39 protein-coding genes, 2 tRNA genes and 4 pseudogenes (1 of these 45 running past the window's edge) are annotated in these 57,671 nt (G+C 59.4%); 28 read left to right on the top strand and 17 right to left on the bottom strand.

Annotated elements, in window-relative coordinates; genetic code table 11:
- Both AC0L3O_RS06445 and AC0L3O_RS06440 read left to right on the top strand, forming a co-directional pair.
- Nucleotides 1–156: the 3' end of a hypothetical protein gene (locus tag AC0L3O_RS06445; RefSeq protein WP_473534576.1), read on the top strand. It extends 321 nt beyond the left edge of the window; 156 of the gene's 477 nt are visible here — the last part of the coding sequence; the start codon falls outside the window, past its left edge; its stop codon occupies nucleotides 154–156.
- A gap of 190 nt (nucleotides 157–346) precedes the next feature.
- Entirely contained in the window at nucleotides 347–862 is a 516-nt protein-coding gene (locus AC0L3O_RS06440; protein WP_473534575.1) for a hypothetical protein, read from the top strand.
- A gap of 45 nt (nucleotides 863–907) precedes the next feature.
- On the opposite strand, the gene AC0L3O_RS06435 is transcribed toward AC0L3O_RS06440, so the two are convergent.
- Nucleotides 908–984: transfer RNA gene (locus tag AC0L3O_RS06435), tRNA-Asp, on the bottom strand.
- 215 nt (nucleotides 985–1,199) lie between these two features.
- Between AC0L3O_RS06435 and AC0L3O_RS06430 the strand changes: the two genes are divergently transcribed.
- Nucleotides 1,200–1,275: transfer RNA gene (locus tag AC0L3O_RS06430), tRNA-Val, on the top strand.
- Between the two features lie 153 nt (nucleotides 1,276–1,428).
- Here the strand turns inward: AC0L3O_RS06430 and AC0L3O_RS06425 are convergent.
- Nucleotides 1,429–1,665: pseudogene (locus tag AC0L3O_RS06425) on the bottom strand (DUF2130 domain-containing protein); the annotation flags it as partial.
- A gap of 209 nt (nucleotides 1,666–1,874) precedes the next feature.
- Here AC0L3O_RS06425 and AC0L3O_RS06420 point away from each other — a divergent pair.
- Nucleotides 1,875–2,204, top strand: a complete 330-nt coding sequence (locus AC0L3O_RS06420; protein WP_473615188.1) for a hypothetical protein — start codon at nucleotides 1,875–1,877, stop codon at nucleotides 2,202–2,204.
- A 289-nt stretch (nucleotides 2,205–2,493) separates the two neighbouring features.
- On the opposite strand, the pseudogene AC0L3O_RS06415 reads toward AC0L3O_RS06420, so the two are convergent.
- A pseudogene (locus AC0L3O_RS06415) lies at nucleotides 2,494–2,661 on the bottom strand (single-stranded DNA-binding protein); the annotation flags it as partial.
- A gap of 500 nt (nucleotides 2,662–3,161) precedes the next feature.
- On the opposite strand from AC0L3O_RS06415, the gene AC0L3O_RS06410 reads away from it, so the two are divergent.
- From AC0L3O_RS06410 to AC0L3O_RS06395, 4 genes are all read left to right on the top strand, one after another.
- The gene (locus tag AC0L3O_RS06410; RefSeq protein WP_473615186.1) at nucleotides 3,162–3,392 is read left to right on the top strand and encodes a MerR family transcriptional regulator; all 231 of its coding nucleotides are present in this window, start codon (nucleotides 3,162–3,164) and stop codon (nucleotides 3,390–3,392) included.
- A 138-nt stretch (nucleotides 3,393–3,530) separates the two neighbouring features.
- A complete protein-coding gene (gene dctP, locus AC0L3O_RS06405; protein ID WP_473615185.1) occupies nucleotides 3,531–5,510 on the top strand; it encodes a TRAP transporter substrate-binding protein DctP in 1,980 nt (659 codons plus the stop codon).
- A 146-nt stretch (nucleotides 5,511–5,656) separates the two neighbouring features.
- Nucleotides 5,657–6,409, top strand: a complete 753-nt coding sequence (locus AC0L3O_RS06400; RefSeq protein WP_473615184.1) for a hypothetical protein — start codon at nucleotides 5,657–5,659, stop codon at nucleotides 6,407–6,409.
- Nucleotides 6,410–6,411: 2 nt separating this feature from the next.
- Nucleotides 6,412–7,593, top strand: a complete 1,182-nt coding sequence (locus tag AC0L3O_RS06395; RefSeq protein ID WP_473615182.1) for a hypothetical protein — start codon at nucleotides 6,412–6,414, stop codon at nucleotides 7,591–7,593.
- 175 nt (nucleotides 7,594–7,768) lie between these two features.
- On the opposite strand, the gene AC0L3O_RS06390 is transcribed toward AC0L3O_RS06395, so the two are convergent.
- The 7 genes from AC0L3O_RS06390 to AC0L3O_RS06360 all read right to left on the bottom strand — a co-directional run bounded on the left by AC0L3O_RS06390 (nucleotide 7,769) and on the right by AC0L3O_RS06360 (nucleotide 15,585).
- Complete coding sequence (locus AC0L3O_RS06390) at nucleotides 7,769–8,971, bottom strand: hypothetical protein (RefSeq protein WP_473615181.1); 1,203 nt, start codon at nucleotides 8,969–8,971, stop codon at nucleotides 7,769–7,771.
- A gap of 330 nt (nucleotides 8,972–9,301) precedes the next feature.
- The gene (locus tag AC0L3O_RS06385; protein WP_473615180.1) at nucleotides 9,302–9,559 is read right to left on the bottom strand and encodes a hypothetical protein; all 258 of its coding nucleotides are present in this window, start codon (nucleotides 9,557–9,559) and stop codon (nucleotides 9,302–9,304) included.
- Between the two features lie 347 nt (nucleotides 9,560–9,906).
- A complete protein-coding gene (locus AC0L3O_RS06380; protein WP_473615178.1) occupies nucleotides 9,907–10,083 on the bottom strand; it encodes a hypothetical protein in 177 nt (58 codons plus the stop codon).
- 71 nt (nucleotides 10,084–10,154) lie between these two features.
- Complete coding sequence (locus tag AC0L3O_RS06375; protein ID WP_473615177.1) at nucleotides 10,155–10,571, bottom strand: hypothetical protein; 417 nt, start codon at nucleotides 10,569–10,571, stop codon at nucleotides 10,155–10,157.
- On the bottom strand, nucleotides 10,504–11,271 hold the full coding sequence (locus tag AC0L3O_RS06370; RefSeq protein ID WP_473615175.1) for a tyrosinase family protein: 768 nt from the start codon (nucleotides 11,269–11,271) through the stop codon (nucleotides 10,504–10,506). The genes AC0L3O_RS06375 and AC0L3O_RS06370 overlap by 68 nt, the downstream gene beginning before the upstream one ends.
- 886 nt (nucleotides 11,272–12,157) lie before the next feature.
- Nucleotides 12,158–13,366, bottom strand: coding sequence for a trypsin-like serine peptidase (locus AC0L3O_RS06365; RefSeq protein ID WP_473615174.1), 1,209 nt, complete (start codon nucleotides 13,364–13,366; stop codon nucleotides 12,158–12,160).
- A complete protein-coding gene (locus tag AC0L3O_RS06360; protein ID WP_473615173.1) occupies nucleotides 13,357–15,585 on the bottom strand; it encodes a S8 family serine peptidase in 2,229 nt (742 codons plus the stop codon). The genes AC0L3O_RS06365 and AC0L3O_RS06360 overlap by 10 nt, the downstream gene beginning before the upstream one ends.
- A 933-nt stretch (nucleotides 15,586–16,518) precedes the next feature.
- On the opposite strand from AC0L3O_RS06360, the gene AC0L3O_RS06355 reads away from it, so the two are divergent.
- Nucleotides 16,519–17,493 (top strand): M28 family metallopeptidase, encoded by a 975-nt coding sequence (locus tag AC0L3O_RS06355; RefSeq protein ID WP_473615171.1) that lies wholly within the window; start codon nucleotides 16,519–16,521, stop codon nucleotides 17,491–17,493.
- 25 nt (nucleotides 17,494–17,518) lie between these two features.
- Entirely contained in the window at nucleotides 17,519–19,333 is a 1,815-nt protein-coding gene (locus tag AC0L3O_RS06350) for a hypothetical protein (RefSeq protein ID WP_473615170.1), read from the top strand.
- 132 nt (nucleotides 19,334–19,465) lie between these two features.
- On the opposite strand, the gene AC0L3O_RS06345 is transcribed toward AC0L3O_RS06350, so the two are convergent.
- Complete coding sequence (locus AC0L3O_RS06345; protein ID WP_473615169.1) at nucleotides 19,466–19,864, bottom strand: META domain-containing protein; 399 nt, start codon at nucleotides 19,862–19,864, stop codon at nucleotides 19,466–19,468.
- 120 nt (nucleotides 19,865–19,984) lie between these two features.
- Here AC0L3O_RS06345 and AC0L3O_RS06340 point away from each other — a divergent pair, with 120 nt between their 5' ends.
- Nucleotides 19,985–21,052 (top strand): trypsin-like serine peptidase, encoded by a 1,068-nt coding sequence (locus tag AC0L3O_RS06340; protein WP_473615167.1) that lies wholly within the window; start codon nucleotides 19,985–19,987, stop codon nucleotides 21,050–21,052.
- Between the two features lie 387 nt (nucleotides 21,053–21,439).
- Here AC0L3O_RS06340 and AC0L3O_RS06335 read toward each other — a convergent pair whose 3' ends face one another.
- Entirely contained in the window at nucleotides 21,440–21,706 is a 267-nt protein-coding gene (locus AC0L3O_RS06335; RefSeq protein ID WP_473615166.1) for a hypothetical protein, read from the bottom strand.
- 569 nt (nucleotides 21,707–22,275) lie between these two features.
- Between AC0L3O_RS06335 and AC0L3O_RS06330 the strand changes: the two genes are divergently transcribed.
- The 4 genes from AC0L3O_RS06330 (at nucleotide 22,276) to AC0L3O_RS06315 (ending at nucleotide 24,476) form a co-directional block, all read left to right on the top strand.
- Complete coding sequence (locus tag AC0L3O_RS06330; protein WP_473615165.1) at nucleotides 22,276–22,455, top strand: helix-turn-helix domain-containing protein; 180 nt, start codon at nucleotides 22,276–22,278, stop codon at nucleotides 22,453–22,455.
- A gap of 154 nt (nucleotides 22,456–22,609) precedes the next feature.
- A complete protein-coding gene (locus AC0L3O_RS06325; protein ID WP_473615163.1) occupies nucleotides 22,610–23,185 on the top strand; it encodes a tyrosine-type recombinase/integrase in 576 nt (191 codons plus the stop codon).
- Nucleotides 23,186–23,192: 7 nt separating this feature from the next.
- The gene (locus AC0L3O_RS06320) at nucleotides 23,193–23,813 is read left to right on the top strand and encodes a hypothetical protein (protein WP_473615162.1); all 621 of its coding nucleotides are present in this window, start codon (nucleotides 23,193–23,195) and stop codon (nucleotides 23,811–23,813) included.
- Nucleotides 23,814–23,915: 102 nt separating this feature from the next.
- Nucleotides 23,916–24,476 carry a hypothetical protein gene (locus AC0L3O_RS06315; protein WP_473615160.1) on the top strand — a complete coding sequence of 187 codons (561 nt, stop codon included), beginning with the start codon at nucleotides 23,916–23,918 and terminating at the stop codon, nucleotides 24,474–24,476.
- Between the two features lie 232 nt (nucleotides 24,477–24,708).
- On the opposite strand, the gene AC0L3O_RS06310 is transcribed toward AC0L3O_RS06315, so the two are convergent.
- On the bottom strand, nucleotides 24,709–24,825 hold the full coding sequence (locus tag AC0L3O_RS06310; RefSeq protein WP_473615159.1) for an SHOCT domain-containing protein: 117 nt from the start codon (nucleotides 24,823–24,825) through the stop codon (nucleotides 24,709–24,711).
- A 410-nt stretch (nucleotides 24,826–25,235) separates the two neighbouring features.
- The gene (locus AC0L3O_RS06305) at nucleotides 25,236–26,330 is read right to left on the bottom strand and encodes an esterase-like activity of phytase family protein (RefSeq protein ID WP_473615158.1); all 1,095 of its coding nucleotides are present in this window, start codon (nucleotides 26,328–26,330) and stop codon (nucleotides 25,236–25,238) included.
- Nucleotides 26,331–26,816: 486 nt separating this feature from the next.
- Here AC0L3O_RS06305 and AC0L3O_RS06300 point away from each other — a divergent pair, with 486 nt between their 5' ends.
- Nucleotides 26,817–26,969 (top strand): hypothetical protein, encoded by a 153-nt coding sequence (locus AC0L3O_RS06300; RefSeq protein ID WP_473615156.1) that lies wholly within the window; start codon nucleotides 26,817–26,819, stop codon nucleotides 26,967–26,969.
- A 26-nt stretch (nucleotides 26,970–26,995) separates the two neighbouring features.
- Here the strand turns inward: AC0L3O_RS06300 and AC0L3O_RS06295 are convergent.
- Nucleotides 26,996–27,115, bottom strand: a pseudogene (locus tag AC0L3O_RS06295) (IS5/IS1182 family transposase); the annotation flags it as partial.
- Between the two features lie 911 nt (nucleotides 27,116–28,026).
- Here AC0L3O_RS06295 and AC0L3O_RS06290 point away from each other — a divergent pair.
- The 6 genes from AC0L3O_RS06290 (at nucleotide 28,027) to AC0L3O_RS06265 (ending at nucleotide 37,063) form a co-directional block, all read left to right on the top strand.
- Nucleotides 28,027–28,395, top strand: coding sequence for a helix-turn-helix domain-containing protein (locus AC0L3O_RS06290; RefSeq protein ID WP_473615154.1), 369 nt, complete (start codon nucleotides 28,027–28,029; stop codon nucleotides 28,393–28,395).
- A gap of 870 nt (nucleotides 28,396–29,265) precedes the next feature.
- Nucleotides 29,266–29,634, top strand: coding sequence for a hypothetical protein (locus AC0L3O_RS06285; RefSeq protein ID WP_473615153.1), 369 nt, complete (start codon nucleotides 29,266–29,268; stop codon nucleotides 29,632–29,634).
- 25 nt (nucleotides 29,635–29,659) lie between these two features.
- Nucleotides 29,660–29,803, top strand: coding sequence for a hypothetical protein (locus tag AC0L3O_RS06280; RefSeq protein WP_473615152.1), 144 nt, complete (start codon nucleotides 29,660–29,662; stop codon nucleotides 29,801–29,803).
- A gap of 63 nt (nucleotides 29,804–29,866) precedes the next feature.
- Nucleotides 29,867–32,839: a TrlF family AAA-like ATPase gene (locus tag AC0L3O_RS06275; protein WP_473615150.1), complete on the top strand. Its 2,973-nt coding sequence runs from the start codon at nucleotides 29,867–29,869 to the stop codon at nucleotides 32,837–32,839.
- Between the two features lie 11 nt (nucleotides 32,840–32,850).
- Nucleotides 32,851–33,003 (top strand): hypothetical protein, encoded by a 153-nt coding sequence (locus AC0L3O_RS06270; protein WP_473615149.1) that lies wholly within the window; start codon nucleotides 32,851–32,853, stop codon nucleotides 33,001–33,003.
- Nucleotides 33,004–33,130: 127 nt separating this feature from the next.
- Nucleotides 33,131–37,063, top strand: coding sequence for a hypothetical protein (locus tag AC0L3O_RS06265; protein WP_473615147.1), 3,933 nt, complete (start codon nucleotides 33,131–33,133; stop codon nucleotides 37,061–37,063).
- A gap of 254 nt (nucleotides 37,064–37,317) precedes the next feature.
- Here the strand turns inward: AC0L3O_RS06265 and AC0L3O_RS06260 are convergent.
- Nucleotides 37,318–37,564: pseudogene (locus tag AC0L3O_RS06260) on the bottom strand (tyrosine-type recombinase/integrase); the annotation flags it as partial.
- Between the two features lie 511 nt (nucleotides 37,565–38,075).
- Between AC0L3O_RS06260 and AC0L3O_RS06255 the strand changes: the two are divergent.
- Nucleotides 38,076–38,828: an AfsR/SARP family transcriptional regulator gene (locus AC0L3O_RS06255; RefSeq protein ID WP_473615146.1), complete on the top strand. Its 753-nt coding sequence runs from the start codon at nucleotides 38,076–38,078 to the stop codon at nucleotides 38,826–38,828.
- Between the two features lie 149 nt (nucleotides 38,829–38,977).
- On the opposite strand, the gene AC0L3O_RS06250 is transcribed toward AC0L3O_RS06255, so the two are convergent.
- The gene (locus AC0L3O_RS06250) at nucleotides 38,978–39,331 is read right to left on the bottom strand and encodes a hypothetical protein (protein ID WP_473615144.1); all 354 of its coding nucleotides are present in this window, start codon (nucleotides 39,329–39,331) and stop codon (nucleotides 38,978–38,980) included.
- A 143-nt stretch (nucleotides 39,332–39,474) separates the two neighbouring features.
- Between AC0L3O_RS06250 and AC0L3O_RS06245 the strand changes: the two genes are divergently transcribed.
- The 5 genes from AC0L3O_RS06245 to AC0L3O_RS06225 all read left to right on the top strand — a co-directional run bounded on the left by AC0L3O_RS06245 (nucleotide 39,475) and on the right by AC0L3O_RS06225 (nucleotide 56,397).
- Complete coding sequence (locus tag AC0L3O_RS06245; protein WP_473615143.1) at nucleotides 39,475–49,158, top strand: hypothetical protein; 9,684 nt, start codon at nucleotides 39,475–39,477, stop codon at nucleotides 49,156–49,158.
- Nucleotides 49,155–54,656 carry a hypothetical protein gene (locus tag AC0L3O_RS06240; RefSeq protein ID WP_473615142.1) on the top strand — a complete coding sequence of 1,834 codons (5,502 nt, stop codon included), beginning with the start codon at nucleotides 49,155–49,157 and terminating at the stop codon, nucleotides 54,654–54,656. The genes AC0L3O_RS06245 and AC0L3O_RS06240 overlap by 4 nt, the downstream gene beginning before the upstream one ends.
- Before the next feature lie 36 nt (nucleotides 54,657–54,692).
- Nucleotides 54,693–54,830: a twin-arginine translocase TatA/TatE family subunit gene (locus AC0L3O_RS06235; protein WP_473615140.1), complete on the top strand. Its 138-nt coding sequence runs from the start codon at nucleotides 54,693–54,695 to the stop codon at nucleotides 54,828–54,830.
- A gap of 49 nt (nucleotides 54,831–54,879) precedes the next feature.
- Nucleotides 54,880–55,581, top strand: coding sequence for a hypothetical protein (locus tag AC0L3O_RS06230; RefSeq protein ID WP_473615139.1), 702 nt, complete (start codon nucleotides 54,880–54,882; stop codon nucleotides 55,579–55,581).
- Nucleotides 55,582–55,713: 132 nt separating this feature from the next.
- Complete coding sequence (locus AC0L3O_RS06225; RefSeq protein ID WP_473615138.1) at nucleotides 55,714–56,397, top strand: hypothetical protein; 684 nt, start codon at nucleotides 55,714–55,716, stop codon at nucleotides 56,395–56,397.
- Nucleotides 56,398–57,671: the final 1,274 nt, after the last annotated feature.

The raw sequence follows: 57,671 nt of genomic DNA, 5'->3' as shown, positions 1-57,671 counted from the left end.
GGTCCGAACCCCTACCATTGCGATATCTTTCCCAAGCTGGGTAACCCGGGCCGAAATCTCCTACACGGGAAGGCTTCCTTGGTCCGCCTCGATCAAAGCGAAGCAAAATCGCTGTGGGAAAAGCGCCATGGCATTACGCCCACTGGCGAAGGCTAGCATTCAGCTTGGGAAGCTAGCCCCTTCAGCCGGATTCCAATGGGTTGTCTGTAAAACAGGCGAAAACCCGCTTGCAAGATATCAATGAGTTACCCGCCAAATGTAAAATCCGCCAGTTGCAAAGTCCAGCGCTTCAGGCGTAGGCACCAGCCATGCAAATCCTGCTCGCCGCTCTGCTCCTCTCCGGTGCATGCAGACGGCGCAGGAGTGGGGTTTCCTGATCGAGCGCACCAAGAGCGGCGAGGCGGCGTTCGGCACGCTGTCGCCACGCACGCAAAGGCTGGTGCTGGCCTATGTCGAATCATTGGGCGTCACGCTGCTCGACGATGCGCCGATCTTCCGCTCGCGCGGCTTTGCGCCAGGCGCGAAGGGCGGCCGGCCACGCGCCGGCGTGCCTTACACGAAGGACTCCCTGGTCGACGACTTCGCCGATATGCGCAAGCTGGTTTTCGGGGAAGGGGAGAAGCGTCGCCTCATGGACATGCGGCGATCGGGCGCGGTCGAGGCCAATGCCGGCGGCGCCTCCGTCGAGGCGATCTCGGCCAAGATGGGCAACTCGATCGACGACAACAAGGCGCTGCAGAAAACCTACATGCCGGTCAATCTCGCGGCCGTCCGATCGGCCGACGCCTCGCGCCGCCAAGGCCGCAAACTGCTCGGCCAAGAACGCAACGAATACAAAAAGTTGAAACTTTCGGGAAAATGAAAGTTGAAACTTTTCAAGGGGCGGTAGCTAACCCCTTGAAACAAATGGCGCGAGTGACGGGGCTCGAACCCGCGACCTCCGGCGTGACAGGCCGGCACTCTAACCAACTGAGCTACACCCGCGCAAGACGAGCACGGTCAGCCGTGTTCGTCGTTGGGGCGGTGGATAAGGCGTAAGCCACCGGGTGTCAAGCGGAGCGCGACAGCATAACAGCAAACAGCAGAAGGTTTTTTGACAAGCCGGATTTTGCCGCCGAAAACGACCAGCGGCGAGGCCGTTGCGCGCTCATTTGGCCTTGCGAACCCCGTCCTAACTGCTTAAAGGTCCGCCCCGGAGCGGGCGATTAGCTCAGTTGGTAGAGCGCTTCGTTTACACCGAAGATGTCGGCGGTTCGAGCCCGTCATCGCCCACCATATAACCTACTGAATTCAATTGATATTTTCTAGAAATGACTGGCCTCCCATCACTGGGCTAGCGCCTCTAGCTACAAACTAGCAACTCGACGCGACGATTCCTGCGCCCTGTAGCAGGTCGACAACGCAGGCGGTTGCGGCAGGAATCACTCATCATCGGATGGCCCTTCCACGGCCAACCTGTAGGCTCTCGATCTCCAGCATTGCTTTTCCCGCGATCCCCTGGAGGTCACCATACATGCCTACCGTGGACTCGATGACGCCCTGGATTTGGGCGTCACGTTTCGCCCACAGCCGAGTTGCTGCCTTGCGCTCTCGTGCGAGATCCTCCTGCATGTCGGAGAACTTCTCGACAATGGCCTCTATGCGCTGCCGAAAGCGGGGACCGGTAGATACCCGAAGGAGGTGCGGACCGGTTTCATCATTCATGCGACGGGTCGAGCAAGGATCCCCGGTTCGCCTCGTCAATCTCTCGTCGATAATCTAGTGGCGATGCTTGCCTATGTGCACCCAGGCTCCTGCGCTGCAGCCGGATCAGCGCCTGATTCTCGAGTCGGCTGAAGCGGGCTGGTGGTATTTCTGCAGCACTTCCTACGGGCATGAATGTCCTGGCCTACCTCACTGACGCCGACCTGCTGCCCAAGGGTGCGGCCAAGCGGCGAGAATTTTTCGATCAGCAGTTGAAGGAGACGCAGTTCGTACGCTTGCGATCGGCCGGTTACCAGTCTGAGCAAATCATGGGCTGGCCGGCGAACACAGCGCGCCGCAATGTGATCTCTGGACCGAACTGGGTTGCGATCGGTGAGGCGGCCTCGACTTACGACCCCTTGTTCGGCCAGGGAGTTCCCGCCGCGATGAGCAAGGGAGTCGGCTTGGGCGCGCGCGATCCTCGCAAGTGGGAGTCGAGAGCGGGCGGTCGCCGAATATGAGAACGCGGAACGGCAAGCGTTCGATGATTTCCTCACCATGCGCCGGTTGACGTACAGGCGGGTTCAGCGGTGGCGAGGGCACCTCTTCTGGGCCAGGCGTCATTAAACGCCCTGCAAAACGTGTCATGATGCGAGCTTGGCAAACTTCTCGACTTGAAGTGAGGGTCCTTCGATCCGCGAGATGACTCAAGCGTTCACCACGCTGCTCAAAGGCTCAAGCTCTACAACGCACATTTGATGGAGAAGCAGACCGGCTGGATTAAGCGCTGGGCATGATGTTAGAGCTTACGGTGACGCGGTGCCATTCGGTGTCCTGGAGGCGGTTGTCGCTGGCATCCCGGAGGACCTTGCCGTCCGCGTAGCGGGGGCGGGAGGTGGCGAGGGTGAAGTGGGCAATGCCGGTGCCGCCCTGGGTCGCGCGGGTTTCCGGCTCCTGGCCGATGTTGCCGGCGAGAATGAAATGACAATGTTCTGCATTTGATGTCTCCGTTGCTTCTGAGGGACCGTCCCTCCGACGGGACCCGAAAAAGCCGGTCGTGAGAGGCCAGCACCGGAGTGTCAGCGCAGGGAAAATCTAAAGGATCGGGGTGGCGCGGGCACGCTCGCGCGCCAACACGGCCCTATCCGGAGGGGTGCGGACAGGGAACGAACGGCTTGGGGGCTCATGTCAGTCGGAGGGCGAGATCCATCGGCGGCAGCCATGAGGCGATCAGCAGGACCGTCACCTTTGCCAGCAATCCTGGTCCGGAGTCTCCCAACGTTTTCCGACCACACCACCGCCGGCAGCGACGTAGAGTCCGGCACGATCCGCAAGGTGCCGCAATGGGTGCCTGAGGCATGGATTGGCGTTGAGTTGCCCTTTTGGAGCAAGAAAGAAGATTCGTGTACGAAAGCATGTTGACCCGGCCCCCGGGGTCACCCCCGATAAGGATAGGATCAACCAAAATCAGGTGATTCGTGAGCGCTTCCTGCCCATTCCTGAGCCCGTCCGAGGCCGCCAAGCGGCTCGGCGTTTCCGCCAAGGCCCTGAGGCTCTACGAGCAGCGTGGCCTGCGGCTTCTTGCGATGATTCCCTTTTTGATTAGCGGCTCTATCCCACCGGCCATAAGGTCAGGTTCGGAGCCAGTGTCTTCTATCAGCCTGCGGAAGCAAAGTGGGGTTCATCGCCGTCGCGTCGATTCCGGTTGACGGTGAGACTGGAAAGCTGCCGTATACCGCAGATCTACGTAAGGCGGCCAATACTGAGCTTGGCATTATTGATCACATCGCCTCGTAGCTTGGAATTCAAATCCCGAACACTTGTTCCGTAATCCGGTGAGGCAGCATATGAAACGGAAACAGCCCGCAGCGCTACTGGCGTCTTTCATCCTCGCCTTTGCTTTCACCACTAGCGCGAATTGCCAGGAAATTGAATTAAGGTTTGCATCGACACCGGAATATGAAGAGCTTCTTGGCCCAGCCATAAAGGCGTTCGAAGACAGTGTGAACGCTGGCAGTACCTTTCGAATGGTGAAAGTTGAGCTGGGCAGTGATAGCGCTTTGACGTCAAGTTTAGCTGGCGGCACTGCCGATGTGTCGGTCATTCCGGCGTCCAGCGGGCCCTTGCCTGTCGGGTCTTATGTAGCGGGTGCCGGCGTCTCGGGAAGCCGTCAGCGCCAGGACAGTGAAGTGGGCGCACTTGAGCTGGCGAGCCTTGAGCGCAATGGGCTGGCCGGGCTTGCGTTTTGGAACGCACCGCCACGGTTGATCTCATCCAACACCAAGCTCGATCAGGTTGACGATCTGGCCGGGCTTAAGATCCAAGCGCTAGACCCTGGCCAGAAGGCGATCCTCGAAGCTTACGGCGCGGTACCTCAGGACCTTGATTTGGGGGAAGTCGAAGCCGCGCTAAAGGGTGGCACGATTGACGCCGTGGCCGAACAGGGTGGCAACAAAAGCTACGCGTCGGTCACCAAGACTGTGATACCCGACGCCGGTTCAACGGTTGAATTTTACTTTGTTGCGCGAAAGGAATTCTGGGCCAGCTTGCCATCCCGTGCACGGGGACTGCTGGCCGAAACCGCCAAAAGCACCGGGGTGGTATCGGATGTAAATGCACTGGCGCGCAAGGACGAAAGTCTCCGCGACCTGGCCGCCCAGGGTGCAAATATCATCGCCATCGACGGCCGCCGCCAGAGCGAAGTATTTGCCGGCGCACTGGCCGCTTGGGCGGGCAGGGAAGACAAACCCGACGCAGAAATCCTGTCAGTGGCCTACGCCAAGTCGTTCCAGATCCCTGCCTTCCAGAAAGCGCGCGCAGGGGCGGCAGCGGCGAAGCGCAAAGTATTTTTCGCGACAAATCGAACTGACAACCCTTCCGAAGATATCGAATACCGGTTCGGCATCGATCACGCGACAGGTGGCCTAATTTTGGGCTCGGTTGAAGTGGAACTAGAAAATGGACGCTCGCTTGACGATGATTTGGAGGACGTCGCCACACTGGAATCCCTAATCTTTTCCGCGTCCGAGAGCGATTTCGAAAATGCGCTTGCGCATGAGGGAAGCGCGGCAACTGACGGCGTCCTCGTGTTCGTTCATGGGTACAGCAACCGATTTGGCGACGCCATCAGGCGGGCTGCGCACATCGCAGTTGAGACAGGTTTCTCCGGTGCCATTGTCATCTTCAGCTGGCCAAGTGAGGGCGAGACCCTTCTGTACAGCCACGACGAAGATCGGATCCAGGCCACTCAGCCCGATTTCCGGAAACTGATGAACCTTGTGGAGAAAAGCGTTGGCCGCCAGCGCGTAAATCTGCTGGCGCACAGCATGGGTGCGCGAGTTCTTCTAGGCTATATAGATACCCTGTCCGCGCTCCCTGAGGACGGGAGTGTTTTTCGCTCGGTTACCGTTGCAGCCGGTGACACACCCAACGAAGTCTTGAGCCAGCAACTCGGCGCGCTAAAGCGTTTGTCGCCGCATGTGACTATCTACTTCTCGCAGGAAGACAGGGCACTCTGGGTTTCGAGACAGCTTCACAACAAGGTCCGGCTTGGCAACAATCGGGCCGACCAGCTTTTCAAGAACACAGAGACGAAGCCCCTTGCGGGCTCCGGTTTCGATTTTGTTGACGCGCGTCTTGTGGATGATGACATTCTGACCTTCAGTCCGCGGCATTCCTATCTTTTCGACAAGCGAGCGGCCGTCGACGACTATGCTCGCCTCGTTGTGCAGGGCAAGCCGGCATCGGCGCGTCATAACGATCTTCCTCATTCCTTGTCCCCACAGCGCGAGGGCGCCGAGCGCTTCTGGCAGCTCAACCCAAACTGAGACTGCTGGACGGCGCCGCCTTTACGGCAATACACTCACTACGCCGCAAAAGCACTTGCAGAATTGGAAAAACTATTCAATCATAGACTTTCAGCAACTTGGGATACTTACAGGTAACCATCCATCCGGAAAAAAGGTGCTGCGCGATGCAGAAATATTTCTGGCTCATTCCAGCGTTGGTGCTGGCCTTTGCGGCAAGCGCATCAGCAACTGAGAACCGGGAAGTCGTTATCAACTATGAGGATCCACATGGTGTGGCACTGGCTCTGGCCATACTACCTCATTCAGAGCAGCTTCCGCCGTGGATGCAAGCTGATGCAAAGTCCGGCGCCGGAAGCGATATCGGGCAAATCGCCCTAACCGCGGGAAGCGCCGATGGAAAGGGCGGGCAACACACAAAATATCTGTTTGGCTCGAAAGCGACCGATAAGTCCGGAAGCGCAGCGGGGACATCAGAACTAAAGCTGGAACTGGGCCACGGCCAGGCTGTTGAGGTTCAGCTGTCGAGTGACGCACTGCCCGATATGCCGGATTGCGAGCCAACGCCCAATCCGCAGCTTCCTTGCAGAATTTCCGACCTGAGCCGAGACCTTCTGGCTGTCGAGTTGCAGCACGCCAGCAGCCTCTCGGGCAGTCTCCGGAACTTGATGGCTGCAAACAGCCTTGTCATGGACGATCTGGCCGCCAAAAGGGTGCTAGCGGTCCTGGATACCGGGAATAAAATTCAGCACGTTGACTTTGTCGGCTTGGTGCGAGGGAAAGACGAGATACTGCCCGCGCCCGACGCCGCTTCGGTGTTTGTCGTCCGGCTCCGCCGGGACGGCGAGCTTTCAATCGTCGAGCGAAACCGCGACAGCGATGTCAGAGCATCTGACTTCAAATTTAGTTTTGAGGAATAGTCATGCCGGCGAACAAGCTGATTCAGTGGACACTGCTTTGCATTCTTGCGTTCCCTGGTTTCCCTTCTGCGCAGGAGATTAATAAGCGATCTGCGATACTTGACGTCTCCTCGTTCATGATGCCTCCCAGACAGACTTGGGCGACGTTGGGCGATTCAGCGGAGCCCAATGCTGCCGTCACTGAAATGAATGCACCTTCAGGGGATCTCGGCTTTCGCGTCATTCATTTGCGCAAATCCGTCCAAGGCAAGAAGCAAGCTGCAGTGGATTTGGCTCAGTCCAAATTGGTGCAAACGGGTGACATCCTGCTTAGCTTTCGGCCGCTTTGGGATAAGACACTGGCCTATGCCCATATGCAGCTCGGGGTATCCCATTCGGCAATTGCTTTCATCGTTTCCGAAGGAAGTGGTGAGCTCGTTATGACTTTGGAATCACCAATTTCCTATAGCAGCCCGCTTAACTCGCCGGAGCATTACGCAGATTTGGACGCAATCCACGTCGTACGGCCGGAACTTGATGAGGTTCAAAAACGCAATCTGGAAAAATGGGCAAGGCTCATTATGTCGAACCCTTCACGGTTCGGCTTTTTCACCGACTACGGGATGCCAATGTACAAGCGTGGACTGCCCGGCATATCCACCCCGCCGGACGAGATAAGATTTCTGGCGGACGTAGCGTTGGGCAATGCGAATTCCACTTTTCAGAGCTATTGCTCCGAGTTTGTTTGGAACCTTTTGGGATTGCGCAATTGTGACCCCGCTGCTTTTGATCAGGGTTGCATAAAACCGGTTTTCAGCACTAGCGACGGTATGATGACTGGGATCATCCCGAAGCTATCGGGCGACGCCGGTCTTGTTCAAGGCCCCGAAGCAACGCTGCTAGGCGGAATGATTGGCGATAGCGAGAAGACTGCAACGCTGACCAAGTCCGTTTTCGTTGATGTCCTCACCGACCCATCACAGCTTGCTGGCCGAATGTCTTCGGGTCATCTGAAGGTCGCGGAGGCAAACAGGGGAAATATGGCAGTAGTAAACGGCTACTACGGAAACGGCGAACCAGAAGCTTTGGCCACTGAGATTAACAAGGGTGTAATTGGAAACGTGTCCCCCACGTCCTTCCTGATACGCTCAAACGCGGGCATGGACGGATTCCGATACGTCGGTACAGTTGTTTTTGACAGGTAGTGAAAAGCGGTCAGCGTTAGCCGGCCATCTCGAGAGCAAACAAGCAGGCATTTTTACCGCGATGTGTCCGGCTGCAATTTGCCGACGACTAGCTTCGACAGCCGTTGCTGCGCGACCCGCGCATTATAGTTCATCGCAATCTCAGCAGCGTCCGCCACCTGATGTGGCAACGGCTTTATTGTCGCGGTGGCAAGTCAATCTGCAGCTGCTCCTTGAGCACGTTGCCAGGTGCGTCAAACGGCGAAACTGCCGGAGTGCATTGTTGTGAGGTATAGAACCCGGCATCAATGCATACTTGAGGTGTGTTTCCCGGCAAGTCACCGCTGCGGCAAGCACGGCACATCCTAAAAATGGCCGCTTCGATCTGCAGCGAATAGTCGAGGGCCGAGACCGCGGGCTCGGCAGGCCTGAATAACGCTCCTCCCGGAATGTTCTCGAACCAAACGTCAACGTGTTGCTTAACCTTTGTGGGGTTGTTGATGTTGGACGTATTGAAACTGAAGCCAAGTAACCCAAGCGACGACCGGGGGGTACGAGCGGCGGCGTGACACGACAGACAGGATGAACGAATATTATCAGCCGGCCCATTGGCCCTGCCGTTGAATCCCAAAACCGGCCGCGCAGGCCAGCCATAAGTGATCATGTGAAGAGAGGGATTGATCCAGCTCTGAAGTACGTCCCGATCGTAAACGTTTGGATCATTTCCCCACTGCAATGAAACCGGCTCAAGATTATCGAACAGGCCATCGCCAGTGACAGGACCGACCCAGGCAAACGTGCCAAACACCCACCCGGTAGCTGTCGCGTCGCTGTCCTTGACTGCAATGTCGACCTGCAGGAGGCGCACCTGCCGCACGACGCGGCTTTCTACCGGCGGTGGGGGGGTTGCACCGCCAGTACCGGCCGCGTCGATCACCGCATCGTAAGTTGGCCCGCTTTGGAGATATGTCACATCTGCCGGGTCGGCGTCAGTAAACAAGAATTTGACCGAGGCCGTACCTTCCGGAAAATTGAGCTGCGGAGGAAGCGTTGCGGCGCATGGATTGGCAAAAACGCTTCCAAGCACAGTGGCACCCGGAGCATTGTAGAAACCGACCGCCCAGACTTGGTAGCTACCGCCGCTGTCCGGCGCCAGGTCACCGGGATCGGGCGAACGTTCTTTCGTCAGGCCCATCAGCGGCTCGCGGCCATTGGTGGTGTAGTCAAGCCATGGCGATATCCACCACGGCTCGTTTCCGGTCCCAATCAGCCTCCCGCCACCCCGAGCGAAGGAGTTGCGGGCAGTTGAAAGAACCGCATTCATATACTGTCTCGGGTTGCTGCTAAAACCGATGCCCTTCCAGGGTAATTGTGACGCAGCCGTGACCGGATAATCCATGCGCCATTGCGCCTGAGCGTGCCCGCCCACATCCATTGTGCTACCCGAAAAGGTGGGACACGACGCGGCGAAAGCATCAGCGTTACCCGCCGTCAGCATAAGTAAAACGCAGGTGAGCAACCGAGCATGGGACCTCCTGCAAAATTTTACCCGGAAGCCGAGGATGAGGCGGTTTCTTATAACTGTAAAGGCGTCGTTTTCGGGTCCTGCTATGCAGTCGACTATCCGATCCCCATCTCCAAGCGGCCCCGAATTCTCGGAAGCAGTTTTCTACCCTAACAATGGCGCCTGCCCATTTGATAGGTTGCTTGGGCCGGCCGCCTGGGGCGCTCAGTAAAACTCGACGGCGAGTATTTCAATCGCCGAGTCGATCGGAGTCTTCGCGCCGTCCGTCTTGGTTACCCCGATAACCAGGGTCGACGGGTGCATTCCAGAATTAAGGCGGTTCGGCACAGAAAGAAACACGTCGCTCGTTTCGTCAACCTGCAACGGTTTGAAGAACGCTGACCCCGCTGCGTCTGCCGGGATAGCATCCACAGTGGTGCCGCTAGCCGGAAGCGGAGTGTCGCTGAACTCCACCTGGATCATGAGTTTCTCGTGGGGGCTAACCCTCAAAGGACGGAGCGTAATTTTCAGCGTGATAACCGGTTGCACAAGCTTCGCAGCAACGTCGGCCATCAAATGGTTAAACAACCGCGCTCCGGCCGGTCGCTATGTTTGAAGCTGCCAAATCAATATTTGTCATGGTAGACTGACAGTTCGGCCCAGGCTTTTTCCCTGCGTCGCCTTCCGGTTCTCCGCTTGCCGGTATCGCCGTAGCGACGAACGCAAGCAGGGCAGCAAACAATACGCGTGCTTGCAGTCCCATCGCCTTGCGAGCCCATCCAAACAACAGCACCGAGCTTACTTCAGCTGGACAATTCGCCGGAATTTAGTCACGCGGAAAGAATTGTAACTTTCTTGAATATCACATTCGTATTTTCCGGTACATCACCCCCAACAGGCACCGCCATCAGTTGCACCTTTATGCTGTCGCCCATTACACGGCCCTGCGATGCAAGCGTGCGCATAGTATCCGAGAGATCGATATACACATCGCTCCCGCCACCCATGAGCTGCGTGAGCTCCTCCCGGTCCAAAGAAAGAAAATACTCCCGCACAATGCGGATCGTCGGAAGGGGTTTCAGGCGATTAGATAGGGGCAGCTCACGAAAACACCCACCACAATATTTCGGTTGGGCGGAGCGGCGACACCCCCAAGCCTTGCCAGAATGCGCTGCTGCTCAAGTGCCTTCATTGGGGCACTGAGTGCTTCGGGAGCTTGAAAAATCCGAACGCTGGAAAGCGTCTTGATTAGATCGGGGACTTCGACGTTGATCGCCTTCTCGACGTTTAGCTCAGCGGCGCCTTCTACAGAACTCTCCCCGATTGGCGCTGGTGGCGTCAGCTCTAGTTTGCTGAATATAGAGCCGTCCCCGCCAGCGATTTTCTGCAGCCCGAGCTTGGCGGCGTTCTCGGCAATCACCTCGGGTTTAAGTGTGTCGTAGATGTAGTCGAACGAACCAAAGCGCCAGTGCGCCAGTGGACGTGATGCCGGCAACTGGGTTGCCAGCGACGTCGGCAAAATTGTGCGCGTAGGAGTTACCCGGATCCGCCGATGTGTTTCCAGCCGCCTGCCACTCGGCCCAAAACCGGTCGATGTTGCAATGATGCAGCCAGAAAATTGGGTCAAGCGGCGACACGCCATTACCCATATGGCCGTTCGCCTTGCCGTGGGAACCGACTGCAACGTGTGCATTGTTATGCGGCTGCCCTTCGAGCAGGCGTGAAAAGGTTTGAAAGGACGTCTGAACCCGAATGCTGTCGAGCGTCGGCTTGCGGAATGAATTGGCAAACCTAGGGACGGACACCATCGTCTGGCCCTTTGCGATCCCGCGAGCCCCGACTGTTGTCACAGGATCGGTGTCCCAGTTGTCGTCCTGAACATTCGATTCATCATTCCAATGGACCAAATCCAGTCGCGTTGCGTCAAAGAATGGATCGGGAAGCTTGCTGCGATCTTCCTGCCAGTCCCAATAGGCGAGTGCAAAGTCCGGCTTTCCGATGATTTCACCGCAGATTTTCTCGAAAAACGAGAGGTACCAGCGATGCCAGTGAACGAAATCGACGGTGCCGTGGGTACAATGCCGTATGTGAATAAGCGCTTGACCGCGCCAGCTCCTCGAATCGGTAGCGGGCAATTGGTGCAATGCTTCGACAGCTTGAGCATAATCGGAAAAGAAGGGATCAGTCGGCGCCATGCTGGAAGCGTTGCGACGGATACGCAGGGGCCCAGACCAGGCATGACGGCTGCGCAGGACTGCAGGCGTAAATATTGCCGTTGCTGCGGTCATTACAAAATGACGGCGGGAAATCATGCCTATCCCACATTCCGACCGCAACCGCTTAAGATTGGGTTACAGTCAAGGCTCAAAATGCACGCGCGCATCTTGAGCTTTGCATGCGAAATCTTCGCATAGCTAGGCGATATTTCAAGTATCAAAGGTCATTTTTAATGATAACACACACACAGTGGCCACGCAATAAGAATAGATAGCGTAACCACCGCAAAGTTACTTAGTGGGCTGGCTCGTGCTATCGATGAAAGCGGTGCTCCGAGTATCGCTCTCCTTCTTACGACAGCAAGCGACCGCCTAGTGGTTAGTCGATCCATCCACCGTGTCCAAATATCGAGTTCAGCAGCGCTGCGCAATTTAACTAATTGAACGATAGGGTGCACGCTCGAGTTACCGACGAACGCGGCAGCGAGATACTGATGAGGTTTCGGCCAGAGGCAAGGCCGGCGTGCTCTTATCTCCATTCCGGAAAAGCTGTGACGCAAAGGTTGCAAACTTGCGCCGACCTGCGAGAGTATTTTCAAAGGCGTCGAAATTGCGGTAATATTTAGAGAGCAGCCAGATGGATACATCGCAAGGATATTTGCTGCTCGCGTTTCTGGCCTATCCCTACTTCTGGTTTCACTCGTTTGACCCAACGTTCGTGTACGAGTTTACTCGGCCACCCTACCCAAGGCCCCGCCAGATTTCACGTTCACTACGGCACCCGGCCCGTTCTCGATTTCCGCCATACGCTGGAATGACGACAACTGCCACGAGTCAAGCGCGCGCCGCCTGCCGGCTTCGCATTCTACTGGCCCCCCGTAATCTCGCCGTACAGTGCGGGTTTTTCCGACTTTAGCTGGTTCATTATCGATTGCAGGCTGACCGCGAAGTTTCCCGGTTCGCGCGGGTCTATTCCAAGATGATGAAGCCCAACCAGCTTCATCGACTCCGAAAATACCGGAGCTCCCGAACTGCCTCGTTCCGTAGTGCAATTGTGGGTGAAATCTGTCTTCTCAGTGCTGGGACCGGCTTCGGGCCAAGACAGGACGGCGGGGTTCAATACAGTGCACCCACGCGTTATCGACTTCAACTTGCAAGCCGGGTGATGTAGTACCGTGACTGGCGCGCCCGCAGCAACTGATTCAAGTGAAAGGACCGGCGGCCTCAGCGGCCGGCTTAACGCGGCGCCGTCAGCTAGCTTGCCAAGCCGCAAAATCGCGACATCGAGGGTTTTGTTCTTGAACTCCACCTTCTCGCAGGAAAACTCCCTTCCTAAATCATCCCCATCCCAAGACAAGTCAACAAAGCCCGAAACGCAAGCGCTGTCCTTTACATCATCCTTCCAGAAAGCGCTGTCTTCCATCCCGCTGGCCGCGCCGCAATGCCAGTTGGTCATGAATAGGTCTTCAGTTAGCCGTGTGCCGCTGCAACACCAGCTGCCCGTTGTATTAAACAGCGTTTTGCCCGAACCGATGAACATGCCGAGGCTGTCGGCCAGCTCATAAATCACTCGTCCGTCGTCGTCGTTAGTAAAGGTGGCTGCCGGGATTGCCTCAATCACACTCCCCTCCATTTCCGAATAGAAGGGTTTCTTGGCTTCATCCGGCATGAAGACCGCACCGACCAGCTCAGCGGTTGCCTCCGAATTCGTCGAGAACTGCACAGTCGGAAGATTCGAGCCGACCCGGACGGTCCAGCAGCCCGACTCATCCTCGCAGCTCGCCTCTAGTTGATCGAATGCTGATAGCACCTGACCCACCGGAGACCGGATCGTTATCGACCACTCGGCATGTTGCGGGTTGGTGACTTTGACCCGCAAGCGATAATAGCGCGGCTTATTTCCCGGCTGGACCTGTGAGACGGTGAGGGTTGGGCGGGCTTTGCTAAGCCTGGCGTCCTGCGGTGTGAAAAAAGTACCGAAACTTGTAACTGCTTCCTCCTGTTCTGCCGAAGGAGCGGTGGCACACAGGAGGGCGAGGACAGCGGCTGCCGGTGCGAAAAATATTACTCGCATAGTGGAAGGCTTTCCTCGCAAATACCCACTTCAGCGTAGGCCTTGTTTAGAAAGAGATCCTGCAGGCGCCCGGTCGTTACCGCGCAATCGACGCCTTGGTCGGTGACAACTGCTATTGGCCCCTGAGCGGCCGGTACACCTGCCGCTCGATGCACTATTCGTTTGCGCAAGGTGGACGGGTGAAGGTCCGCCAGGTCGGAAACGCTCTGCAAAACCACCTTAGTCCCCACTACCGTTGCACGGCGCGCGCTCTTAAGGTTGAACGAGTCCAGTGCGACTCCTGCCTCATCCTGGAATTCAAACCTGCCGGCACACCACCTCTTGAATTCGACAGCTTTTACATCAGGCCGCGCTGCGAGTTTCAGCCATGTCCTCTTCGGGTCGAGCATCGATACCGAGGGATCAAGCACGCCACCAGCGACGGCCTGCCCATAGTTGTCTTGGGGGAATGTGGGACGCGACGCCAGAATGATGCGTTCTTTCAGGTTTCCTGGCCGTACGGCATAGGATGAGGGGTAGCAAGCCGCCATTTTGGCAGCCACCCCGGCGACGAACGCAGCCGCAGCCGACGTTCCCCCCGTCGTTTTTCCGACTTCGTTTTGGCTTATGTAGGTTGGGATGTCTCCGCCACCTGGTGCAAGGAGACTTACGAAACGGGGGTCTTTGCCCCGATTCGAGCGAGGCCAAATCTCCGCGATGTCGGACTCACATTTGGAACAAGCGCCAACGATGAGGATATTCTCGTAGTCGCCAAGATTCTGTGGCGACATGGGTGTTTCCCAGTCAATCGACTTTCCATTCGACTGGTCTTTTGGCTGGCCGGCAGATGCCACAAGCAAGATCTTTAGGTGGAACAATTCTTTGATGATTTCCGGCCTCGTCCGGACGAGTTCGTCGGCCAGCAGCTCGATCCATCCGCCTTGTTCATTGGTTCGCCAAATCTTGTTTGCTGTTTCACGCGTGAACTGGTCGGCGTCAGGTTTTGGTATGGAACCGAATGGCTTGAAGTCGCTCGCGAAAAGATAGACCTGTGGTTCGGACGGCGACCACACGCCCTCGATGAAATCCTGTAGCTGCTTTTGAGTAACCTGGTCCTCAGCCCAGACAAACGGAATGAGCTTAGCCTTCGGCGCGATCCCCTTAAAGCCATAGCCGTTTTCACTGCTGGCAAGGATTGTGGCCAGCATCGTCCCGTGATCGCGCAAAAGCTCAAATGGCTTTTCCGCGCATTTTGGTGCAAACACTGGTGCTTGGCTGCCCGGCTGCTTCGGCAGTGCCGGTGCAATATCAGGATGATAAGTGATCGGTCTATCCATCACCATGATCTGCGGGGGATGGTCGGACTCGCATTGGACGACTGCAGAGGTACTGTAGAATTCGCCGGGGATATCAGCAAATGCGCCTTCGGCACCAGCTGGCGGTGAAGGGCTGCACCATTTTGTAAAGTGCGCGAGGGCCGAATAGGGCGAGTGTACCCCTTTGTGCAAACCCTCGACCCGCTCAACGGAAACAGCAAGATTCCGGGTAGACAGCTGCTGGGCAAGATAGGTCGTTTCCGGCATGAGCCGTTCATCCCAAATATCGAACTCCCAGCTAACTCGCATAATAGCGATTTGAACCACCCGAGGCGGCTCGCTGAATTGCTTGCCGTATTGCTCCAAAACATTGTCGACATGCTGCTCAATGACATTTCTCCAAGCGGGATTCTTAAGCAGGACCCCAATCCTGTCGGCTTCGGCAGGATTGGATAGGTCAAACAATCGGCTGACAGTCTTTTGGCTCGCCCTAACCGCCGGAAGAAATACGCCGTAAGTGCTGCTGATGGCGTCCGGGCTTATTACGGCGCCCGCCCGCCGGTTGAGCGTTGCAATCGCGTTGATCAAGTCCGCGCTGCAAAACTCCTGAGGAACCTGCAACTCGGTCACAAGTACCGCGCACAAGCCCGTAGTCGCGAAAGGCTTATGCAGCCTCAGGGGCAGAATTTGCGATCCTGAGAAGGCGTTGATAGCTGCGGCCATGTCGCTGCCAACAAGTCCGCCCTCGAAGGACAGGTAAACCCTGGCAATTGCCGAATCGGCGGACGTGCCACTTACAGAAGCCGCCTCACGTTCCGTCGGCATCTTTTCCTGAGCGCTGGCAGAAAGGCAGTGAACTGATGCTGCTGCAGCAGCGGCGAGGAACAGACCGCGTGCAATTCCAATCCACTTAAGGTGTTTCAAGAATGCCTCCCGTTCATCCGCTGAAGTCGCACCCTACCGGTGCTTGGCAACGAAGAACCCTCGAGCTTCGCGCGCCCGAAATTCGCGCTGCCTTCATATCGAAAAGCCCCAGCCCGGCTTCGACCGTCCTATCCAGAACTTGCAAAAGCCCATTCAACAGCCTTGAGCTGGATGGGTCCCATGTCAGCAGCGTAACTGACATTCTTGCAAAAGAGAAGTACGGCAGTCAGGGCAACGAGTCCAGGTTAACGGGCTTGAAGGGGCGGTCATGAGGTAGCCGGTATCCCAAGTTGCGAGTTGCTTGCCCTTGATGGATTGTTTGCCGGACATAGTGTGGATGAGATTGAGGGCGAGGTGGCGGACCACCGCCTCGTTTGTGGCGCCGTGGCCGCGGCGCAGGCGCGATTGGTCCTCCTTGAACTGGACATTAATGGGCTCTGGCGGCCTCGGCGAAGTGGAGTGCGCCTGCGTAGCCGGCAGATCGCCTTCCTCTTGCCACTGCAAAATAGTGCGCGCGGCCAGAAGACGGAAAGCCCCTCGTTTACGGCGGGAGACAGATCAGCATGCCGCCGCGCCAGCCATCGGGGCAACGGTGGAATTAACTGGCGCGGCAACACTTTCGGGAGCTCGGCACCAGCACTACTTCGCAAGCCAGGACAAAGTTGAATTGGCCCGCCACGCCAGCTTTGCGGCGTGCCATCTGGGTTCAGAGCATTGCAAAGCCGGCACAGAATATTGCTGCAAAGCCAGTCTCCTGTTGCTAGCAATTATATGAAACAATAGCGCAACAAAGATGGCGAGGTAAAGCTTATTGACATTCCCATGTAATTTCTTAGTCTCAAGCTTGAGCACAAACATAGTTGCCCATATGCCGGCCAACCCCTTGTCGCGAGGGCGCAAATGCGGTGCCATAGGCGGAAGTTCATCGCAGGGATGGGGGCAGCCTTATGCTCGCTTCATACCGCGGCCGCACAGACCTTCACACCTTATCCGCTTGTAGAAAAGAAGGGTGAGCTCGCAAAGGGCCGGCTTCCCAGCAATCTGTCTAAAAGCAAAAAGCTCGACGATCGAATCCTGAATTTGATCCAAAGTGTCGATGCTGACAGGCTTTTTGAAAATGTCAAAGAACTTCAGGCGTTTGGCAGCCGGAACTCCCTGGATGGCAAGATCGGCGAGGCGGAAGCTTGGGTCACCAGCAAGATGAGCGGCAGCCTTGGTCAGGCTTCGGTTCGCCGCCAGGAGTTTATGATGCCGGCGGACCAGAAGCTAAATAATGTTATAGGACAGAAGAAGGGCGCTAGCGAAAGTTTTGCGCTGATTTGCGCGCACTATGATTCCATTTCCAAGACACCGGGCACGATGGCCCCTGGCGCCGATGACAATGGTTCCGGCGTTGCAATTGTCCTGGAACTTGCCTCGGTGTTTTCGTCTGTCCCGCTCGAACGGGGTGTCATGTTTGTTGCGTTTAGCGGAGAGGAGCAGGGGCTTATCGGATCGCAGGCTTGTGCGGCGATTGCTGCTGCGGAAGGCTGGCCGATAGACCTTGTGATAAATCTCGACATGGTCGGCTTCCAGCCCGCTAGCAAGCCGCCGAACATCGTAATCGAGTTCGACCAAGGAAATGCAAGGCCCGAAAATGACGCGTCGGCCAAAAGCTTTGCCCTGCAAATGGCGCAAGCGGCAGCCGACTATTCGATACTTGAAGTCTCTCACACAAACATTTGGAGCAGCGACTATATGCCGTTTGAGGCGGCAGGATTTGCGTGCGTGGGGCTTTATGACGAAGGCGGTGACGAGTCGTTCTACCATGACTCGACGGATCTGGTCGACAAAATAAGCAAGGAAAAGCTTCTTGAAGTTGCAAAGCTAATGGTTGGCTCGGTGAGCTCTATTTGCGGGCTTGTTTAGGGCAGGTAATAAGGGATGAGCAGTCATGAGAACAGTGCCGGGAATTAAAGTGCTTGGTGTTTCGGTCTGCGCCGCCCTGAGCGGGGCGGCATTTGCACAGTCGGAACGGTCAATTACCAAGCTTCCCTACGAAATCTACATCGACGATCTAGGCGTCCGGCCGGCCATGCCTGGCAGAGAAACCGCGAAGTCGCTGGATGACCTGACAGTCCCCGCCGTCGCCGACACCGCGGCACCGAAAAGCGACAGCGACTTCGATGTTCTTGCCCGTCAATTTATGGGGGGCAACCAGGATGTTTTTGCGCTCAAGGACAATGCCGCAGTCTTATCCTTAAAGGATGTCCGGCGCAGCCTGACCGGCGTGGTTGCCGAATACGAGCAAACCATTGACGGGGTCCCAGTCATACAGAGCAGGGTCGGCGTGGCGATGAACACTAGCGGCCAAGTCAAATCAACAACAATTAGCGTCTTCAAAGTGCCAGCAGCCGACAAAGCCAGCATGAAGACAACTGCATCTGTCTCGCAAAACCAAGCGCTAGATGCTGTGAATAACGACTTGAAGCCATCCGGCGAGGTTTTCGAAGGCCCCGTGGTAGAAAAATCGTACCTGCACGTTAACGGCGACCTAGTGCTGGTTTGGGTCGTTCGTGTTGGGGTACAGCAACCGTTCGGATATTGGGAATATCATGTCAACGCGCAGAACGGAGACGTCATTCAGAAGTTCGACAGGCGGGTTCAAGAAAACAAGCAAGGAGCTGAGCCGCAACCCGTAAATCCTGCTCTGCGTCCAGCAGACCTCAAGGCTGCGTTTGTGCAGCAAGCGAGCGCGGTTGATAAGGCTGCGCAGGCAAGCGCAGGTGCGGCTTCGGCCAAAGCATTAATTTTCAATCCAAACCCCGTGACAATTTTGAACGATGGCAACCTTACCGACAGTCTGGATGGAACCGCGTTTGCGCAAGCATACTCGGAGGTGGTGCTTTCGGGTCTCACGGAAACCAACGGGGTCTTTCTGCTCAGTGGGCCCAATGTTAGAATTGAAGACTTCGAGCCTGGAGAGGGGGGGAGGCGGGTACCGCCCTCGACCTCCTCGGGGTCGTGGACAGCGACTCGCGGAGACAACGCATTCAATGATGTGATGTCCTACTACTTCATATCGACATCCATCGAATACTTGCGACAGCTTGGATACCAGGGTGACGCAGACCTGTTTCCGGTTCCAATCGCAGTGGACTCAGATGGAGTGAATGGAGATGACAACTCGCACTATGTTCCGTCTTCCGACCGCCTCGCCTTCGGCCATGGTTGCGTCGACGACAACGAGGATGCGGATGTCATTTTGCATGAGACCGGACATGCTATCCACAACCACATCAACCCGAACTGGTTTGGAGGAGACTCCGGGGCAATCGGCGAGGGTTTCGGAGATTATTGGGCAGTCAGCTATAGAATGAAGATGCAGTCTGGCCACCTGCCGGACCCAGGCAAAGTGTTCCCCTGGGATGCGATAGCCAGCTGCTGGCGCGGGCGCCGGGTTGACGTCGCAGCGGCCGCGTACGACCCCAGCAGAACTTATGGTGCACATCAGAACGTTGGGGCGTTTCAGTCGGATGAGCTGTGGTCGACACCTCTTGTTTCAGCGCTTTTAGAAATTAAAGCAAATGGCGGCACTGTCGAAGATATGGACAAGATCGTCATCGAAGGTATGTTCGATGTCGGATCTGGTTTTTCGATGAGGGCATTGGCGGAGAACACTATCGCAAAAGCCAAAATTCTCTATCCCACAAAAGATTATGCAAAAATAGTCGAGGACAAGTTTCGAACCCATAACATATTGCAATGAGCTGGCGGTGCTGGGTGCCCAAGCCCTTTCGGGCCTGGCACATTCCATAACGCGAAGGCGCTGGTGGCAACGGGCAGGCTGAGCCCCATTGGGGAGAGACAGCCAACGTAGCCGGCGTTTCAAAATCAGAACTTATTCTTCGTTTCGAAAGATCGCGTGTCCATCATGGACCGGCAACTTCAAAACGTCACCCTCTAAGCTCGCCTCGCTCAGATGCTCTTTTGGCCTCTCCAGATCCAGAGGAAGCGAAGGTTGGTCAGGGGGGCATGCGCGCTGGGTTTTCCTGATTAGCAACGGTTCGTCAATTGGGCCGCCGAATTCGTTACAGCCATCAAAACCCGAGATAGTAGAGTCGTCGACTCGGAAGTATATCGGTTTCAGCTGGGTTAATGGAACGCCGCCCAAAGCTTTCAGCACCCAACGCCGCCCAGCTATTCGGTCATCCAAAGGCGTGTTCGTCGCAGAATACACGGCTTTGCCCGGCATCGTCACCACCAGCATTGAGAAAAAGCAAAGATAGATCGCTCTCAACAATAAAATGCCTCGCAGAAATAACGACACGCTAATGCGAGCAATCGTAGTTCAACACCATTGCCAGCACATGTAAATTATACTATGACATTGTGTTTATTTTATGCGAGGAGAAGTTCGATGACGCCAAAGCGTGTGTTGCTGGCTATAGGCCTTTGCTGTTTTTCGCTTGCCGGGTTCGCAAACGTCTCGCTAGCGAACGAAAATGTTGTTGGAAGGCCGCCGGCCAGTAGTCAGCTCGATACATCGAATGTGCAAGGCGACCGCGGGCGCGAGCTGCAACCAGAGCAACTGCCACCTAGCGTGAAGGCTTTTCTGAAGCTTAAACCTGGTGAGGCGAGCGGGACAGGAAGTCATCCATTTACTTCCCAAGGGGCGAGCGCAGAAAACCGGCGAGAGCCCGTGGCGGATTATCCTTGGAGCGCTACAGGCAAGCTCTTTATGGAATTCTCGGATTCGACGTTTGTCTGCACCGCGTCGGTGATCGCTAAGTCGCTGCTGGTGACGGCTGCGCACTGTGTCCACAATTATGGCGACGGGCAAGCTGGCTTCGCCACAGCAATAGCGTTTGAGCCCGCGCGTCATGGAGACGAGCGCCCCTTCGGAATATGGACAGCAAAGGAGTGGTGGATTCCCAAAGCATATTTTGATGGGACCGATAATTGTACGACTACGGGCGTAGTTTGTCAGAACGATGTGGCTGTTGTGGTCGTCGATGCACAAGACGGCAAATTTATCGGCGACGTTGTTGGAAAATATAACATAGCTCCAGCGCCAGCCGACGCTGATCACGAGTTTGGCTACGTTTCCTTGTTTGAACAGCAAGTCGCACAATACACTCAGCTTGGATACCCGTCAGTTTCATACGACGGATTGAAGATGATAAGGACGGACTCATTGGGTTATCAGGACGTTCCCAACAACGTCATTATCGGCTCAAACCAAACAGGTGGCTCAAGCGGGGGGCCGTGGATTCAAAATTTTGGCTCAACAACGTCTTATAGCGGCAGCCCTCCGGTTGACGGGCAGCTTAACACCGTAACTGCTGTTACCAGTTGGGGGTACACATCGGAAAAGGTCAAACTGCAGGGAGCGTCTCGGTTCGCTAAGAATTCCATATATACAGAAAAAATAAACATAAATTCGCTCATCGATGACGCGTGCAATGCGAATCCGGGTGCCTGTTAGCCGCGATCCGTATGGACGCCGTCAGGCGGTGGCAAAGCGCACGCGCCGCTGGCCTGTCGGCCGATGAAGCGGCCAGGGCCGTCGGCGTCTCGCGCGCCTCGCTCTACCGCTGGGCGAAACAGCCCGAACCCGGGTCGCGGCGGGCGCGCCGGGTTCGCGGGCCGCAATGGAGCCCGGCGCTGGCGCAAGCCGTCGAAGATCTGCGCGCCGACAACCCGATGTGCGGCAAGAGAAAACTCGCCTGGCTGATCCGCCGCCAAGGCGTTGCGGTCTCGACCTCCACCGTCGGCGGCATCCTCACAAGCCGGATGCAGCGCGGCGTGATCACCTCGGTCCCGACGCTGCGCCGCAAGCCGGCGGCCGACGCTTCCGCCTTGTCGGCAAGCGTTACGCCAGACGCCTGCCCAAGGGCCTCAAGCCGAAATGAAATCGCCGGGACAGATCGTCCAGATCGACACCGTTTTTATCAATCTCGCGCCCGGCAAGGCCGTCACCGCTTACCGATCCGGTCGCCAAATGGACCGTCGCCGGCATCGCTGGCCGCGCAACCGCCGATCTCGCCGCCCGCTTCCTCGACAAGGTGCTCGGACAAATGCCCTTCAAGGTCACCGGCATCCGGGTCGACGGCGGCACCGACGGCGTCGAGAACAGCATCAGGTATTATTCTCCGCAACCGACAGCATCCGCGACAGCAAGGTGTCGTCTACAGTCAGCGCAGCCTTGATCGTGACCTTTGTCATTCCACTGTCCGCCAGCTTTTTGGCGAACAAGGATTTCTCAATGAATGAAAGGATCGCCCGGGCGGTGTTCTCCTGCCGCTGGCGATGATGACGTGGGCAATGTCGGCCATAGGCTTCACGACGGCTCGGACGTTGATACCGAGGTCGCTCGCGACTTTGGCCCGAGGATGCCCCGGCTCACCCGATAGAACTGCAGCTGGCCATCCAGATTGATCAAGAAGGTGTTTCGCGGCGGGGATTGGTGTCGATCGGCAATATCCTGAGAAGGTTCGGTTTTTTCTTCGTCGTTGCGGATGAGGTCATTCTCTAAGCCCTTGGAATTCGGCCGCTACCGACGTCTCCTTGGCCAGTCTCAGTCCTCAAAAACTGCTAATTCAGGTTCTGATGACGATCGGTGGATCCGTTCTTGAAACGGTCGATGTGATCTGATCACAATTTTACGTATTGTAAACTCAAGCCGGCGTCTTCGTAATTGCTAGCCGGATGGATATACGGAAACTCGTGGGCCGGAATTTTTCCCGAATACGGAGTGCGGTGGGTATTACCCAGGAGGCCGTCGCGGAACGCGCGAATTTGAGCCAGCAATACATCAGTGGAATTGAGAACGGGAAACGAAACCCAACGGTGGAAACCCTATTGGATTTGGCCCAGCGCTCGGGGTGAGTCACGTGGACCTCGTCAGACCGGACGATCATTTCGACAAGAAATCCTGAGACCACACCCTGAAATTGAAGGCGGTCGTAGGCGCCTTTCGGCTTGAAAATAGGATTAAATGCCTGTAATCTGGGGTTGTCCCCATCCCCTGGAGCGCAACCGAATGTCTGGTCGTCAAGCCAAGGTCGTCACCGATTCGATGTTGCGCAAACTGCTCGCGCGTTCGCGCAAATCCGCGACCCCGCTCCGGGACAAGGTGATCATCCTGTTGTCCTGTAAGGCCGGCTTAAGAGCCTGCGAAATTGCCGGGTTGGAGTGGTCAATGCTCCTCGATCCCAAAGGGAGGCTTGGAAACCTGGTCGTCATCGAGGATCGTATTGCAAAGCGTCAATCCGGACGACGAATTCCCCTTCATCCCAATCTCAAGGCCGCCCTGTCTCAATTGAGAGAAATCGAGGGTGGTGACGGCCCCGTAATCCGTTCAAGCCGCGGCGGGGCGATGAAACCCAACAGCATCGTCAATTGGTTCGTCGAGCTCTATCGCGAGCTGAATTTCGAAGGCTGCTCGTCCCATTCAGGGCGCCGGACATTTATAACGACGGCCGCGCGATCCGCGCACCGTGCGGGAGGATGTCTTCGCGACGTTCAGCTTCTCGCCGGTCATCGATCTCTATCGATGACACAAACGTACATCGACGGCGACACCGACGCCCAACGTCGCATCGTTTCCATGATTTGAGACGCCAATGTCGGGCGGGATCAAAGATGTACGTGGACAGATTCCGCGCGCGCGGATGTTGAAGAAGCCGGTCCCGCGAAAATTCGTGGCGCCTTTCAACCAAGGAGATCTGGATAGCCTTTGTGGGATCTATTGCGTAATAAACGCCTTCCGTTTTCTCTGCCCGGAATTGGGACGTCAGCGATCAATTGGCCTTTTCCAGATTCTCGCAGAGACCCTTACGACAAACTGGGTGACCGCCCATGAAACTGTCGGACTAGGGATCGAAATTCCGATCGTTCATGCCCTTGTCGAGGCTGCCTGCAACTACCTTAGAGATATCCTCGAGGTACCTATTTGCGCGGCGACATTGACTTCGAAAATCCGTCGGTTCGACGATTTGTGGACGACGTTGGAAAAGGGACTGGGCGACAATCAGGTTGCGATCATCGGCCTTTCCGGTCGTCACGAACATTGGACGGTAGCTTATCGGATGACGAAGAGGACTATCCGACTTTTCGACTCCGACTCCATGAAGGTGTTGCAGCGAGCGCGGTGTTCATTGCGCAGTCCAAGGGTTCCTTACCAGATTGATCCGGAGGAGGTCATTCTCATTCGAAGGGGAGGGGTCGATGAAAGGGAATTCTAGTAGAAATTGGGATGACCACGACCTCAGTGTAAAATGTCACTTTCACACTGAGACTGTGTCCCCGAGGGACCGACCTTATTCTAGTAGAACGGAATTTTCTCGGTGACCCTGGAGGAATATTTCTACTACCGGAAGAAGGTCACGGAACTCGATCCGGACGCAATGAAAAAAGTCGAGACGAAATCCCCTCCGACCGATGCAACCGATTTTGCCCTAAGAGTCTCGTATGTCATCCTCAATAGCGGAATGAAGTGGGCGGTTGCCAAAGACATTTGGACCCGGATGAAACCATCGTTGATCGAGACGGAGCAGGTGGGAGACACGTTTGGTCATCCAGGAAAGAAGAAGTCGATCGATTTGGTGATGTCGAACCGGTCGGAATATTTCGAGGGTTTTCGGTCGGCGTGGAAAAATGGACCGGACGACGTGATCGAGTTTTGTCAGACCCTTCCTCACGTCGGTATGATCACTAAATATCACCTGGCAAAGAACCTGGGCGTCGACGTTGCAAAACCCGATGTCTGGTTGGAAAGGGTCGCAGCAAAGTCTCGGGAATCCGTCCAGGAATTGTGTAGCCGTTTGTCCAACCGTTCCGGAGACAGCGTCTCGAAGGTCGACTATGTGATTTGGAAGGCCTGTCAGCAAGGATGGTGGGGCCAGTAAGGTTAGACACCACTTGGGTGGTGCACTGCCGACCATCTTGAGGGCGCGTTAGAGACATTCCCCCTAAGAGACGCCCCACCTGGTCGACAGAGACACGCCCGTTTTGACGATTGGTGGGCGCCATCCTGTGCGACCATCGGCTGGCGCCAAGCCAGAGAGGCGCGGCGATCGCCGTCTTGGTTCGATGTTGATTTGATCGAAATCCAGCTCGACAAATCGCGAACTGGCTTTGCTAGCCACCGCGCGCCTGGTTGCGTGACAGGTCGGTCCCAAAAATTTTGGCCTTTAGCGTTGCATATTCGGTTTCGTCGATCGCGCCGGATGCTCGTAACGCAGATAGCTTCTCCAACTTATTCGATCTGCTTTGTTACAGCGCATCGACGATTCATGATTCCGCCCTGATCCGGGCTTCGTTGGCTTGAAAATAGGAATATTTTCCCGTATCCTGAGCCTAATCGGGGGAGAAACACTTGTCACCACTGAAGCGGATGTTTCCCCTGGGCCGGTAAACTGTGTGACCTTCAAAAGGAAATTGCATCGATATTAGAGGTTCGATCTAACTGAGATCGACTTCCCGGCGAGCGGCACTTGCGCGATTCTCGAGGCTGGGCCTGTGCTGGAGGAACCGAACGGTACTGTTTCCGCAGATTTTGACCATATCAAGGTGAGGGCACCGAACGATCGGACTAAGTCGGAACAGGGGTGAAGTCGATCCGCAGCGTGATCGCTGACTGTGCGCGAGGCGCACGCTCGCAAACGTCATTTCTTCAAAACCGGCTCCAGCACGATTGCCACGAACTGCGTGAACTGGCCGTCCGCGTTGAAATTGTTGTCCGAGGCGATCACCAGCGTGCGCTTGTCGGCCACCTCAGGCCCGAAGGTGAAGGCCTCGATATTGTCGATATCGAGCCCAAAGTCGCCTTCGCCGATCTTGATCAGGTGCTGCTTGATCAAAGGCACGACGGTCTGGCCGTTCAAAGATGCCAATCCCTTGACGTCGGTCGCGCCGGTGAGTTTGGCAAGATAGAAATTGATCTCGTTGCCGATACCCAGCGCAAAAGAGCGCTCGACGGTCAGTAAGGTATCCCGGCTGACGGCCAGGAGGTCCGACAGGCCGTTGTCGTTCAAGAACGGATCCTGCGTTGCCTTGGTGAATATCTTCCCCGTCTCGTACACATATTCGGCCGCTACGGCCCCAGTGGCGATGTCGAGGCCGACAATGCGGCTCGGGCTACCCGCCTCCAGCGTCGCCTTGTCGCCATCCTGGATGAGTGCGTTTTCCGTGCCGGCCCACAGCGTCTTGCCATCCGCCGAGATGCTCAGGCTCTCAAAGGCAAGGTTGCCGCGAACGCCGCGCGTGCCATCGGCATTCGGCAGATAGGCTTCCGGCAAGTCGAACGCCTTGACAAAGGTGCCGTCGAGATTGGCCTCGTAGATCGCCGGCCTGTCTGCTGAATCACCTTCGCTCGACCAGAACAATCGCTTCGACGCTGCGTCGACGCGGATTGCTTCCGGACCGATGTTGTTGGCGGCGAACGCCTTGCCGTCGGCGCCTGTCAGCTGGTGGGAGGAGACGATGTCGACACTGGCGACACCTTTCTCGCCTATCGCAAGCTTGAGCTTGTAGATCCTCGCAGGCGCCCTCTCCGAGCGGTCGTCGGATATTGCATAGAAGAGATCGCTGCCGGCGTCGTAATCGAGGCCCGAAATGCCGCCGAACTCGACGCCGGCGATCTTCAGGCCGGTCGGAAGCACGACCTGGCCAAGCAGCGTCGGTTTCCCCAGACTAAAGTCCTGGGCTTCTACGGACGGTGCGAAAGCCGCGAGAAGCGCCGCGCCGGCTAAGGTGCGCATGATTTTCATTCTTCACCCTTGGTCGGAGTATCGGGACCATAGCACGTCGGGGCATGAACGTCGTCTAAATTAAATGCCTGCACTGATGCCGACGCTTGCGAACATCAAAGGCAACATAAGTTTGCAAGCGAGTTTCCACCTGACCAGGCCAGCGCGCCACGACCGGCAGATTATCGACGAGTAAAGTCGTGAGATAGTTTTGCTCCGAAGTTGGAGCCCTCTGCGCTGGACGGCGGACCGTAATCGAATGATCCTATTCCTTGATGCAGTAGTTGAGAACCACGTAGGGTGGAAGAATGCTAAACGGCAGGGATTTGCCGGGTCCCTCTCCAGTCGTTGAGTTTTTCACCATGGTTTTCGTGTCACCCCCGTGCGCCCCTGAGATATCGCCTGGAACTACACCGGCGTGTGGATATACTGCATGACCATGGGGGCAAATTCTCCACCGTCAAGGTTTGACTTTCTTTGCCACCTTGGGAGTTCATTTTGAATTTTTCGCTCCCTGCGTGTCCAAAAATCACCTTTCCTGCTGCAGGCTCAAATGCTGCCCAACCCTCTGGACAATTTGAGGTATTGAAGGTCACAACTGCCCCCTTGGAAGAAGTTTTTGAAGTTGCTGAACAAGACCTTCATCTGTAATCCCCGGGTTAGTTAGGGTCCCGGACTCATAACCAGTAGCTGACGATTGCGGCGATGCAGACGGCGGCGAGGAAATTCTGCGCGAGACGGTCGTACCGGGTGGCGATGCGCCTGAAGTCCCTGAGGCGGCAGAACATGCGCTCGATGAACCAATGCGATGGTTTCCTCGGTTTGGCGAAGCCCCATCCTGCATTCTTGCCACAGCCGGGATGCTCGCACCTGTGGTGCTGAATCCCGGGGCGCGTGACGGGCTCCATTGCACCGGGAGGCGGATCAGCTCGTCGCCCATCGAATATTTTCTCACTTCAGTTTGGTGGAAGATTCCAATAGCACGCCTTTGCCTTTCGTCACGAGCGGGAAGGAACTTGCGCGAACGGCAAATTCAAAGCTGCGACCGCAGCCAACCGAGGTTGCGCGGGACGACTTGGAAAAGGACCAAACTTCCGATCGTGCGGTAACCGTGTGGCGCCATTGGCAGGACGCTTACAACTTGACCGAGCGGCTGTGCCGTGAGCAACAACGCTTAGAGCGGACGCTCGCCGAAACTATTGGCTTTCCGAGTGCGACGATACTCTCGAATGGTGAGAGCGTGACACTGCATTCACTGAAGGAAATTCGCGGATAACTAGGCGTCGATCCCATCGACGCAGCGGTTCGCGCAAAAGCTGAAGCCGACTTCGCGGCCCATCAGGCTCACTGGGATGCTGCCGACAGGGAAATAGGGTACTCCGCCGCGATGCTTGCTGAGCACGATGCGGCCAACCGAGCGGAGGCCTTGATCGAAGAATTGTCTGAAACGCCTGCCACTACCCTTGCCGGCGTAGGAGCCAAGCTTGATGCAGTGCTTAAGGAAGGTCAGTCGTCTGAGGACGATGCCGAGTTTCCCTGGCCCCAAATCCGCTCGGCCATCAAGGATATGTCCGGATTAGCCGGCAGAGAGAGCCGGGTTGAAGGCGTGCATCCCGTTTCGCGAAGGTCTGTAACTCCCCGAGCATTCGGAAATTTGCTGAGTTCCTGGCGGCGTACCGCGACAGAACCACATTCCAGGGAGTGACAGATGCAACAGGAGGCCTCGAAACGGCTTCCTGCCGTTACGGCGTGGGCAAAGCCCAGACCTCAGACGAGCCCTCATCTCGCGGATCAGCATGTCGGCAGGCAGATCGCGATCGTTCGTGTCCAGTCGGATGTATCGCAAGCCCAGCTTGCACGATCCATAGGTATCAGCTTCCAGCAACTCCAGAAATACGAGAACGCGAGGAACCGAGTAAGCGCGTCCATGCTCTACGAGATCGCCCGGTCGCTTGGCGTTCCTGTTAGCCGCTTCTTCGAAGGCCTGACGGGCAACGAAACAAGCGATGAAACTCGGCCTCCGCCCGTCGACGAGCGCATCGAATTTATTGCAAGCGGAAGGCCGGCGTCTGATTGAGGGCTGATGCAGCTTCCTCCACGGGTGCGCGGGCGCTTGGCGGCTTTGATCTCCGCATTGGGGGACGAACTGGCATTCATCGTCGCAGACCAGGACAGCGCGAAGGCCGGAGAACCCGCGCCGGCCGAACGCAAGACGGCTTGAGCCGGCAGGGTCGTCCGGCCAGCGAATCTGCTGTCGCTCGATACAGACTGTGCCGTTCCGAACATAGCACGTCGCCCATAGTGCGATTTTGGCGCCCGCTGCCGCCGTCCTTCCAAAACCGGCTGAAAAACCGGCTGAATTCCGGAAATCAAGCCGGCATCGCCTCGTCTCGATCGCACAAAGATGAATGATTCAATAGGATGGAATGCCGCGCCCGAAGAGATTCGATCTCCTGACCCCCAGATTCGTAGTCTAAAGCAATCGCTCCTCGAGCGATGTGTGCTTCAGGTTTGAGGTTTCGCCAACGCGGCCCCCGTGGGTGCCAAAGAAGACGGCGGCCCTTCGAGCCCGCGAGCCTTGCGCCTCGGCGAGGGTTCCCGGCCGCTTTAGGGGATGGCATCGTCGAACATCGGCGTTACGCAACACTGGGATGGGTTAACGCGCGAAAACGGGTCCTAATTCTAGGCTCGCCCGCGATCATTTCGGCACGCAAGCTCGACTAGAAATGGTCTTGGCTCCGAAGGAAGGGGTCATGCGTTCGCATCGCGTCGGGTGCGCCAGTTTTTCAATCAGTTGCACGATTGTTAAACCCACCGCTTCCTTTCATGTAACTTTCGTGTAACGGACTTTAAAAAGCATTGGGCACGTGCCTGCTGCCGACTGGTGTAGGTAAAAACGGCGGTATGGAGAGGGATTTAGCTAGTGGCAACAGAGCCGGAAATTTGGATGAATCCCGATCGCCCGAAGGACTTTCCCGAACCTTCAGAAACGATCGCCAGGCTGGCTAAGGCTACTCAAGCATTTCTTGCCAGCGAAACTGATCTCTTGGAAATCGGTATCAATGAGCGCAGCCTCACACACCAGCTGGCGGTTTATGTCGGGCCCTACTTCGACCAGTGGCACACCGATTGCGAGTACAATCGGTTAGGGGACAAAGGGAAGAACCTGCCTCGGCCGGAGGAGTTCAAAACCTCTCCGGATGACACGTCGGCTATCACGATCTTCCCCGATATCATCGTCCACCGCAGACGCACCATCTACAACTGCGCAGTAATAGAGGTGAAAAAGACGGCAAAAATAGGGGTTAGACCTTGATGCTGCAAAGCTACGTGGCCTCACGATGGCTGGCGATTACCAGTATACGGTTGGCCTGCATTTGATTATCGACTGCAAACAAGCAGCGATTGCCGAGGTTGTGACGTATCGAGGTGGTGAAATAGATGATGAATTGAGCGCCTTTGCGAAAGAACTCTTCATTGACTAGTCTATGGTGTCGTGGCGACGTATTTGCGGAACAAGGTAGGCAGGGCATGAAAAGGTGCGCGCGTTGATCAATCGCGGTTCGGAATGGCACCGATGGGAGCCGCATATTCATGCACCTGGCACCATCCTCAACAATCAGTTCGGTGCCTCCGACCCTTGGGGGACCTATCTCACGGCCCTCGAAGGCTTGACCCCTAAGATCGAAGCGATCGCTGTCACCGAGTACTACGTCACCGATACCTACGAGGAATTCCTCAAGCACAAAGCTGCTGGCCGATTGCCCGGTGTGAAGCTGATCTTCCCGAACATCGAGCTGCGCCTCGATGCGGCGGCAAAGTCCGGCTTCGTGAACATCCATCTCTTGGTCAGCCCAGAAGATCCTCACCATGTCGATGAGGTCAAGCGCATCCTCAAGCGCCTGCAATTCGGCGCTCATAACGACCGCTACGACTGCACACGCGAAGAGCTGATCAAGCTCGGAAAGCGCGCCGACCCAACGATCATTGATGACGGCGCGGCGCTTCGGCACGGTGCGACGCAGGTCAAGGTCAATTTCGACCAGCTGCGCAAGGTCATCCACGAAAGCGAATGGGCGAAGAAGAACATCCTGATCGCCGTCGCCGGCACCGCTGGCGACGGCACGTCGGGTCTTCGGCAGGCTGCCGACGCCACGGTGCGGCAGGAAATTGAGAAGTTCGCCCATATTATATTCTCGAGCAGCCCGGCGCAGCGGGAATTCTGGCTCGGCCACCGGGGCGTGACCGTTGAAGAGTTGCGTGCGCGATACGACGGCTGCAAGCCCTGTCTCCACGGGAGCGACTCCCACGACCAGATATCGGTGGGGCAGCCCGTCGATAATCGCTTCTCATGGATCAAGGGCGGCCTAGAGTTCGATGCTCTCCGGCAAGCGTGCATCGACCCGCAGGGCCGCGCCTACGTCGGCGACCAGCCGCCTCGGTCGGCAATGCCGTCGCAAGTCATCTCGGACGTTATGATCGATGATGCGGACTGGGCAACCACGCCTTCTATCCCGCTCAACCCCGGCCTTGTAGCCATCATCGGAGCGCGGGGATCGGGCAAGACGGCCTTGGCAGATGTCATTGCGGCAGGCTGCGATGCAATCTCGTCCTCCGGCTGGGATGCAGACGAGAATATCAGCCCATCCTTCTTGGCGCGGGCCCGCAGGCTGATCGGCAACGCGACCACGACGCTCACCTGGGGCGGAGGCTCGACGGTCACGCGCTCCCTCGACGGCAGCGACGCCAACGGCCACATGTCCTTTCCTCGCGCTCGCTATCTCTCCCAGCAATTCGTTGAAGAGCTTTGCTCGGCCAAGGGTGTCTCGGATGGTCTCGTGGATGAGATCGAGCGCGTGATATTCGAGTCGCATTCGCCAGACGATCGTGACTGGGCAACCGATTTTGCCGATCTGCGCGACCAGCAGACTGCACGTTTTCAACAAGCACGCAGTCGCGAAGCCGGGGCGATCTCGGACGTCTCAGAACGCATCGCCGGGGAATTCGAGAAGGAAACCCTTGTCGCCACACTGACTACGCAGGTCGCGCAGAAAACGAAACTAATCGCGGACTACACGGCCGATCGGGCCAAGCTCGTCGTCAAAGGAACCGAAGCGCAGGTTGCCCGCCACACTCAACTCAGCGCTGTGGCTCAGAATCTTCGGAACAGGATCCAAAACCTCGGAAATCAGCGCCGTGCCTTCGTAGCCCTGCAGGACGAGGCCCGTAGCATGCGCGCCACTGGCGCACCCGAAATGCTCCGCCAAACCCAGGCGCGACATGCCAATAGCTTCCTGGACGCTAAGCAGTGGGACGACTTCATGTTAACCTACAAGGGCAATGTCGATCAGAGCTTGGTAGCTTACATCGCGTGGGCGGATGGCGAGGTGCGAAAGCTGAACGGCGTTCCGCCGCCGCCTGGCGATCCGAACGTCGCGCTGATCGCCGACAATGCTGATCTCTCGGCGCTTACGCTCGCTCCGATCGTTGCTGAAATGACCCGCCTTGGGGCTCTGTTCAGCGCTGACAAGCTGGTCCGGGATCAATACACCGCGTTGACCGGCCGTATCACCCAGGAGAGTTCTGCGCTTCAGGCCCTGGAAACCCGGCTTACCGATGCACGAGGAGCCGCAGCTCGCCGGAAGGAGCTTCAGACCGAGCGCGATGACACCTACGGACGGGTTTTCGAAGCGATCATTAACGAACAGAACGCACTTGCCGGTCTCTACGCGCCGCTGATGGCGAGGCTTGCAGCCTCATCAGGCACGCTTAAGAAACTCAGCTTCTCGGTTCGCAGGATAGCCGACGTTGAAGCATGGGGTTCGGTAGCGGAGGAAGAGCTCCTCGACAGACGCAAGGCCGGCCCCTTCTATGGCCGCCGCTCGCTCATTACTGCCGCAACGGAGGCACTCAAATCCGCGTGGGATACGGGCTCGGCGGCGGAGGTTCAGGCTGCAATGACGGCCTTCATTGGAAAATACATCAATGACCTTCTCGCTCACGCCCCTTTTGCACCCGCGCAACAAGCCGAGTTTCGCGCCTGGTCGAAGCAATTCGCTCATTGGCTTTTCGGCACCGACCACATCACAGTTCGGTACGAGATCTCTGACGGCGTCGACATTCGGAAGTTGTCGCCAGGCACGCGGGGCATAGTGCTGCTTCTGCTCTATCTCGCTCTGGACGATTCTGACGATCGACCTCTGATCATCGACCAGCCCGAGGAAAACCTCGATCCGAAATCCGTATTCGACGAGCTGGTGGCACTGTTCATCGCGGCCAAGTCGAAGCGTCAGGTCATTATTGTTACGCATAACGCCAATCTTGTGATCAACACCGACGCGGACCAGATCATCGTAGCCGAAGCTGGCCCCCATCCGTCGGGCGGTCTTCCCCCAATTAGCTATGTGGCGGGCGGGTTGGAAAACGCGGTAATCCGCAAGGCCGTGTGCGACATCCTTGAAGGTGGTGAGGCTGCCTTCCGCGAACGCGCAAGACGGCTTCGTGTTCGTCTTGATCGATAGGTCGGGCAACGATGACGAACACACCTACCACCGCCTTCACCGTTCCGCGGCCGACGCTGGCCGAACGTGGTTGGGTCCGCCATGTCGCAGGAGCCGCGGAGTCAGAAGCCATCGTCAGCGAAGAGCGCGAGATGGAGCATGAGCCTGACTACGGTAATGACTAATTCGCTGACGAAGGTTCCCGCTTACGCCGAGCCCACCCCAACACTGTCCCTTATCGGGGGATTCTGTCGACCCTTGTTCGTGTCGAAACCTAGCCTTACGCGTAAAACCAACGTCACCTGAAGCGACATGATAGCGGACCTGATCCTCATTGATCCTGAACTTTGGGCCAAAACGCGCTCAGGTGCTCGCGCAGGCCGCGGTTTCCGATACCAGGATGCGCTCTGCGCTGCATTGGCCGTCGACGCTTGGGCAGGAGAAGCAGCGTGGAATGCCGTCGTTCCTGAAGGACTTGAGGATGCGACACTGCACGGGCCGGGATTGGAAATTCGCGCTCAGATCAAGTCGCGGCATGACCCTCGGGGGCGCTTCAGTTTGAGTGAAGTGGCCGACTTCGTCGTGAAGATGGTGGTCCCATTGGACGGAGTTACCGACAGCAGCGTTCGATTGGCGCTAATCCTCGAGCGCACCGTAGACGGGCTCGAAGCCAGTGGATGGTTGGAACCATTGGCCTCAACGGGCCAGAAATTCGAAGCGTTTGCCCAGGCTCTGACGACGGCCTTTGCTCCCCGTACGATCGACACCGCCGCTCTACTCGTCAGACTTCACCTTGTGGTGTCGCCCGACCCCTTGAGTGCGGTTCCTTTAGTCCTAGAACGAAAAGGCTCCTTGGACCCTGCCGCAGGCCGCTTGGTCGCCCAAGATCTTCGTGCTGCTGCAGGTCGTGCTGCTGACGATAATTATGCGAAACAGCCTCAAGACCCGGCATCGCTAGGCGCCACAGATGTCCAGCGCCTGATCGACGGTGTCCAGCGCATCCTTGACCCCTTAGGCCAACTCAAACTCGCGGACGGTCTTTGTGAGACGGCAAACTTCCACGAATCGCTTAACGCACCTGAATTCTATAGCGGCGTGAACGTCATGCCCGGTCACGTAGGCGCCGGCCTGGTGTTCGATCGACCAGCCGAAACCGCCGATATCCTCGAAGCGTTAGAAGCCCAAGGGGCCGTGCTAGTGGCGGGTCCTTCGGGGGCTGGCAAGTCGGCACTGGCTTGGTTGGCTGCATACCATACCCGACACGCCGTGCGCTGGTATCGCGTGCGCCGCTTACGCGAGTCGGATGTACCCAGACTAGTCCAGGTAGCTCGCCTTCTCGAAGCTGGTCCGGGTCGCCCAGTTGGCTTTGTCATTGATGATGTAGGCCGCACCGGTGCGGCCGGCTGGGATATGCTCGTTTCTGAGATCCAAGCAATAGCGGGTTTGCTCGTCCTCGGTTCGGTTCGGGAAGAAGACATCTTCCTTCTCGGGACGGCTGCGACAACTCCTGTCGTTCGGCCGCATCTCGACGAGCCTCTTGCTGAACGTCTTTGGCTTGCCCTGTCGGCTCAAGGGGAGGTCGCTTTCTCCCATTGGGTCGAGCCCTTCGATGAAAGTAAAGGCCTTCTACTGGAATACACGCATCTGCTGGCAAAGGGTCAGCGGCTTGAGCAAACGCTCACCGAGCAGGTCCGCCGACGCCTTTCAGAGAACAGAAACGACGAACTGGAACTGTTGCGACGCATCGCGTTTCCAAGCCGGCATGGTGCGGTCGTAGAGAGCCGATTCATCCGGGAGCGTCTCGGTTGGGACGGGTTCCGAATGGCGAAAGCCCTCGCGCGCCTGGTCGAGGAGCATGCCGTGAAAGAGACGTCAGATGGCGGTCTCGCAGGCTTGCATGAGATCCGGTCCGCCTATCTCGATAACGCCATCCGCGCTTGTCTCGACACGCCTCTTTCTGAAACGATTATTGAAGCTGCGTCGGTCGTGAGCGCCACTCATCTGCCGATCTTTATCGTACGCATCCTGAGAGCCTATCCGGAGGAGCGATCCGAGCTTGTGGGCGCCCTGGCAAGCCGTATGGTTAGAGGCGATGTTGCTTCCCTTGGCCCCATACTCCACGGACTGGGCCTAGCGACTGCCGACATGGTCGCCGCACATTGGTTAGAAATCTCTCGGCGCCTGAAGGTCGATGATCGTTTCTCGTCTCTTTTGTTCAACCTGACTGCAGCTACTCCGCTGGAGGGGGACCTACCGCTATTCGCGAAGGTGCGGGAAGCCGGAGCCTCCTTCGCCACGGTCGAAGTCGAGGACCTAAGGGGCAGCTTCCTTGATCGCCTCGAAAGCGCGAGTGGCTTCGACATACATCACATCGATCTGGAGACGCTACATCGTCTGCAAGCGGCTCTAATGCCGTTGCGAGGTTGTTCCAAGGCGCCTACCCTCGATCTGCCGCTAGATCAAGATCTGTCGGCGGCACCACTGCTACCCTTGCTCGAATTTATCCGTACGACTTGGGATATAAATGCCACCGAATCCGCCCGCCTTGTAGACCTGGCTGGCGGATCTCTGGCCCTATTGGCGCGCTTGCTTGACGAGATTCCCTGGATCACTGCCCCACGGTTGGTGGAGGTTGAGGCCGACGATGGCGGAGGCCGTGAAGCCGCCGTGGAGGCTAATGTCCGAGTGATTTCGGACGCCGTGCAGACCGATCTGCATGGCGACGTCGTACGTCTGTGCGAACTTATGCTAGTCGCTGCGCCAGAGGCCCGAAGTGCACTGTCCGACACCATATTGCCGGATGGAGCCTCGTTGATGGTGGCGGGGCACAGCCTCAATAGCAAACGCATCCCTCGCGAGAGCCTCCCCAGTCCGGCTCGCGTAGCTTGGAACCGCGCTCAGGCTCGCGCCGTGGATCGTCTCGTCGGAGCGCCCCAGGAAACTGGCCGCACCGCCTCCCTGGCGAACCTCATCGAAGAACTAAGTCGGCGACTCGATGAGGCCGCCAACTTATATCTCAGGATGGAGAAGCCCAAAGAGCGCTGGAAACTCCTCATTAATATCACCGGGATGCTGCGAGACTTCGTGCCGCCGCCGCGTGTCAATGAGGTGATGTCGCACTCTCTCGATCCTGGGTCGTATTCCGGATCCGATCGCATGCACAGCTTTGCCGCGGACCTGCAGACACTTGTGTTGGAACTGGCCGACGGCAATGACGAGAACGTCAAAGTCGGCGCTATGCGCGTGGTGGACCTTATCGAGACCGCAGAGAAACTCTCCAACCCTACGCTCTGGCGCTTGATTTCATCACCGCCGACCCAAGCTATGTTGGATCTTTCTGTTCGGCTTCGGGATATTCGCGCCATCTACGGCCACATCGCCAACGACCCCGATCGCCGACGTCGATGGGCGGCGGCCTTCAGTACCACCAGCCGACGTCATTCCGCTCTCTCGAAGGCAGCCTCCCAATCGCGAATCCAAGCGGACGCCGACCTCGCGACGCGCCGGAAGAAATACGAGGAAGTCTTGGAAGACGCCGGTCTGACCGTTCGCGTTTATGCGCGAGCCCCGGACCAGGATGCAGGATATGCCTGGCCCCACGTGTACTTCGCCGGTCTGGTTGTGACCGACTCGATAGAGGGCTGGATGGGCGATCTAGACCGATTTAATGCAGTTTGTGAAACCTTGGCGGATGAGCCGAGAATGAGTTGCGCTCCCCTGATCCGTGATCAAATTCCGCCCGTCGCTATGGTGAGGATCGGCGAGGTGCTCCTTCCAGACCTGAATTTCGCGGGAGAGTGGGCAGCGCATCTGCCATGGCCCATTGTCGATACACCTTTGCTGAACCGCGTTACGGGCACCTTGAACGATATTTCCGCCGTGTCTGCCATGATTCAGGACAAGGGTACCGATCTCAATTCCGCAGAAGCCATCCACTTCGAGGCCCACCTCCGCCGTATTGAGGACGCTATCGCGTGGTTCGGCAAAGCAACAGCGGATGAGCCATCCATAGCTTTTGCAATGGCAAGTCAGGTGATCCTCACCTGCATCCAGCGTATGCAGGCGGAACTCCAGGGTTCTGCGGAAGGAGGTTCGCTAGCCGTCGAGTTTGGTCGCCTTATGAACGGCGGGTTGTCCGAATTGACGACGCATGTCGCAGCCTTGCGTGTCGCATTGATGGAGCACGCCCTCGGCCTTGAGGCTTGGTCAGACTTATCTGCCCCTTTGGAAGGGGTCGACGCCTGATCCAACTCCGAGAAACTTCATTGAAAAAGGACAATTAGCGTTCCACAAATCCTTGCACACCTATTGCGAAATCGGATATTATCCCTTTTTAAACAAGTAGATGACGTAAGGCGATTCGGTCTCCAAAGGTCTTTTACGATGGATGCCATCGGGGCTGTGTTCGAAGCGGCACGATCGTGACCACAGCAATGGATTCGCGTTCTTAGCGGCTCAAGATTGCGGTGGTTGCCGACCACCAACCTCAATTGCGCGAATTACGCTGCCCTTGCTGCTCGGATAGTGTGAAGCATTTCCGGCTTGAGATGCGTGTAGCGTCGCAACATCTTCCAATCCTTGTGACCCGTGACCAGCGCTACCTGTTCGATCGAATCCAGCTTCGAAGAGGCGGCTCGTGCCTTCGTGCCGCAAATCATGAAAGTGAAGGTCGTCGATGGCCAGGTCAGCGCATCCTCGACGGAAGGCGGTGCCGACTGATCTATGATTGAATGGGAAAATTCGATCATCGTCATTGCTGCGCCTTGCCGCTTGTGTGATCTAGGTCGCGACTAGCTGCGTCGTTTCCAACGATCTAGACACCGTCCTCATCTGTCATTTGACGCAAGAAGGCGTCGCCGACGGTCAGATCAATACAATGCGCCTGCGCCAACGCCCAGCGGCTCCATTCTTCAAGAGGACTGTAGCGGCCAGGGAGCTGGTCACGGGTGATTCCACCTCCTGTGTGGCCTTCGCGTTTGCGGGCTCACAGTGCCTCTATGGGCAAAGCTTTTTCTCGCTGAGGGGCGTAATAACAACTGCACGTTGTGATAGATTGCATAGAATTGTTCTACAATTAACGAGCCGGTCGCTACTCGACGAGAGAGGGAATAGTCTCGCTACTAACAAGCTGGGTGAGTACTTTACAATCAGAACTTGAATTTCGCGCGCTGTCTGTGTAACACTTCGGTGAAGGCGATGTACGAGCTCTTACAGCCATTATCGCACGTATAATCGTCCGCCTTTTTGGGGGGCGGGAATGCAGGTTTCAGTAGAGTTGTTGGGCAGAGCACGTGTGCTGTCCGATGGTCGCGAGATGGCATTGTCGCGGCAGAGTATTTCGTTTTTGGCCTACCTGGCCCTGTACCGCGGTGTCGATCATCCGCGCGAGGTCATCATCGAACATTTCTGGTCCTCCCACGAGCCGGCACGAGGTCGATCCTGCCTTGGGACAGCGCTCGTCCGCCTGCGAAAGGCTTTGAGTATCAATGGCTCGGATTGGCTCGAGACATCTCCGCGCGGCGAGCCGCGGATTTCGGCGCGGGCGCCGATCTGGTTTGATTTCCACGCATTCGAGACGGCGATCGCCCCAACTCTTGCGACCACGCAAGGGCAGTTAGATTCACTCCAGCTGCAGAATTTGATCTCCGGGCTCACCTATTATCATGGGGACCTGCTCTTGGGATGGTATGACGACTGGGTACTTCCCGAACGGGAACGGCTGCGTCTCCTGTGCCTGCGGGGCTACCGTCGCCTGATGGAGCACTACGTTTCGGCTGGAGACATGGAGAATGCACTGGCGGCGGGCCAAGCGGCCCTTAGAATTGAACCTCTGCAGGAACTGGTGCAGCAGCAGGTGATCGAACTGTTTCACGCGACAGGCCAACGCGTCGCGGCGATCCGACAATATGAGAAGCTCGCTGCCTTGCTGAAGGCAGAGCTGGGCATTGCGCCTTCCAAGAATACCACCATGTTGATCGATAGGATTCGCTCCGAACGATCGCTTCCATAACCTAACTCCAAAGCTCGCCCCCGGCATTCAATGCTACCGAGCGCCGCTCGGGTGCGATGACGGCAAGATCTGCCGGGAACCGAATCGCACCTCAATTCGCCATCGCGTCGTAGTTCCGCACCAGGTGCCGAACCGCAAGTGCCAATTACTCAGACCGGCAGATTATCAGTCGCAGGTGACGCGAGCGTGACGCCGCCGTCGCGACAAACGCACGTCGGCATGCCGCTCGGGTGATGCGACAGACGCCCTGACGTGCCGGCGAGGCGCGGGCACTCGGGTAATGTGGCGTCGTGTTTCCAGATTGGCCCGAGGTTCGCGTGCCCGTGATGGTTGGTCAAAGACGCGAGCACGAAGGCGACATGAGCTTCTTTATTCACCTCTGGCTGGAGCACCGAGACCGCAACGTGTGGCGCGGGAAGGCCACTGACGGCGACAACGAACACTGGTTCGAGGACGGGAATTCGCTGCTCACGTTTATCGAAAACCGGCTCCGGATCGAGCATGGGGTCTCGCTACCAAGACGGCGGCGTCCAAGGTGAGCACAGAGCCGACATTGAGTGCCTGTTCCAACGCAGGCGATTGCAAGGTGGCCGGAGAGGCGCTGGGATAGGCGAACGCCGTGGTGCCCGGCCGACGGGGGGGTTAAGTGGGCTTCGACAAGTTTGGGGCGAGCTTGGATGCCGACGGGCGCCCGGTCGGCTGGCAAGAGATCGTCAACCCCCAGGTGACGCGCCGAGGGCTGCTTGGCGGCCTCGCAGCAACACCCGTGCTGCTCTACGCCGGCAAGGGCCTGGCCGAGGATGCCTGGTACGACCTCCAGTTCGAACTCTCCGAGGACCAGAGGTCTCTGACGGTGCTCGAGATCTGGGTCATTCCGAAATCGCCCCCGAACGCGGGACCCTCGGCGGACGCGGCGTCGCCAGACGAGCGAACCGTCGTCTGCCGCTGGGAGGTTCCGTCACTGGCGTTCGGACCAGCCGCCTTCTTCGATATGGAGGAGCCAGCCGCCCAGGAGATGGGCAAGACCTCGCCGGCGCCGATGCGGACCGTCTACGTGCGCAACGTCCAATACGGGCTTCGCTTTGCCCGCGACGACAAAGACACCTTAAAGATCGAAGGTCGGAAGCCGGGTTTTGTCGGCTTCAGGTTTGAGCGGCCGGGCAAGCGCTGGACGATTGCCTACATCACCGACCTCTGGCTCCTCAGCAATGGCGGCTCGGATTCGATCCGCAGCAGCCGGCCAGCCGAATTCCGCGCCTTCCTGGACGAGCCGCTGGATCCCAAGCCTGCCCCGAACGTCCTCGGCGACAACCGCAAACTGCCTTTTGAGGACATTGTCCACAGTCGTGTCGGGCGCACTTTGGGGATCATGTTCGGCAGCCTGATCGGCGTCGCTCCGTCGGCTTCCGGCGATCTGCGTGTGTCGCTGGACCGGCATCTCGTGTGGAGGGTTCGTCGATCCAAAGGCAATACGCTCTCCGCGCATGAAGGGCGGGTGACGATCGAGGAGCTGAACTTCGCCTGGCGTCGCGCGAAGACGGATGCCGCAGGCGGCGGCGAGGGCGCCGCCCCCGTGACGGAGACGATCTACTTCTCCGGCCATGCCGGCCCCAACGAGATAGAGCTCGCGGGCGAGGCGAGCCTCATCGAGATCGGCCGCGCGGACGGGCACCATGTGAGGCTACGGCCAGCCGATCCGTGCGCGATGCAACTCGACGCCATTGCCGGACCGGCGCCGACATTGCCGGGGCATTTGCAGATAGTCTCCGCGCTCACGCTCGGGGAGGCGGTCATCGCCATCGGCGACGGCGCCAGGGTTCTGGTCGACGGCGTATCCGGCCACAATCTCGTGTTGACCCAGACCGACACGCCGAAGAGCAAGCTGGCGCGCGTGCGCCGCACCGCATTCTGGGGCGACACCAGCGGCACCGGCCCGCTGCTCGGCAAGCCGCTGCCGAAGCAGCCCAAATGGCACGTGCGAGGTGCGATCGCATCGCCGGTCGGCAGCCTGCGCATCGGCGAGCCGGAACGCGTTATCCTGGCCGCGCCTGCGAACGGCGATACCCCGCCTGACGCGACGCCTCCGCCGCCCGCCTCCGAATCGCCTGACGGGCCGATCGAGATCACGGTGACGCAGCCGAATGAGTGCCAGCCCGCTAGCGGGCCTGGCAAGCAAACGCGCGAACAGCTGGCCCGCTTCTTCCAGGCCGCAAACGGCGACCGCGGCGGTACGCCGGACGCGACGCTCTACGCGTTGCATGACCGCCCGTTGGATGGCTCGACTGCCGCCGCGATGCGACGCATCCACCTCGAGGTTTCGCTGTTCTCGACCAACGCCGCATTGCCCGACACCAGCTTCAGCCGGCTCAATTTCAAGCATGCCGCGCTCAGGCTCGCATACGAGGACGGCGCGCCCGTCGCCGAGCTCAAGGGTGGCGAATATCCACGCCCGATCGCCTCCAGCTTCGTGTGGGTCGGGCCGCTCGCCGAGGGCGCGCAGCGCGCCGTCTTCGACCTGTCCGGTGCAACTCTTACCTGTGCCCGCGACTACGACTTGATGAAGTTGCGCTTGCGCTTCCACGACCTGCTGCTGGAGTTCAGGCCCGACGCACGGATAGTCCCGGCGCGCGAAGATGCCCGCGTCTGGATCGGAGAAGACGGCCCCGTGCATGACAGCCGGCCGATCGTGGTTGCCGAGTTCGATCCGCAGCACGTCATGGAAGAAGCGATCTTCCGTCCCGAAGCTCCGCCGCTTCCCGACGTCGAATTGGACAAGCCGAAGAATCCCGGCGAGGACCATTGGACGCGTGAGCGCATTCTGAAAAAGCTTGAGGAAGCGAAGGACGAAGCCGCCCGCATCGCCATCCGCAAGACTGTCAGGCAGTTGAAGATCGACAAGGAAGTCCTGACAAAGCCGACCTCGCCGCAGCCCTTCAGGGGGATGGCGGAAGCCTTCGAGGCGGCGGCAGGCGGCCTACCGGCGGACCAGCGGGTCTACATAGGTCCCTTCGCAGTCGACCCCGACGGCATGGCGATTGCGCGCGGGCTGATGCGAAGAATAGGCCCGGCGGCGGTCCAGCGAGAGCTCACCGACATGCTGAGCCGCGTCGCCGACCTGACGAAGCCCGATGGGCCGCTGGGCAAATACGGTCGGCTGCTGCCGGTGAACGATGGCGATGCGGATGTCGCCTTCGGCAATGCGCTTCGCAACGAGACAAATTTCGAGGCGCTCCAACCGATCTACGGGGTCTTCCGCGCTTTCTGGCGGGACAAGATCGCGCTCTACCGTGCGCTGGTCCAGCACAATGTGCCGGCCGAGGAGATCCGCAAGAAGGTCGGCTTCGACATGCCCGTCGAGGCCGATCCGGTCACTCGCCCCCACCGCTTCCTCGGCGAGTTCCTGGCGGCCGGCAACCGCAGCACCGGCTACGATCCGGACAACGGCGCCGATCGCCTCACTGGGCTGATGACGGAACGGTTCGTCGATCTTGCTCTCGGGCTCGATCCGGTGCCGTCGCTGACCGGCGCACGGTTGTCAGGCAAAAGCCGCCTGGCTTTCCGTATCGACTGCGAACCGCCTTCCGGCGTCACGGCACGCGAGGTGGCGACTGAGGCCAGCTCCGGCGATGGCCCGGCCGCGACGGGCCCTGGGAGCACAAGCTTCCTGCCGATCCCGTTCACCTTCGAGGCGCTGACCGACTGGTCACGCTACGAGCCGGCGGTGACCGGGCGCGCCCGCAAGCTGTTCGAGACCTTCTCGTCGGGGATTCTGCCACGGCCGGGGAGCCGCGGGGCCAATCCGAGCGACCACGCGATGATGCGTTTCCAAGGTTTCTCGGAAGCGCCGACAACGGGTGCCGCGCGCATGGCGGAAGTGCGCGCCTCGCTCAAGAGCGAGCGCGTTGCCGACCCGGAGACCGGCGCGGGGCAGCCGTTCCCTGGCGAGCCTCTCGATCTGGAGACGGCCATCGAGCTGCCGTCGCGGCTGATCCTGTCGACCGCCCAGGACGCAATCTGGCGGACCAACCGCCGCATGCCGTCGGAGATCTACTCCGCGAGCGCCAATCCCGTCATCCCCGCGGACGGCGTGCCGGTGCGGCTCGAGGAGGGCGAAGGGCTTGCCGGACCGAAAGCCTTCAGTGTGCAGCCGCGCGACCTCTGGTCGGTGCGGCTCGAAACCGGCGGCAAGACGCCGAGCCTCCGGGCGGTCTCGTCGCCGGACCTGCGCCCCACAGCGCTCAGCCCGCGCGAACCTGGCTCCGTCAGGTTGCCGGGCGAGGGTGCGCCGCCGCGCGGCCCCTATGCCCCGTGGTTCATCGGTCCCGAGCAGTTGGAGAGCGGGACGATTACGGCCGACGAGATGCCACCGGCCGGCACCCACCTTTGCACCCCTCCGGAGGGAGCCAACAAATATCGCCTGATCCGCTGGCTGTGCGAGCGCGCCGGCTTCCGCGAGGCTCTGCCGGTCGAGGATTATACCATCTTCCGCACGTCGATCGATGCGTGGGACAGGCACCAGCTGGTGCTGCTCTCCTCGACCTACGGCCTGCCGGTCATCGGCAAGCGCCAGGCGGCAGCAGGCGCCGACAGCGACGACGTCGAGCGAGCGGGTGGCCTGATCGCCAATTCGGGGCAGATCGAACCGGGCGAGGCGTTCGCGCTGCTCGACGCAACCGACGACCAGGCGCTGCACAAGCCGGTGCCGCTCAACGTCAAGGCGCTGTCTCTCAGCGCGCTCGGCGGCTCATTCCTGCATGAGACGGCGTTCAAGCCTTCCGCCGGCGCCAACGACTTCCGCGGACGCAAGATCTTCGAAGGCTTCTCCATTGATACGCTGCAGCAGGACATCGTGCTTGGCCGCGATATCCGCACCGAGGTCGTCTACAAGGGCTATCTGCTGCCGCTCGGCCACAAGGCATCCTTCGTCAAATTGACAGAGCGCATTTTCCTGCGCACGGCCGACCAAGGCATCAAGGCGATGCTGCGCCAGCGGATGTTCCTGCGCATGGCGGAGCCGGTCAAGCTCTACGGGGCTCTGGGCCAGCCGCATGCGGGTCGCATGTGGTGCGGCAAGAAGGTGCGGCTGCTGGCCGACAAGACACCCGACATCCTCGACCCGAGCTTCACGCTCGGTGGCGAACTGAGCGCGGCCAAGCCGGAAGACCTGAACGGCCGCATCCACCTCGGCGACGCTCCGGGCCTGGCCTTCTGGCCGCGCACCGACATAACCGACCGCGGCCTCTACCGCTTCGAGGTAACGGTCGACGGCACGCCCACCTCGCTGCCGATGCTCTTTCTCGACAACATCGCGGCGACGACCGCTGAATCGCTCAAGGCCGCGGTCGACCACTACAACGGCAATCTCCCCAGCGCCGATGATTTGCTGAGCATCAAGTTGAAGCAGAACCGCACGCTGCGCATCGGCGGCGGGAAGATCGACTTCGCGCCGAACAGTAAATCCGGCGAGGCGCAGTTCGAGACCGACGAGATCCTCGTGCGCGCCCACGGCCGGTTGCGTGCGGTTGACGCGACGAGCTGGACCGGCGATCTCGAAGGGCGCGACAATTTCGTGACGACCGGCGTGCTCGAAGGCGCCGGCCAGCCGCCTTTCTACCCGGCGCTGGAATACGCCACGATCCGGCTCGGGCCGGTCGAACGCATGAGCGGCGGCAGGCCGACGCCGATCGAGGTGCAATATGACGGGCACTATGTGCTCTACGGCTTCACGGGCGATCGCGTGGCGCGGGGGCTGGACGCGCCGGAAGGCAAAAACGCCAATCCGCAAGAGGTGTTCCTCAATCTCCGCTCCGTGGTCACCTTGGGCATGGGCGGTAATGGCGACCGCTCGGGCGGCATCGCTCGTCCGGAATCGCATATTGTTGCGATCAGCCGCAGCAAGGGGCCGCTCGGCAGTGACGAATCGACCTGGTGGAGCTTGGGGCGGCGCCAGCGGCAGCCGCCTGCGAACTCCGTGCCGGCGACCGAAAGCGGCAAGCCCAATGCCGGCAAGCTCGAAGAGGCCAAGAAGCCCGCTCTCGCCTCGCTCGCATACTGCTTCAACGACGAGGTCGAGCGCCCCATCGTCAAGCCGGGCACTAATCCGCAGGCCGCGACTCCCGCCTTCAGCGCTCCTGTACCGACAGTGGGGAAGGCGGCAGAGGTGCTCAAGCAGGTCCAGGCCTTCTTCAGTCCCGACGCAAAGCTCCTCGGCACCATTCGGCTGAAGGACCTGATGACGCTGCTCGGGCTGACGGCCGACAGCATCCCGGTGCTCAAGGAGGTGCAGGAATTCGGCACCGCCGCGCTGCGCGGCACCAACGAGCAGCTCGACGGACTCAGCAACGACGTGCGCAGCCGCGTGCTGGCGCCGCTGCGCGATGTGGTCAGGCAGTTGCGCGCCGAGTGGCTGCAACTCGATGAGGACCTTAAGAACAAGCAGATCGATCTCGTGCCGACCAAGCCGGGCGAGAGCGCACAATCGGGAGTGCTAAGCCTCGCGGAAATCTATCCTGAGGTCGATGGCGGGCTCGAAGCGGTTGAAAAGGCACTGAACGAAGCCCTGGCGACAGAAGACGCGGTGGCGCTCATCCCGAAGCTCGCCGCTATCCATTCCGCCGCGCGCGAGCTCATCCGCGCTCTCGCGATCATCGCGTCGAATCCGGTGGAAAGGCTGGAAGACGCCGTCATCGGCAGCCTGCAGGAGCGCATCACCGACCTGACTGGCGCCCTGAAAGAGCTCGAAGACATCGTCGCGCTGCTCAACGACTTCAGGAAGGCTCTCCTGGAATCGGCGGCGGACGTCGCGGCCGAAACCGTCACCGCCTGGATATTCCGCAAGCTTGCCGGCAACGTGCCGCCGGCGCAGGTTGACATCGCCGCTGCTGCCGCTCTTACCGAGCTGCTGCCGCTTGGCCTGCTGCCTCCGGACCTGGCGGACATCCTGAAAGACTTGGTGGCTGGCGTCGAGAACGATGCCGCGGAGCTGACGACAGCGGTCCTCGGCTCACAAACGCCGCCAGTGAAAGGCATCGGGCCAGCACTGCTGGAGGCGATACGGGATGCCACCCGCGCTGCCATGCGGCCGGCCATCAAGAGTGCCGTACTGGAGCTTCTCGCCGGCAAGGCGCCCGACGACGCGCTGAAGGCCGCCCTATGGCAGTATGTCGCAACCGTCAAAAGCCGGATTGCCACTGCGAAGAAGAGTGCCAGGCAGGCGCTGGACAAGTTTGCGGTCTCAACCAAGGCGGGCGAACGCCAGTCGGCGCTTGCGCTGCAGGCCGTGCTCGATCGTTATGCCGACAGGCTCCTGGAAGACGCGATCGACATCGCGAAAGAGGAATATCCCGACGAGATGCAGGCGCTGGTCGCCGGACTGAGGCAGCTCGACCTCGCAATCGACAGCACCAAACGCATCGCCGAGGCGGTAAAAGACGGCACCCCCAAGCCTATCCTCCAGGCCGGCGGTGACTTTGCTCGGGAAGTCCTGGGAATCGACGTCGAGGGGCTGGCGGAAAAGTACAAGCAGACGGTCACCAAGGCGCTGCTCGACTCCGCAAAAACGGCGGCGGCCGCTTTTCTCGACCCGTTGCGTGTCACCGTCGACGTCCCGCTTCTGCGGGAAGAAGTCGAACGCTGCGCGCCGCTGAAGCAGCAGCCGCCTGAGCCAACTGATCTGCCGATCACCGATGGTTCAGGGCAGGTGAAGGCGAGCACGACCTTGCTGCTTCGCCTCGGATCGGCGCTGAAGGCGATGGCGGATATCCGCGCCAAATTGCCCGACGTCGAGGACGCGTTTGCGGACCCGAAGATCGGGTCGAGCATCGCCGCCGAACTGCGCGGTTTCAACAACAGGCTCGAGACATTCATCGGAACGGGTGCGGCGCAACCGCGCGGCCTTACCGAGGAGATCGCCGAGCTCTATTGCCACATCGTCGACCTGCAGGTGGCCCTGCGCGATTTCGAGATTGCGTTGCCCGCGGACGATCTCGACAGACAGACGATCGAGCGGATCGGGACACTGGCCAAGCATACCCGCCGGCTCGGCCTGGCGATCGCGGAGCGTGTCGGAGCGGTCGTCACGCTCCTGCGGAACTTCATCACCGCGAACACGAAGTTCATCGTCGGCGGCGCCGTCGCGGCCGGCGCCGTCACCTTCCTCCGGAGCAGGGGAATCGAGCTGGAGCAACTCGCAGAGGCCAATCGAGAGATCCTCAGCGACTTGCGCAACAAGGCCGAAGACCTCGAGAAAGCTCTGGTCGATGGGCTTATGCGGCCCGTCGATATCGGCCTCGCGCTGATCGGCACCAGCACGGTGGGGGCCAGCGGCGGCATCGACGCGTTGACGGCCGCATTGCAGGAGCTCGCAGGCATCGCGGAGGCGGTGGGCCTCTCGCTCGACCCGGAGAGAAACAATGCCGTCGGCTCGCTTGCGAAGATCAAGAGCCATCTCGCCATCTTCGCCGGCATGCGCGTGCCGATCGTTCCGGCGCCTCCCTCGACGCTGAAGGACCTGCTCGTCGCCAAGCTCAACGAGAGCGGGCAGACGCTTGAGGGGCTTTTCAAGAAGCCGCCCGGCGAGTCGTCCCCCTACGAGACAGCTCTTAAATCGCTGCGCAACCTGGAGGGCGCGGTGATGCGCGAATGGCGCGCGTTGCAGCGACGCCTGGCCGGCGTGCCGGAGGAGATCAAGCGGGCGGCCGAGGACGTACTCGCCGCTTGGTCGTTTTTCGCCAGACTGGCGGACGGATACGCGGAGATCAAGAAACTGCGCAACACGCTGCTCACCCACGCGGCCGGAAGCACGTTCTTCGCCCCCTTCGCCCGCAAGGCGCTGCTGGTCGAGACCGCAGCCGGTCTCGGCGCGGTCGGCGACAATGCCTGCGACATCGGCGATCCCGAGACCGGGAACGACGTGCTGGCCGAGTGCGACCGCCTTGCGCAGGAGGTCAGGGTGCTCGAGGATGCGCTCAAGCTGGGCACGGTCAGCGACGCTGAGCGCGCAAAACTTCGCCAGCGTCTCACCATTCTGCTGCACGGCTGGAGCGACGGCAAAGCAGCGCCGCTGCGCATTATCGAACAGGCCAAGGACATGGCCAAGGACCTGCTGCGCGGCAACGTTCTAGCCGCCATCGACCTCGGTGCGTTTCGCGACCAGCTCGAGGACGCGATCGCCGCTCTGATCCCGACCAAGGTCAAGTTCTCCTACGACTTCAACTCGTCCGTAACAAAGCCGTCGGATACCCAGAAAGATATCTTCCAGCCGAAGCTGGGCTCGGCGTTCGGCATCGAGGTTCGCGCGTCGTTCGACCTTCTGACCCAGAAGAGCGACTTCTCGGCCATCGCTTATGTCGGGCCGTTCGACATCTACCTGATCGGCGGCGTGGCCGACGCCTTGCGCCTGAAGTTCGGCGGAGCGGCGTTCGCCATGGGCGAGGGCTCGAAGGCGCGCTTCGACGTGAAATATGAGGATTTCCAGATCGGCAAGGATCTCGAATTCGCGCAGCAACTGCAGAGCTTCCTGACACCCAAAGAAGGCAACGGCGTCTTCGTGCAGCCGATGACGCGCAGCGCCGGCATCGAGGCCGGCTACGGCATCAACCTCGGCACCATCGGCGTCGGCGTCACCTCTTTCTTCAACGTCTCGCTCAACGTCTCGGCCGAACTGCCGTTCGGCGACGAGGAATCCCTGTTCAAGGTTTCGCTCGGCCGCCGCCTGTCGCCGTTCAGCATGGGAGTGCTGCCCTTTGTCGGGTCGGGCTACTTCTCGATCTTTGCGGCCGCCGACGGCGTGCGCGGGTTCGAAGCTTCGTTCGAGTATGGCGGCGGCGCGGCGATCGGGTTTGGCCCCCTGGCCGCTCAGTGCCGCATCTCGGCCGGCGTGTTCGTCCGCATTCTCAAGGCCAACGGCAAGAAGACGACGGAAATCTACGGCACCTTCTTCGCCGGCGGCTCGGCAAGCATCTGGATCTTCCACTTCGCCACTTCGCTCTACGTGCGGCTCGGCACCGCCGAAGGCGGCGCCATGTATGGCGAGGCGATCTACTCCTTCTCCTTCTCGCTCGGCATCGCCGACTACGACTATTCAATCACCGCCTTCAAGAAGGAGAAGTCGCTGGGTTCGCCGCGCGAGGCGTCGCTGCGGCAGGACGGCCGGGGGACTCGTTTCGCAGCGGCGGGTGCCACGGACGCACCTTACGGCGTCGACTTCATGACCACCAGCGCAACTCCCTATAGCGGCTTCATCATCATCGAGGCAGCGGACCAGCTCACCAACTGGGACGTCTACTCGACCTACTTCAACCCCGGACTACTGAAGGGGATTCCGTCATGAGCAATGACCTCAAGGTTCCGGTCCGGCCATTCCTGCGTATCATCGCGAACGGGCGGCGCCGGGTGAAGGGCGGAGCCCACCGGCTCAAATTCACCCTCGTCGCGACGCCGGAGTACTCCTCGGACACGCCGTTCGGCGAGAAGGACGGCGCCTTCGAACTGGCGAACTGGCCGAAGGCAATGGCGGAACGGATGCACCAGGGCCGCACTGGGGAGCCGTTCGCCGGCAAGGCCGGATTGACCCTGCATGCGCGTGCAATCGTCGCCGCCCGGATTCCGGCGATCGGCGGGCCTGGGTCTGACTGGTCGCCGATCCTGCTCGCGGCTGCAGGCGCCAAGGCGTTCGACGTTCCCAAGCGCTGGGAGGTGGTCAACACGCTCTGGCAGCAGGCATTGGCCGGAGAAAACGTCGACGACTGGAAGCGCCTGGCGCTCGACATTGAGCGGTCGCTCGGCGGCAAGAAGCACACGTCCGATCTGTCATCCACCTATGCGGGCGGCGCAGCGTCGCTGGATGCCGGCGGGGCCCTCGTCGTCGACCCGCTGGATACCGGCCTGCAGGTGACGATCAAGGGCGTTCTGCCGATCCGGCAAAGCGATTTCGCCATAGAGGAGGAGGGCGAGCGCGCTGCCCGTGTCTTGGCAAAGCAGCTCGGCGGTCCGTTCGCCGTGCTCGATGAGCGCGAGGAGCCGGAGGAGGCCGGCTTCGAGCGGAAGTTCCAGTCTGTCACCGACGCCACGAATGAAGAGCGGCAGCGTACGCAGCAGGCGGCGGAAACGGTGAAGACACTCATAGAGCGTGGAACCAAGCCCACGGGCCCGGCCCCGCCGAAACCGAAAAAGGCCGACCTCGTCCCGCAGTCCGGCGACGTCGTCGCCAAACCGGCCGACCCCAAGGCGACGCCGCTTGGCGGCGAGCCGCCGGCATCCGACCGCGACAAGCGCCGCGCGACGCATCAATACGGCACGTGGCTGCAACGCCGGCAGGAATACGCGGCCACGCCAGAGAAAATGCGGCCCGATGTACCCGACCAGCCTCACCAGGAGCAGAGCGAGGCCGACTACGACAGGCTCCGCGGCGTGTTCTTCGCGCTGCAGGGCGATCCGGTGCTGGCGCGCCTGTTCTGCCTCGCCATCGACTTCGAGGTCGAGGAATCCAAATTCATCGCCGCGGAGAAGGCGCATCTGGCCGTCGCCGTCGCGAACCCGCGCAAGGCCCTCGTTGCAACGGCGGCGCGCCGCCATGCACACGGGTTCTGGCCGGTGTCGGCGTTCGAGGCGCATGTTGTGGAGACGAAGAAAGAGGACGGGACGTCCAGCTTCGTCATCCTCGATCACCCCGATCTCGTGGAGCAAAGGGATGGGATCTGGAAACTCGGCGAAAGCCGGCAGGCAGCCACCGGTGAGGGAGGCGCAGAGGAGACGCTCGTCGACATCCCTCGCTACGATCTCGTCTCGCTCGACCTCAGGCGCTCCGTCGACAGCAAGACCACCGGCCGCGACCGCGGCGAGGCCCATCAGACGGGTGGCTTCACGTTCCTCGACCGCGGCAGGGCCGACCAGATCGCGCGCGACCTGGCTCTGTCGCGGGTGCAGGCCGACTTCCTGACCAGGCCTGACAAGGTGATTGTGCTGCATTCCGAGGAACTGACGATCGGCCGCCGCGTGGATGTCGCCGCCGCCGCGCCCGGGACGAAACTTCCCGAACTTGCCTGGCGCAGCCTGATGCATCGCTACGTCGACTTCAACTTCAAGAACGCTGAGGCCGTCGTCGAAGGCCTGCTGAAGACCCTTCTTCCGGACCACGCCGCGAAGGGCCTGCTCGAGGAGACGTCCTTTCAGGTGGCGGCGCGCTTCATGCCCTTGAATGTGCAGCAAGGTCAGGCATGCGAAGCCGTGGCCGAGGAAGCGATCTTCCTCTGGGACGGCACGCCGGCGGCGGTGCTGACGGACTCCGGCCTGGGCAATATCAGCAACAAGAGCTTTCTGCCGTTCGACCGGACGCTCGACCTTCCATCGGCGACGCCAAAGGACACGCTCTGCCCGGCACCGCTGCGCTTCGGTTATCCTTACATGTTCCGTTTCCGCTCGACCTTCCTTGGAGGCGGTTCGCCGCGGGCGGCCGACCAGGAAACCGCCGTCAGCACCGGCGCAGCCAACATTCTTCCGGCAGCCGACGTCGATGCATCCAAGCCGCGGCGCTTCCTGCGGCACGAGAGCATCGCCGCGCCCGTGCTGATGCTGCCGAAGTCGCTGGCCGAGTTGCGCCGGGCCCAGATGGGCTACGAACAGGCGGATCAGGCCATGATCCGCTCGTGGAGCAGCGAGCAGTCGCATCTGGAGGATATCACCGATCCGGACGGGATCAGGGGCGCATATGTTGACGGAACCGTGCGGACCACGCCCGGCGAAACCACGCGCGTCCTCATCGCCCCGGAGGTGGCGCTTGATCTTGTCGTGCGTCACGGCAACCTCGACAAGGGCGACAGCGCGAGGATCCGCCGCGGTGCTCTGACCGATGTCACCTATATGCCTCGTTCTCCGGCTAAGCCGGAATCCGGGGCGCCGACTCCCAAGCCCAGCGGGTTCCCCGTGGCCATTACAAGCGAGCGCGACACGTTGGATCGCGAGGGAGCGATCTACCGCCGCAAAGTCGCCGCCGCGACAGAGGCGATGGAGCGCGGCATCCCTGTTTTCGAGCCTGGCGGCAAGAATGCCACCGGGAAGGGGGGGATCGGCTATCTCCCGGATCCGGCGATCGACCACTATTCGATTAGGGCCCGCATCAGAGGAAGCGACTGCTACCTCGAAGGTAGCGTCTCCGCGGCGCTGTACGGCGAGGCCGGATACCCCGACATCCTGCCGCTTGCAGTAACTATCGCGAAGGTAGCTGGGGGCCCAAAGGCCGTTCGCAAGGCGCACCCGAAGGCAATCGCCGAAATCGCGACGCTCGAAGGTCCCTTGTGGATGGACGAGGCCGGCAATTTCAGCAAGAGCAAGCCGGTGCGCGGCACCCGCGTGCAGCGCCTGCTCATCAAGCTCTACCCCGGCGAGGACTTCGACCTCGAAGTCGCCTGCTTGCCCACCAGTAAGACGCTTGCACGCTGCTTTTCGGTTCCTGAAACGATGGCCGTGCAGATCAAGCTCGCCTGGCCGGCGGGTCCGCGGTTCGACCGCATCAAGGAGATCTGCGGCGACGCTGTGGCGGCAGCATGCAAGGCCGCGGGCGGAGTGCAGCTGCTGACGGGTCTCGGAGGGGAGGCCGTCCCGGACCAAGCGACGCTTGAGGCGGTGGCCGAGCAGCTACTGGAAGCCATGCAGAACAAGTGGCCGATCGAGGAGATCGCCGCGGTCACCACGCTACGCGTCTGCCATGCCGTCAACAAGCCGCCGCTGCTGGTGCGCTGGCACGACGCCGCGGCGATCGAGGCGATCCGGCATTCCGACGACATCGCCTGCGACGCGGTGACAAACCCACCGCTCGCCAACTCGCCGGATGCAACCGGCCTCTTCCTCAGGGGCAAGGTCGAAGTCGATCTGTCCCTGATAGACAGTTTCCAGATACTGGCGGAGACGGTCGCGACCGACGGTCCGCGGATTGACTCGTCCGACCGTGGGCGAAGCATGATTTCCAAACGGTCGGGCCGTTGGCCCATGCTTCTGACCGATCAGGGCGCGGAGGCTTATGTCTCGGCCACCGACGTGGTGGGCTTCCGGGTGGCCGAGAACGGCGCGGTGACGCTGCCGCGTCAGACCGTCACGCTCCTCAACGTGGGCAATCTGCCGAGTTACGGCGCGGTCGGCGAACTGCTGAAGCTGACGGAGGACGACAAGACCGGCGCGTGCCGGCTGCCCGACACCATCAACATCGTTGAAAGGCCCGCCGGGAAAGAGCCGGGCGAGCCGGTGTTCGGCGCCACGCGGGAGCGCATGACTGCGATCGAGCTTGCGCCGCTCTTCGCCGCGGCGAGCATGATGGCGCCGATCACCCAGCAGATTGCGATGCAGCCGGGTGCGAAGGACGTTACGAAGCGGACCCGGGTGCTTAAGACGGAGCGGCCGCATATCTTCAAGGACACGCTTGCCCGCAGGCTGACGCTCAAGCTCGTGTCGGAGTCGCGGCAAGCCGCCGCGTTCGAAACGGCTCCGACCTATTTCCAGGGCAAGGAGCAGCTGCTCTACCGCCGCCAGCCCCTAAAGCGAATCGACCAGGCCGTCCTCGCCACGGAGCAGGCCGAGGTCTGGATGAAGTCGACCCGCAGGCCGGCGGCGCCCGACCTGCTCCGGCCGGAACCGTCCTTCGTAATCGCACGCAGCGCCGAAACCTCGGCTCTGGGCGTCAAGACGCACCGCCTGGTGCGCAAGGCCATGACCCGGCTCTACTTCGGCCGCGGCTGGTTCAGCTCGGGCGAAGGAGAGCGGGCAGGCATCGTGCTGTGGCCGCCCAACTACCAGGATCTGAAGAGCGCGGATGTCGACAGGGATATCATCCGCTTCGGCGAGCGCACCCTCAGGCTGCGCAACTTCGAAGACGCCGATCTTGGTGACGGCGGGGCCTACATCACCCGCTGGGGCGGCGACCCCATCCGCGAGGATCGCAGCCCGCAGCACGGCAACTTCATTCCGCCTGAGGCGTTCGCTGACCTCAGCCGGCTCGGGGAGGGGCCACACCGTCCGAAATTCGTTTCGCCCGTACTGATGCCAATCCCGAAGGCAGCATCGCCGAGCAGCGAGGACACCGCCGAGGGCGCGCCGGCCGAGCCAGCCAATGAATACCTGCCGGTTTCACTGCTCACCTTCGAACCCTGTTTCGATCTCGATCGCGAAGAATGGTACGTCGACGTCGATCTCAAGCCGATCCGCGCCTCCGAGCCTTTCGTGCGCTTCGGCGTCGTCCGCTACCAGGATGAGTCGATCTTGGATGACCTGAAAGTCTCCGAGCCCATGTCGGTCACGATGCAGCTGCTGCCGGAACGTCGTGTCGAGATCGCCGAGTCAAAGCTCGCCGGCGCTTCGGACCGGCGCGTTTCGATCACCGTGAAGGGTTTGGGATCGACCGACATCAAGGAATTGAACCCCGCGCTGCTGCCGGGTTCCGAACCGGAACGGCGGGAATGGGAGCGCAATTTCGAGACGCTTCGTCGGCCGAAAATGAAGCTCGCGCTCTTCCATGAGGTCGACGACGGGAACAACGGGCTCATGCGCACGCCGATCGATGCCGCCGGTTTGAAGCTCGACGACATGTCGCAATGCGAACTGCCCGACCCTGAGCTCGAAAACACCACGCTGGTCTGGACGGTCGACTTCGACCTGCCGGACGCGGCGCTCAGCGAACTCGGACGCGGCCGCGTCGTAGCCTACCTCGAAGAGGTAGACCGACGCATGCCGGCCGCCTACCGCAAGGAACCGATCACACCCAAGACTATGTTCGCGCTGGATAGCTTCGTGGAATCCGGACCGCGTTTCAGCGCGCGCGTCCCCTTCCTCGAAAACGCTTGAAGCGGACCGGTCGCAACACCCCAGAAAGGAAATTCCATGGGCACTTTGAGTATCTGGCACTGGCTGATCGTCCTGGTGATCCTGATCATCTTCTTCGGCAGAGGGCGCATCTCCGCCGTGCTCGGCGACCTCGGGCAGGGCCTGGGGAATCTAAAGCGTCAGCTCAAGGACTGAACTGCGGGCAACCTGGACCAGCGGCATAAGCCGCATGATGGAGCGAATGATGACGAGATTCTTCGGTGGCTTCCTCGCGTTGTTTATGGGAGCGACGGCAGCTTGGGCGGAGTGTGTCCAATTCGTTGCTCCGCCGAGGGTGTTTGATCGGCCGAGCTGGTCGGAGCTCGAATCCTTCGAAGCATCGAAGGACCTCAACCCCAAGATCGACGTCGTCCAGACGATCGCAGGCAAGGGGCAGGGCAAGCTCAACATCGATCAGTATTCGATCGTGATTGACAAGAACGGCCAGAGCGCGGCCGAGCTGCTGTCTGAGTTCCGCGCCAACCTGTCGACGATCGCTTTCACCGGCTCGGAATACAACAAGATGGAACCGCTGGATGCGACGAGCGCTTCGCTGTGGGTCTCCGACAGCTACTCCGGTGCGGTGCTCGTATTCACCCTGTCGACCATTGCCGGGATCTTCGATCTCGAGACCGGCGCGGTCGTTGCCTCATGCCAGACCGACACCGACTTCGTGTTCTCTACGGTCAAGGTCGGATCCGCCAACACCTACACCAGCCCGGGTTGGCACCCGGTTTCCGGCAATCGGGCATTCGGGGTGCGGGACAATGGGGACTCGCTCACAATCTTCGTGAAGGCAGCCGATCGTGTCGTCGATGCCGGCATTTTCGCGACCCCGATCATAAAGAACGAGAAGATCTTCGAGCAGGGGCACAAGGTCTGGATAAATATGCTGGAGAACATCTAGACGCGCTACGCCGGTCGCAACCCGCGTGATGTGGGCGTCTTCAGCCAGCGTGTCGATTATTGAACGGCATCACCGCCAAACCGCGGCGCGATGTCGGCGGCCGGTTTTCGGCAACAACCCGGAGGAAGGATGATGAGAACGCTTGTTATGGAAATGATGCTCGGACTTGCCATGCTACTCGTCCTTGCACAGGGCGCAGCGGCGATCGATGCCGAGATCTGGATCCGCTCGTTCATCCCTAACGAGCACAGCACAAATCCAGGCTACATCCTGCCGGTGCCAGGCCAATCGGGCCAGACGATGATTCCAGGGCCGTTTCCTGGCGTGAGCGACTGCTTCCTGACTGATCAACGGGGCGCGTCACTCAGGCCCTCGGACTCCTCGCGGCTCTCCGCTCACATCAAAGTAAGCTCGAACGGCGCAAATTGGGCCGCCGAGTTCCTGCCGTCCACGTCGATCGAAGTCGATTGCGGGGACGGCGATGAAGAATGCCGGAAGCCGGTCGACACGTCGCGCTCCACGATCGGGGCGCCCGTCATCGACGGTAGCCGTGTGCGATTCCCAGTGCACGGCAAAGCCAACAATTCCTGCTTCTCAGGTTCACCCGACATCCATTTTGATGGAGACTTTACCATCGACTTTTCCGCCAAGAAGATCGAATTCCAAGGCACCATTGGCCAGTTTCCGTCGTTCGAGGCGATTGCTCGTTTTGGTTCCGGTCCAATCAAAGCGGTTTTCGCTGAGCCTCCGGATAAGGGGTCTGATGCCTGGAATATTAACGACTCCCGCAACGTCACGGGCGTATCGCAGTTTTAGCCGCAGGGCCGATTCAGCCGGCGACAAGGTCAAACCTGGCGGTCCGGTCATTCTGCACCGAAATATTATATTGCCTGTCTCAGCTGGAAGCTAAAACCTACCTGTCTAAAAAGAGGAGATGTTTATGAGGCGCATCGTGATTTTCTCGTTCCTTCTTCAGGGCATATGCTCGCCTCTGCTCGCAGAGGACATTCAGACATGCGGCGATCTGGGAACGGATAACCGACCAAATTGGTGTGCCCGGCCCAATGGTTCGGGCGGCTTGGTCCAGGGCAAATCGGCATGCCGAGAAATTGACGACACTCATTTCGAGTATACGCACTGCTCGGGTTCGACGAAGATATATGACACCTTTTCGTCTCCGTGCTGCGTCGAGAGTTCCGAATGCCGGGGCGCTTTTTACATTGCTGAGTGTGTAAACTGAGCTTTCCACTAGAGCCCGGCTCGAAATCGCCATCTGGCAAGAGCCAGGTCTGCTCAGGCAGCGGGCCCGCCCACTCGATATCCAGTTCCAGGCAGGAGTTAATAGCCGGTTGATCCGATATCCGGCGATGAAGATCCAAGACCCACTCACATAGGTCATGCTCTACCGAATGCAGTAGCGGAGCGATACGCTTTATCCCGCGCAGGTCGCGCACTACAAGTGGAATAGCGTTGAGAACGAGGAGGACCTCTTGCTCGACTTGGAGAAGCGGGCGAGAGACTTGGCCTAGGGTTGATCGTTCGTTCGCCAAAGGGCGCTCTCGAGCGCTCGCCAAACTTGCAGCGCCAATAGAACCAGACTGTCCTATCTAGCCTTCGCTATTGGACCAGACTTCTCATTCCCTTTCGGGCGGCCTCCGTGCGCGGATCAAGGTAGTGGGCGAGGTCGTTGAGCGGACGACGGCAAATATCGGATGGCACGGATCGATCTTTCGGCAGCTACTCTGATCCGTACAGACGCGCGTGTTCAGTAGGGAATGGGTTCGCGACCGCCTTGTCTGGTACTGCAAAGCTGTACCACAGTGCCAACATCAGATGGGACGGATCGTCCGGCCGCGTCCGTTGGTTTTGGTGGGCCGGCGAGCAGCTACAAGGCGAGAACCCGTGCGTGGATCGGCAGCGCCGACTACCCGACCCAAAACCTCGCAGCCTGATTGGAACCGCCCGTTGCGAACGTAGGCGGTACGCACCTGCGGCGAGGCGCAGAATCGGAAAGTGAATGTTTGACCCCGAGGCGGCCTTTGTCTTGCAGAAACGAATGGCCGCTTCGCGCCGCAAAGCGGTCGGCAGCG

It is taken from the genome of Mesorhizobium sp. WSM4810 (assembly GCF_055811235.1).
This window is presented reverse-complemented; position numbering and strand designations above follow the sequence as displayed.

Excerpts from the sequence above, each read along its gene's own strand:
- AC0L3O_RS06335 (WP_473615166.1), bottom strand. The coding sequence starts at position 21,706 with ATGCTGTTCTCGACGCCGTCGGTGCCGCCGTCGACCCGGATGCCGGTG.
- AC0L3O_RS06330 (WP_473615165.1), top strand. The coding sequence starts at position 22,276 with ATGGATATACGGAAACTCGTGGGCCGGAATTTTTCCCGAATACGGAGT.
- AC0L3O_RS06390 (WP_473615181.1), bottom strand. The coding sequence starts at position 8,971 with ATGGATTATCCGGTCACGGCTGCGTCACAATTACCCTGGAAGGGCATC.
- AC0L3O_RS06420 (WP_473615188.1), top strand. The coding sequence starts at position 1,875 with ATGAATGTCCTGGCCTACCTCACTGACGCCGACCTGCTGCCCAAGGGT.
- AC0L3O_RS06440 (WP_473534575.1), top strand. The coding sequence starts at position 347 with ATGCAGACGGCGCAGGAGTGGGGTTTCCTGATCGAGCGCACCAAGAGC.
- AC0L3O_RS06365 (WP_473615174.1), bottom strand. The coding sequence starts at position 13,366 with ATGCGAGTAATATTTTTCGCACCGGCAGCCGCTGTCCTCGCCCTCCTG.
- AC0L3O_RS06230 (WP_473615139.1), top strand. The coding sequence starts at position 54,880 with ATGACGAGATTCTTCGGTGGCTTCCTCGCGTTGTTTATGGGAGCGACG.
- AC0L3O_RS06305 (WP_473615158.1), bottom strand. The coding sequence starts at position 26,330 with ATGCGCACCTTAGCCGGCGCGGCGCTTCTCGCGGCTTTCGCACCGTCC.
- AC0L3O_RS06385 (WP_473615180.1), bottom strand. The coding sequence starts at position 9,559 with ATGATCCAGGTGGAGTTCAGCGACACTCCGCTTCCGGCTAGCGGCACC.
- AC0L3O_RS06320 (WP_473615162.1), top strand. The coding sequence starts at position 23,193 with ATGTCGGGCGGGATCAAAGATGTACGTGGACAGATTCCGCGCGCGCGG.
- AC0L3O_RS06270 (WP_473615149.1), top strand. The coding sequence starts at position 32,851 with ATGACGAACACACCTACCACCGCCTTCACCGTTCCGCGGCCGACGCTG.
- AC0L3O_RS06290 (WP_473615154.1), top strand. The coding sequence starts at position 28,027 with ATGCAACAGGAGGCCTCGAAACGGCTTCCTGCCGTTACGGCGTGGGCA.
- AC0L3O_RS06325 (WP_473615163.1), top strand. The coding sequence starts at position 22,610 with ATGTCTGGTCGTCAAGCCAAGGTCGTCACCGATTCGATGTTGCGCAAA.
- AC0L3O_RS06265 (WP_473615147.1), top strand. The coding sequence starts at position 33,131 with ATGATAGCGGACCTGATCCTCATTGATCCTGAACTTTGGGCCAAAACG.
- dctP (WP_473615185.1), top strand. The coding sequence starts at position 3,531 with ATGAAACGGAAACAGCCCGCAGCGCTACTGGCGTCTTTCATCCTCGCC.
- AC0L3O_RS06235 (WP_473615140.1), top strand. The coding sequence starts at position 54,693 with ATGGGCACTTTGAGTATCTGGCACTGGCTGATCGTCCTGGTGATCCTG.
- AC0L3O_RS06255 (WP_473615146.1), top strand. The coding sequence starts at position 38,076 with ATGCAGGTTTCAGTAGAGTTGTTGGGCAGAGCACGTGTGCTGTCCGAT.
- AC0L3O_RS06355 (WP_473615171.1), top strand. The coding sequence starts at position 16,519 with ATGGGGGCAGCCTTATGCTCGCTTCATACCGCGGCCGCACAGACCTTC.
- AC0L3O_RS06395 (WP_473615182.1), top strand. The coding sequence starts at position 6,412 with ATGCCGGCGAACAAGCTGATTCAGTGGACACTGCTTTGCATTCTTGCG.
- AC0L3O_RS06240 (WP_473615142.1), top strand. The coding sequence starts at position 49,155 with ATGAGCAATGACCTCAAGGTTCCGGTCCGGCCATTCCTGCGTATCATC.
- AC0L3O_RS06400 (WP_473615184.1), top strand. The coding sequence starts at position 5,657 with ATGCAGAAATATTTCTGGCTCATTCCAGCGTTGGTGCTGGCCTTTGCG.
- AC0L3O_RS06285 (WP_473615153.1), top strand. The coding sequence starts at position 29,266 with ATGAATCCCGATCGCCCGAAGGACTTTCCCGAACCTTCAGAAACGATC.
- AC0L3O_RS06370 (WP_473615175.1), bottom strand. The coding sequence starts at position 11,271 with ATGGCGCCGACTGATCCCTTCTTTTCCGATTATGCTCAAGCTGTCGAA.
- AC0L3O_RS06250 (WP_473615144.1), bottom strand. The coding sequence starts at position 39,331 with ATGCTCGATCCGGAGCCGGTTTTCGATAAACGTGAGCAGCGAATTCCC.
- AC0L3O_RS06380 (WP_473615178.1), bottom strand. The coding sequence starts at position 10,083 with ATGGGTGGCGGGAGCGATGTGTATATCGATCTCTCGGATACTATGCGC.
- AC0L3O_RS06340 (WP_473615167.1), top strand. The coding sequence starts at position 19,985 with ATGACGCCAAAGCGTGTGTTGCTGGCTATAGGCCTTTGCTGTTTTTCG.
- AC0L3O_RS06225 (WP_473615138.1), top strand. The coding sequence starts at position 55,714 with ATGAGAACGCTTGTTATGGAAATGATGCTCGGACTTGCCATGCTACTC.
- AC0L3O_RS06280 (WP_473615152.1), top strand. The coding sequence starts at position 29,660 with ATGGCTGGCGATTACCAGTATACGGTTGGCCTGCATTTGATTATCGAC.
- AC0L3O_RS06350 (WP_473615170.1), top strand. The coding sequence starts at position 17,519 with ATGAGAACAGTGCCGGGAATTAAAGTGCTTGGTGTTTCGGTCTGCGCC.